General features: G+C 45.7%; 46 protein-coding genes, 3 tRNA genes and 2 rRNA genes (2 of these 51 cut by a window edge). 25 read left to right on the forward strand and 26 right to left on the reverse strand.

Annotated elements, in window-relative coordinates; genetic code table 11:
- The 3 genes from SCB77_RS12040 to SCB77_RS12050 form a co-directional block, all read left to right on the forward strand.
- On the forward strand, positions 1-507 hold the final stretch of the coding sequence (locus tag SCB77_RS12040) for an NADP-dependent glyceraldehyde-3-phosphate dehydrogenase (protein ID WP_320182255.1). Its footprint begins 1,113 nt before the window's first position; 507 of the gene's 1,620 nt are visible here — the last part of the coding sequence; the start codon falls outside the window, past its left edge; its stop codon occupies positions 505-507.
- Positions 508-851: 344 nt separating this feature from the next.
- The gene (locus tag SCB77_RS12045; protein ID WP_320182256.1) at positions 852-1,862 is read left to right on the forward strand and encodes a LacI family DNA-binding transcriptional regulator; all 1,011 of its coding nucleotides are present in this window, start codon (positions 852-854) and stop codon (positions 1,860-1,862) included.
- Between the two features lie 79 nt (positions 1,863-1,941).
- Positions 1,942-2,466, forward strand: coding sequence for a GNAT family N-acetyltransferase (locus SCB77_RS12050; RefSeq protein ID WP_320182257.1), 525 nt, complete (start codon positions 1,942-1,944; stop codon positions 2,464-2,466).
- On the opposite strand, the gene SCB77_RS12055 is transcribed toward SCB77_RS12050, so the two are convergent.
- The gene (locus SCB77_RS12055) at positions 2,463-3,650 is read right to left on the reverse strand and encodes an MFS transporter (protein ID WP_320182258.1); all 1,188 of its coding nucleotides are present in this window, start codon (positions 3,648-3,650) and stop codon (positions 2,463-2,465) included. The genes SCB77_RS12050 and SCB77_RS12055 overlap by 4 nt on opposite strands.
- Before the next feature lie 96 nt (positions 3,651-3,746).
- On the opposite strand from SCB77_RS12055, the gene SCB77_RS12060 reads away from it, so the two are divergent.
- The 4 genes from SCB77_RS12060 (at position 3,747) to SCB77_RS12075 (ending at position 7,831) form a co-directional block, all read left to right on the forward strand.
- The gene (locus SCB77_RS12060; protein WP_320182259.1) at positions 3,747-4,682 is read left to right on the forward strand and encodes a glycoside hydrolase family 43 protein; all 936 of its coding nucleotides are present in this window, start codon (positions 3,747-3,749) and stop codon (positions 4,680-4,682) included.
- Between the two features lie 136 nt (positions 4,683-4,818).
- A complete protein-coding gene (locus SCB77_RS12065; RefSeq protein ID WP_320182260.1) occupies positions 4,819-5,772 on the forward strand; it encodes an AraC family transcriptional regulator in 954 nt (317 codons plus the stop codon).
- A gap of 592 nt (positions 5,773-6,364) precedes the next feature.
- Positions 6,365-6,979, forward strand: coding sequence for a fibronectin type III domain-containing protein (locus SCB77_RS12070; protein WP_320182261.1), 615 nt, complete (start codon positions 6,365-6,367; stop codon positions 6,977-6,979).
- A 144-nt stretch (positions 6,980-7,123) separates the two neighbouring features.
- On the forward strand, positions 7,124-7,831 hold the full coding sequence (locus SCB77_RS12075; protein ID WP_320182262.1) for a hypothetical protein: 708 nt from the start codon (positions 7,124-7,126) through the stop codon (positions 7,829-7,831).
- Positions 7,832-7,849: 18 nt separating this feature from the next.
- Here SCB77_RS12075 and SCB77_RS12080 read toward each other — a convergent pair whose 3' ends face one another.
- Entirely contained in the window at positions 7,850-8,509 is a 660-nt protein-coding gene (locus tag SCB77_RS12080; RefSeq protein ID WP_320182263.1) for a DUF6624 domain-containing protein, read from the reverse strand.
- A gap of 162 nt (positions 8,510-8,671) precedes the next feature.
- Between SCB77_RS12080 and SCB77_RS12085 the strand changes: the two genes are divergently transcribed.
- From SCB77_RS12085 to SCB77_RS12105, 5 genes are all read left to right on the forward strand, one after another.
- Entirely contained in the window at positions 8,672-9,142 is a 471-nt protein-coding gene (locus SCB77_RS12085) for a hypothetical protein (protein WP_320182264.1), read from the forward strand.
- Between the two features lie 134 nt (positions 9,143-9,276).
- Positions 9,277-9,349: transfer RNA gene (locus tag SCB77_RS12090), tRNA-Lys, on the forward strand.
- A 267-nt stretch (positions 9,350-9,616) separates the two neighbouring features.
- Positions 9,617-9,856: a hypothetical protein gene (locus SCB77_RS12095; protein WP_320182265.1), complete on the forward strand. Its 240-nt coding sequence runs from the start codon at positions 9,617-9,619 to the stop codon at positions 9,854-9,856.
- A 283-nt stretch (positions 9,857-10,139) separates the two neighbouring features.
- On the forward strand, positions 10,140-10,970 hold the full coding sequence (locus tag SCB77_RS12100) for a carboxylesterase family protein (protein WP_320182266.1): 831 nt from the start codon (positions 10,140-10,142) through the stop codon (positions 10,968-10,970).
- Between the two features lie 418 nt (positions 10,971-11,388).
- The gene (locus tag SCB77_RS12105; RefSeq protein ID WP_320182267.1) at positions 11,389-12,345 is read left to right on the forward strand and encodes a hypothetical protein; all 957 of its coding nucleotides are present in this window, start codon (positions 11,389-11,391) and stop codon (positions 12,343-12,345) included.
- An 870-nt stretch (positions 12,346-13,215) separates the two neighbouring features.
- On the opposite strand, the gene SCB77_RS12110 is transcribed toward SCB77_RS12105, so the two are convergent.
- Entirely contained in the window at positions 13,216-14,832 is a 1,617-nt protein-coding gene (locus SCB77_RS12110) for a reverse transcriptase domain-containing protein (RefSeq protein ID WP_320182268.1), read from the reverse strand.
- 384 nt (positions 14,833-15,216) lie between these two features.
- On the opposite strand from SCB77_RS12110, the gene SCB77_RS12115 reads away from it, so the two are divergent.
- Positions 15,217-16,446, forward strand: coding sequence for a hypothetical protein (locus tag SCB77_RS12115; protein ID WP_320182269.1), 1,230 nt, complete (start codon positions 15,217-15,219; stop codon positions 16,444-16,446).
- Positions 16,447-16,606: 160 nt separating this feature from the next.
- On the opposite strand, the gene SCB77_RS12120 is transcribed toward SCB77_RS12115, so the two are convergent.
- The 6 genes from SCB77_RS12120 to SCB77_RS12145 all read right to left on the reverse strand — a co-directional run bounded on the left by SCB77_RS12120 (position 16,607) and on the right by SCB77_RS12145 (position 25,613).
- Positions 16,607-17,872 carry an alkaline phosphatase family protein gene (locus tag SCB77_RS12120; RefSeq protein ID WP_320182270.1) on the reverse strand — a complete coding sequence of 422 codons (1,266 nt, stop codon included), beginning with the start codon at positions 17,870-17,872 and terminating at the stop codon, positions 16,607-16,609.
- Positions 17,869-18,699 (reverse strand): metallophosphoesterase family protein, encoded by an 831-nt coding sequence (locus SCB77_RS12125; protein WP_320182271.1) that lies wholly within the window; start codon positions 18,697-18,699, stop codon positions 17,869-17,871. Before SCB77_RS12125 ends, SCB77_RS12120 begins: the two co-directional genes overlap by 4 nt.
- Positions 18,699-20,504: a RagB/SusD family nutrient uptake outer membrane protein gene (locus SCB77_RS12130; RefSeq protein WP_320182272.1), complete on the reverse strand. Its 1,806-nt coding sequence runs from the start codon at positions 20,502-20,504 to the stop codon at positions 18,699-18,701. The genes SCB77_RS12125 and SCB77_RS12130 overlap by 1 nt, the downstream gene beginning before the upstream one ends.
- Positions 20,505-20,515: 11 nt before the next feature.
- The gene (locus SCB77_RS12135; protein ID WP_320182273.1) at positions 20,516-23,812 is read right to left on the reverse strand and encodes a SusC/RagA family TonB-linked outer membrane protein; all 3,297 of its coding nucleotides are present in this window, start codon (positions 23,810-23,812) and stop codon (positions 20,516-20,518) included.
- A gap of 80 nt (positions 23,813-23,892) precedes the next feature.
- Complete coding sequence (locus tag SCB77_RS12140) at positions 23,893-24,918, reverse strand: FecR family protein (RefSeq protein WP_320182274.1); 1,026 nt, start codon at positions 24,916-24,918, stop codon at positions 23,893-23,895.
- Between the two features lie 86 nt (positions 24,919-25,004).
- Complete coding sequence (locus tag SCB77_RS12145; RefSeq protein ID WP_320182275.1) at positions 25,005-25,613, reverse strand: RNA polymerase sigma factor; 609 nt, start codon at positions 25,611-25,613, stop codon at positions 25,005-25,007.
- A gap of 282 nt (positions 25,614-25,895) precedes the next feature.
- Between SCB77_RS12145 and SCB77_RS12150 the strand changes: the two genes are divergently transcribed.
- Both SCB77_RS12150 and SCB77_RS12155 read left to right on the forward strand, forming a co-directional pair.
- A complete protein-coding gene (locus SCB77_RS12150) occupies positions 25,896-26,471 on the forward strand; it encodes a Crp/Fnr family transcriptional regulator (protein ID WP_320182276.1) in 576 nt (191 codons plus the stop codon).
- A 65-nt stretch (positions 26,472-26,536) separates the two neighbouring features.
- Positions 26,537-26,980: a carboxymuconolactone decarboxylase family protein gene (locus SCB77_RS12155; protein WP_320182277.1), complete on the forward strand. Its 444-nt coding sequence runs from the start codon at positions 26,537-26,539 to the stop codon at positions 26,978-26,980.
- A 92-nt stretch (positions 26,981-27,072) separates the two neighbouring features.
- On the opposite strand, the gene SCB77_RS12160 is transcribed toward SCB77_RS12155, so the two are convergent.
- The 6 genes from SCB77_RS12160 to SCB77_RS12185 all read right to left on the reverse strand — a co-directional run bounded on the left by SCB77_RS12160 (position 27,073) and on the right by SCB77_RS12185 (position 29,935).
- Positions 27,073-27,486, reverse strand: coding sequence for a helix-turn-helix transcriptional regulator (locus SCB77_RS12160; protein WP_320182278.1), 414 nt, complete (start codon positions 27,484-27,486; stop codon positions 27,073-27,075).
- An 84-nt stretch (positions 27,487-27,570) separates the two neighbouring features.
- The gene (locus tag SCB77_RS12165; RefSeq protein ID WP_320182279.1) at positions 27,571-27,810 is read right to left on the reverse strand and encodes a hypothetical protein; all 240 of its coding nucleotides are present in this window, start codon (positions 27,808-27,810) and stop codon (positions 27,571-27,573) included.
- 96 nt (positions 27,811-27,906) lie between these two features.
- Positions 27,907-28,422, reverse strand: coding sequence for a MepB family protein (locus SCB77_RS12170; protein ID WP_320182280.1), 516 nt, complete (start codon positions 28,420-28,422; stop codon positions 27,907-27,909).
- Between the two features lie 125 nt (positions 28,423-28,547).
- Positions 28,548-29,006 (reverse strand): MarR family winged helix-turn-helix transcriptional regulator, encoded by a 459-nt coding sequence (locus SCB77_RS12175; RefSeq protein ID WP_320182281.1) that lies wholly within the window; start codon positions 29,004-29,006, stop codon positions 28,548-28,550.
- A 74-nt stretch (positions 29,007-29,080) separates the two neighbouring features.
- Positions 29,081-29,440 (reverse strand): VOC family protein, encoded by a 360-nt coding sequence (locus SCB77_RS12180; protein WP_320182282.1) that lies wholly within the window; start codon positions 29,438-29,440, stop codon positions 29,081-29,083.
- A gap of 93 nt (positions 29,441-29,533) precedes the next feature.
- Entirely contained in the window at positions 29,534-29,935 is a 402-nt protein-coding gene (locus SCB77_RS12185; RefSeq protein WP_320182283.1) for a hypothetical protein, read from the reverse strand.
- A 14-nt stretch (positions 29,936-29,949) separates the two neighbouring features.
- Between SCB77_RS12185 and SCB77_RS12190 the strand changes: the two genes are divergently transcribed.
- Positions 29,950-30,165, forward strand: coding sequence for a hypothetical protein (locus SCB77_RS12190; protein ID WP_320182284.1), 216 nt, complete (start codon positions 29,950-29,952; stop codon positions 30,163-30,165).
- Between the two features lie 179 nt (positions 30,166-30,344).
- On the opposite strand, the gene SCB77_RS12195 is transcribed toward SCB77_RS12190, so the two are convergent.
- The 5 genes from SCB77_RS12195 to SCB77_RS12215 form a co-directional block, all read right to left on the reverse strand.
- Positions 30,345-33,593 (reverse strand): S41 family peptidase, encoded by a 3,249-nt coding sequence (locus tag SCB77_RS12195; RefSeq protein WP_320182285.1) that lies wholly within the window; start codon positions 33,591-33,593, stop codon positions 30,345-30,347.
- Positions 33,594-33,901: 308 nt separating this feature from the next.
- Positions 33,902-37,081: a TonB-dependent receptor gene (locus SCB77_RS12200; RefSeq protein WP_320182286.1), complete on the reverse strand. Its 3,180-nt coding sequence runs from the start codon at positions 37,079-37,081 to the stop codon at positions 33,902-33,904.
- Between the two features lie 177 nt (positions 37,082-37,258).
- On the reverse strand, positions 37,259-40,414 hold the full coding sequence (locus SCB77_RS12205; RefSeq protein WP_320182287.1) for a S41 family peptidase: 3,156 nt from the start codon (positions 40,412-40,414) through the stop codon (positions 37,259-37,261).
- Between the two features lie 141 nt (positions 40,415-40,555).
- The gene (locus SCB77_RS12210) at positions 40,556-40,966 is read right to left on the reverse strand and encodes a hypothetical protein (RefSeq protein WP_320182288.1); all 411 of its coding nucleotides are present in this window, start codon (positions 40,964-40,966) and stop codon (positions 40,556-40,558) included.
- Between the two features lie 59 nt (positions 40,967-41,025).
- Positions 41,026-41,583, reverse strand: a complete 558-nt coding sequence (locus SCB77_RS12215; RefSeq protein WP_320182289.1) for a hypothetical protein — start codon at positions 41,581-41,583, stop codon at positions 41,026-41,028.
- Positions 41,584-41,713: 130 nt separating this feature from the next.
- Here SCB77_RS12215 and SCB77_RS12220 point away from each other — a divergent pair, with 130 nt between their 5' ends.
- The 4 genes from SCB77_RS12220 to SCB77_RS12235 all read left to right on the forward strand — a co-directional run bounded on the left by SCB77_RS12220 (position 41,714) and on the right by SCB77_RS12235 (position 45,545).
- Entirely contained in the window at positions 41,714-42,175 is a 462-nt protein-coding gene (locus SCB77_RS12220) for a hypothetical protein (protein ID WP_320182290.1), read from the forward strand.
- A 405-nt stretch (positions 42,176-42,580) separates the two neighbouring features.
- Positions 42,581-42,865, forward strand: coding sequence for an HU family DNA-binding protein (locus SCB77_RS12225; protein WP_320182291.1), 285 nt, complete (start codon positions 42,581-42,583; stop codon positions 42,863-42,865).
- A 6-nt stretch (positions 42,866-42,871) separates the two neighbouring features.
- Positions 42,872-43,705: a TPR domain-containing protein gene (locus SCB77_RS12230; protein ID WP_320182292.1), complete on the forward strand. Its 834-nt coding sequence runs from the start codon at positions 42,872-42,874 to the stop codon at positions 43,703-43,705.
- Between the two features lie 286 nt (positions 43,706-43,991).
- Positions 43,992-45,545, forward strand: a complete 1,554-nt coding sequence (locus SCB77_RS12235) for an Rne/Rng family ribonuclease (RefSeq protein WP_320182293.1) — start codon at positions 43,992-43,994, stop codon at positions 45,543-45,545.
- Between the two features lie 54 nt (positions 45,546-45,599).
- On the opposite strand, the gene miaA is transcribed toward SCB77_RS12235, so the two are convergent.
- The 3 genes from miaA to SCB77_RS12250 are packed head-to-tail and all read right to left on the reverse strand — an operon-like array spanning position 45,600 to position 48,405.
- Positions 45,600-46,559, reverse strand: coding sequence for a tRNA (adenosine(37)-N6)-dimethylallyltransferase MiaA (miaA, locus tag SCB77_RS12240; protein ID WP_320182294.1), 960 nt, complete (start codon positions 46,557-46,559; stop codon positions 45,600-45,602).
- A complete protein-coding gene (locus SCB77_RS12245; protein ID WP_320182295.1) occupies positions 46,556-47,728 on the reverse strand; it encodes a Gfo/Idh/MocA family protein in 1,173 nt (390 codons plus the stop codon). Before SCB77_RS12245 ends, miaA begins: the two co-directional genes overlap by 4 nt.
- Before the next feature lie 59 nt (positions 47,729-47,787).
- The gene (locus SCB77_RS12250) at positions 47,788-48,405 is read right to left on the reverse strand and encodes a hypothetical protein (RefSeq protein WP_320182296.1); all 618 of its coding nucleotides are present in this window, start codon (positions 48,403-48,405) and stop codon (positions 47,788-47,790) included.
- 235 nt (positions 48,406-48,640) lie between these two features.
- Here SCB77_RS12250 and def point away from each other — a divergent pair, with 235 nt between their 5' ends.
- Positions 48,641-49,228 carry a peptide deformylase gene (def, locus tag SCB77_RS12255; RefSeq protein ID WP_320182297.1) on the forward strand — a complete coding sequence of 196 codons (588 nt, stop codon included), beginning with the start codon at positions 48,641-48,643 and terminating at the stop codon, positions 49,226-49,228.
- A gap of 30 nt (positions 49,229-49,258) precedes the next feature.
- Here the strand turns inward: def and SCB77_RS12260 are convergent, their stop codons facing one another.
- The 3 genes from SCB77_RS12260 to SCB77_RS12270 all read right to left on the reverse strand — a co-directional run bounded on the left by SCB77_RS12260 (position 49,259) and on the right by SCB77_RS12270 (position 52,162).
- Positions 49,259-49,861: a trimeric intracellular cation channel family protein gene (locus SCB77_RS12260; RefSeq protein WP_320182298.1), complete on the reverse strand. Its 603-nt coding sequence runs from the start codon at positions 49,859-49,861 to the stop codon at positions 49,259-49,261.
- A gap of 141 nt (positions 49,862-50,002) precedes the next feature.
- Complete coding sequence (locus tag SCB77_RS12265; RefSeq protein ID WP_320182299.1) at positions 50,003-51,796, reverse strand: M56 family metallopeptidase; 1,794 nt, start codon at positions 51,794-51,796, stop codon at positions 50,003-50,005.
- A 3-nt stretch (positions 51,797-51,799) separates the two neighbouring features.
- Positions 51,800-52,162 carry a BlaI/MecI/CopY family transcriptional regulator gene (locus SCB77_RS12270; protein ID WP_320182300.1) on the reverse strand — a complete coding sequence of 121 codons (363 nt, stop codon included), beginning with the start codon at positions 52,160-52,162 and terminating at the stop codon, positions 51,800-51,802.
- Positions 52,163-52,854: 692 nt separating this feature from the next.
- On the opposite strand from SCB77_RS12270, the gene SCB77_RS12275 reads away from it, so the two are divergent.
- The 4 genes from SCB77_RS12275 to SCB77_RS12290 all read left to right on the forward strand — a co-directional run.
- Positions 52,855-54,384: ribosomal RNA gene (locus SCB77_RS12275) — 16S ribosomal RNA — on the forward strand.
- Between the two features lie 183 nt (positions 54,385-54,567).
- Positions 54,568-54,641: transfer RNA gene (locus SCB77_RS12280), tRNA-Ile, on the forward strand.
- Positions 54,642-54,734: 93 nt separating this feature from the next.
- Positions 54,735-54,808, forward strand: a tRNA-Ala gene (locus tag SCB77_RS12285).
- 214 nt (positions 54,809-55,022) lie between these two features.
- A 23S ribosomal RNA gene (locus tag SCB77_RS12290) occupies positions 55,023-57,671 on the forward strand; it runs 235 nt beyond the window's last position.
- Together the 16S and 23S rRNA genes with 2 tRNA genes alongside form the textbook arrangement of a ribosomal RNA operon.

Raw genomic sequence — 57,671 nt, forward strand, 5'->3', positions numbered from 1 at the left:
TGCTTGGAAGACGCGAAGAGCCACGGCGCTAAAGTGGTGAACGAGCATGGTGGAGAGACCTTGGCTTCGTTCTTCTACCCGGCTATTGTTTATCCAGTTAATGCGCAGATGAAGCTGTACCGCGAAGAGCAGTTTGGTCCGGTGATTCCGGTGGTTCCTTTTGACGATTTGGAAGAGCCAATCGAATACCTCATTGAGTCCTCGCACGGACAGCAGGTGAGTATCTTTAGCAACAATGCGGCGGTAGTCTCGTCCTTAATCGATCCCTTGGTTAATCAAGTGAGCCGTGTCAATGTCAATAGCCAATGCCAGCGTGGTCCAGATACGTTCCCTTTTACAGGGCGTAAAGATAGTGCCGAAGGTACGCTGTCTGTTGTGGATGCCTTGCGCTCGTTCTCTATACGTTCGTTGGTAGCCACTAAGAATACGGATAAGAACAAGAAATTGCTGAACGAGATTGTGGGGGATAATAGCTCCAACTTCCTGAGCACAAAGTATATTTTCTAATTTTTTCTTTTGGATCGGGCTGTCCAAAAAGATAATTGATCAAATCAAAATGCGTCATTGCGAGGAAGTATGACGAAGCAATCTGCATTTTGATTTTCTAAGATTGCTTCGTCGTCGTTCCTCCTTCTCGCAATGACGAAAGGTAGTTATGTATCTTGATTATAACGGCATTTATCGCCGTAATAGCAAATTCATACAAACTTTTAAGTTTATAAAAAATAAAAAAGACGGCGTTAAATGCCGTCTTTTTTAAAGAAATCAAACAACATTGCCTTGTGGGTATTGGATATAAATTTTATCATATGTCCTTATGAAATCACGTATATTACGTAATTTTACTCATCATGGCGTTCGAAAACTATACGATAAAAGATATTGCCAAGGCTTTAAACCTTTCCCCTTCCACGGTATCTAGAGCACTGCGCGACAGTTACGAGATCAGTGCGGAAACCAAGAAGCTGGTGATGGCCTATGCCGAGAAAATCAACTACCGCGCAAACCCTATTGCGCGCAGCCTGAAGGAACGTAAGAGTTACAGCATAGGTATTATTGTGAGCGAGATTGCTAACAACTTCTTTTCGCAAGTTATCGACGGTATTGAATCGGTTGCCTATGGCAAGAACTACCAAGTCGTGATCTCGCAGACCCACGAGTCGGCCGAGCGGGAGCGCCTCAATGTGGAGCATCTCTACTCGCGGTCTACCGACGGTTTGCTGATGGCGCTCTCGGCAGAGACCAGCGATGTCAGCTACCTGCAGGATCTTATGGCGAAAGGTTTTCCCATTGTTTTCTTTGATCGTGTTCCCGCAACTATCCCCGCGCATCGGGTGATTGCCGACAACAAGCAGGGTGGCTACGATGCGGTGCACTACCTTGCCCAAAAAGGCTGTACACGTATTGCGCATCTTACGAGTGCACGGGGGCTCTCTATTAGTAAGGAGCGCTTGGAGGGCTACAAAATGGGGCTGTTGGCGCATGGCCTAGAGGTAGATGATGCCTTGGTGAAATATTGCCAATATGGCGGTTTGCACCAAGGAGAGCTGGAGCAGGTGGTTGAAGAGCTGGCGGAAACCGACTACGACGGTATTTTCATCTCGGGCGATAAATTGACTACGGGTTACCTACAGGTGATGAACGAACGGTATGACGAAAGGATTAAGCAGGTGGCCATTGCGGGGTTCACGAACTCCAAGGTGGTCAACATCTTCTCGCCTACCATTACCGCAATTCGCCAGCCTGCCTTTGACATGGGGCAGCGGGCAGCCGAGCTGCTGATCCAGCAGATCGAGGCCAAACATGCGGCGGTCGACTTTGAAACGGTGGTGCTGCCCACAACGCTCTTGGCCAAGAAATAGCAGCCTACACCGATCAATCATCGTCCATCGATCGCCAACGGCGAGGCGATCAAAAAATGCGAATAGCCAACAAAATAGCATGAGAAATTATACGATACGTCAAGTCAGCGCTTACGATGCGCAGCTGCTGAAAGGGCTAGCCGCCCTAACCGTGGATGTGGTGGCGGGCAATGCTTCCATCGGATTTATGGACGATCTTAACCTTGAAAAGGCCAGTCTCTTCTGGGCGGATGTATTCGAGCGGGTACTTGCGGAAAAGGTTGTTTTATTGATCGCGACAGACGATGCTACCGGTCAGGTTATCGGCACGGTGCAGCTGCATGTTGCCCAACCCGACAATCAGCCCCATCGCGCGGATGTGGCAAAGATGCAGGTGCATAGCCAAGCGCGGCGCTTGGGCATTGGCGAGCAGCTGTTGCTGGCCATCGAAGTAGCTGCCAAGAAACAGGGAAAACATATATTGGTGCTGGACACCGTAACGGGTAGCCCGGCCTCCTTTCTCTACCAAAAGCTGGGCTGGATAAAGGTGGGCGACATCCCCGAATATGCGCTATTCCCTGATGGTGACTATTGCAGCACCACCTATTTCTATAAGAAGCTCTAAGCCTTGGGTGTTTTGAAAACAGCCAAGCGGCTGGTTAGCGCAAACATCAAAAGGCCAAAACAGGCAAATACGCCAAAGGAGTAGCGGAGATCCAAAATCTCGGCGATGTAGCCGATCAATGGCGGTCCCATCAAGAAGCCGAGGTAGCTCACGCTGGATACCATGGCCAGCGCCACGCCGGAAGAGATGGTTTTGTGTGTGCCCGCCACCGAATACACGGAAGGCACATTACAGGCTACGCCTAGTCCCACCAGCATAAAAGCGAGCGTACAGAAAATCAGCTGTGGAAAGACCACGGCACTCATCATGCCCACAAACATCAAGATACCGCTGATCTGCAAGGTGCGCTGTCGGCCGATACGGCTGATCACGGCATCGCCAATAAAACGACCGGTGGCCATCATCACCATAAAGGCGGCATAGCCCAAGGTGGTTAGGCTGTCGGGAGCTTTCACAATGTCGTGGAAATATACGCCACTCCAGTCAAACATGGCGCCTTCGGTAGCCATGCTGCAAAAGCCGATGACACCCAAAGAGATCAACAAGCGATCGGGCTTGAACGAAAAGGATTTTTTTTCAGCCGTTCCAGTGAGGTCCTGCAGCAGGTAGCTCCTGTTTAGCAGGATGTTGAGCAACATCATGCCCGTAACGATATAGAAATGCACGGAGGTGTTTACCTGAAAATTGAGTGTAGCCAGTCCTATAAGGGCACCCGTAAATCCGGCTATGCTCCAGGCGCCGTGAAACGACGACATAATGGACTTTTGGTACATGCGCTCGGCAAGCACTCCTTGGGTATTGACCGATATATTGCATATGTTGCCGATGATGCCGAATAGCAGCAGCGCACCGCCGAGGTGCCAAGCATTTTGCGCAAAGGATATGCTGCACAGCACCAAGAGGTAAAGCAGGGCGCCAATGGGCATCAGCCGATGGCTGCCATACTTGCTAACCAGTTTACCGGATAGCGGCATGGTAATCAGTTGCCCGATGGGCAACATCAAGAGCACCGTTCCCAGTTGAGCCTCTGTAAGTTGCAGCTGAGCCTTGATAATCGGGATGCGGCTTGCCCAGCTCGCGAAGGCCAATCCCTGCCCGAAGTAAAAAAGGGATACGGCAAGGCGGATGCGTTGTTTGTTTTCGGGAAAGTGGGAGGCCGATGGGCTGCTTGAAGAAGATTCCATGATATGGGCTGTTTGCTGCAAAATTACGTCAAATTTCCAATAAAAAATGCGTAACTTGTAATACATCATAAACCCTTAACATTTACCTGCAATACGATGAAAAGCATTCTTTTGGGCCTATTCTCCCTTTTTATTTCCGTTGGCGCTTTTGCCCAGTCTACAGATAGCGTATGGCTGTTTTCCTACTTTGTGGGCAATGGCGAGGATGGGCTGCATTTGGCCCACAGTGCAGATGGGTTCACGTGGAACGCTATAGACAGCAAAGCTTCTTTTTTAAAGCCAGTGTTGAGCCCAGATAAGCTGATGCGGGACCCTTGTATCATCCGCGGCAAGGACAACCGCTTCCATATGGTGTGGACGGTAAGCTGGACACAACGGGGTATCGGCTATGCTAGCTCGCCCGATCTGCTCAACTGGTCCGAGCAGCAGTATATCCCCGTTATGGAGCATGAAGCCAAGGCGCGCAACACTTGGGCACCTGAGATTACCTACGACCCAGTGCAGGACGAGTATATGATTTATTGGGCTACCACAATTACGGGTACATTTCCCGAGACGCAGGTGCAGGAAGATAATGCCTATAACCACCGCATGTACTACGTGACTACCAAAGATTTCAAAACGTTCTCGGACACCAAACTGCTGTATGAGCCGGGCTTTAACTGCATCGATGCCAGTATTGTGCCCTACAACGCTGGCTGGCTGATGTTTATTAAAGATGAAACCCGTGTGCCCGCACAAAAGAACCTGAAGATCGCCTTTGCCGATAAGTTGACGGGCCCCTACTCGGCCGCAAGTGCGCCCATCACGGGTAAATACTGGGCGGAAGGTCCTACGGTCACCAAGATCAATGGTCTATGGACGGTCTACTTTGATAAATATACCGAACATAAATATGGTGCTATTCAATCGGCAAACCTGAAAACCTGGGTTGATGTGTCGGATAAGGTGCAGCTGCCGAAAGGCCTGCGGCACGGCACGGTGTTTCAGGTATCCAAGGCAGAGCTACAAAAGATATTGTCGGCCAAGTAGTTTTGTGTTTCTTCTAGCGCTTTAGTGTGATGGTTGTGAGCAATTAAGCGTCTTTTATTTACGAATTTATTCGGCGGTTAATCTTATTTTTCGTTATTTTTAAGGAAATATCTGTGTAATAAGCTTGCTAACCGCTATGTACCATGCTAAATACCTACAGTTTGCTCCCTTTTACTTAGAGGAGGAGGTTCGGAAGACTGGATATCTAGGCTTCCTGCCCTCGACATACCATCAGGGCGTTACCGCCGATTTATGCTACAGCTGCTGCGAGCTGGAGCATATCCTGCTGTTGGAAATCTATGGCGAGGTTCCTGCTGGGGGATTTCTGTTTAAGTTGTTGCCACAGGACTTCTTCTTTTGGCAATGCTACCAGCTTATGGGGCAAGCCAAGCTGTTGCTGCGCAAAAAAATTGTCTTGGCAGAAAATCGATGTTTGCCCTTTGCATCCAGCAGACGCCGTATTTCGATGGCTATGGATGAAGGCAAGGTTCGTTTAATCTGTGTTGGCTATAAAGAGCCTATACTGGAAGCGCTTTTCCAAGAATATCCAGCAACCGGAAATTTTCTAGGGTATAGGCCGGAAACTCCGCCTCAAGATGTCCTGCTGCCAGATGTCGGGATAAATTTTCGCTTTCGGGAGGTCTTCCGGCAGCTTTCCTGCCTGCAGTTTCGTGCCTTCCATACGCGTAGCGAACTCACCCTTTGCTTGGGGCGCCTTTTTCAGGAGCTGGATACGGCCCTGCAAAAGGAGTCGGACAGCGGTGGGCGCTCCAATCTGCAGATCTACCACCGCGCGATACAATATATAAGTGAACATTACAAGGAAGATATGAGTAAGGAAAGCATTGCCGATGCGCTCGCTGTCAGTAGGCGAACCCTATTCCGGGCTTTCGAGAGCAAGCATATCAAAATAGCGGATTTTATACAACAGCTGAAATTAAGAAAAGCGCAGGAGCTGCTCCAGCAAGGCGAAATGTCCGTGGAAGAGGTGGCCAATGAGCTGCAGTTTCCCAATCGCAAATACTTTAGCCGTGAGTTTAAAAAGTTCTTTTTTGAACCGCCTTCATCGATCAAAAGAAACACAAAATAATACCCGCATAATCTCTGTTTCACCCTGCAGATGCGTTGGATGCATCTGGATCTGTCCGATAAGCCTAGTGAAAAGGTTCGGATGCATACGCATCAGGCACGGATGCCTAGTGAAAAGGATCGAATGCATACGCATTAAGCGCGGATGCCTAGTGAAGAGGCTCGGATGCATACGCATCAGGCACGGATGCCTAGTGAAAAGGCTCGGATGCATACGCATCAGGCACGGATGTCTAGTGAAAAGGCTCGGATGCATACGCATTAGACTTGGATGCCTAGTGAAGAAGTCCAAATGCATACGCATTAAGTTCGGATGCGTAGTGAAGTGAGTCATTTCACTAGTGAAAAGCATTTTTCATTAATGAACGGTATTGTCTCTTTAGAAAAATGGCCTTTTTCACTATGTGGGGTCACTTTTTTAGCGCGCTAATCTGGTTTTTTTGGCCCGAAAAACTGTAAAAAGGGGGTCAAATAGTGCCAAAAATTTCGGGTCGACCCTAAAAAGTTGGCACTATTTGACCCCCTACTTCTAAAAAAGACCACTGATCTTTGTAATGTTAATGGTTTAATTAATTACTTAAAAACAACATGTTATGTTCAAACCAACATTACAATTCCGAAAACTGTCGGAGGTCCAAGTGGGACAGTACGCAGAGAGCATTTTGGTCAAGATGACTGAAAATGCCAATTTGTTTCCAGATCCAGATCCAGCATTGGAGTTTCTGGAAGAAACGCTAACCGCTTTCAGACGCGCGGTAGCCGATGCCGCTTTTCGCGACATGCGACAAGTGGTGATCAAAAATCAGCGCTTTACGGAGCTAAAGTCTGTGCTGTTTGATTTGTCGCTGTATGTGACGAAGGTAGCTCAGGGAAATCGTGCCTTGATCTTGGCGGCCGGCTTTATGCCGACCAAGGTGGCAACGCCTCTTGGGCTGGCGCCGAAGCCTACAGACCTACGTGCCACCGCGGTGGCCGCCAGACCGGGAGTGGTCGAGCTGCGCGTCAACGTTTGGAATGCGGCATTGATGTACTTCTTCGAGTACCGAAAAGTACAGTCTGAAGACGTGTGGGAGCGCGTGTCGAGCTCACGAGCCAATATCGCGATTAGCGGTTTGGAAAGCTTGGAGCGTTACGAGTTCCGTGTGGCCTACGCCACAACAAATCCCACGCTGACGTACAGCGATGTGATTCGTTCGGTCATTATGTAAAAAGGTGCCCTAGATGAATCGCAAAAGGCTACCTCTTTGCGCGATGGTCGCGCAGTGACCCCAGGGGTCGAGGTAGCCTTTCCTGCATCTTGCTTCGCTTCGCCAACTAAATCGTATATTTATACTATTCAAAATAGCTTCGCCATGATAAAGACTATTGTTAAAAGCCATCCCTTGCGAGACATTATCTTGGATTTCGATGATGCCATAACGCCACCCCAATTTGAGCAGGAGGCGCTGGCCCACTACTACAAGGCGCACGACCTTACTTATGCTGTTCGCCTCGAAGCGGCAGCGCGCATGCCTCGTCTGCGCGCGGTATATGCGGTGCTCAGCGACCTGTTGCTGCGCAGCCTGGCCATCGAGCAGGACCTCGACTTTCTGGAAGATGCCCTAGGCATCGCCAAGTCGCCAGACCTTGATTCCTTCGAGGGCGAGCTTACCATCAGGCTGGAAGATTTCTATAGCATGACCCTAAAGCATAGTGAAGACCTGCATGGCGTGTATGATGTGATTTGCGCGTTGACCGATCAGTATAATGCCGATATCCAAAAAATTGATGAGGACGAATACTTGATCGATCCGATGTATTTCGGGGTGCTGCACGAACTTTACGGACGATACGACGAGGTTTCCGTGCATACTGTGTCGCTAGATGATGATAATCAGAACTTCTTGGGCGCTTATGGCGATGTGGAGAAGGAATATTTTGCCTACACGGACTTTGCCAATCTGGTGTTCGAGAAATATGGGCAGTTGGTGCCGGCAAGCGATAAGCTGTACCGTCGCGTGGAGCTGGTCGAAGCCAAGCTGAAGGAAAAGCTGGATGAAAACCCTGGCGAGAGCTTGTAAGCTGCTCCTCCAAAGGGTTTAATACAGGTCGGGCTCGGTTATGCCCTTCTCATTATACGATGCTTTATTCATTTGAAAATGCAGCTGTGTCATACGGTTCAAATAGACTTTCAGGGGTTCCAAGTTATGCTCCTGCCGCAGCTGGTCTACGCGGGCAGAATCTAGCAAACCAATTTTCGGAATCGCCCGTCCCGTCGTGCGCACAAGGTAGGTCACTTGCGTGCCGAATTGCTGCTTCTTCCCCGCATTTACCTGCACCCGATCAAAAAGATAGGCGTAGTTTTCCGGATTGGCATTCTTTCTTCGCACCTGTTTTTTCATGGCCCGCAATACCTTGCGCTGAAAGGCCGGGTCGTGGTCGCAATGCTGCACCAGCAGCCAAAAATGATTGGAACTCTCCTTCCCTACTTCCCGATAGCCCAAGTAGCCGTAGCGTGAAAAGTAAGCGGCAATATTCTTTTGGTTTGTCCGAAATACGCTGTCTTTAAATGCATCCCAACGGGCATCGCTATAGTCTTGGTATGCGCCAGTTCTTACCTTTGCCGCCACCTGATCCGTGGTCACCATCTCCGCGAGATGCGCCTGTATCCGCGATTGCTCGCCAGCAGGTAGCGATTTGCTGCTGCTGCAACTCTGCAGGCCTAGGTAAACGACGAATAAAAGCAGACTGTTTTTCATGGTTTATAGCATTAATCGTAAGCTTAAAAATAGGGAATATCGCTCGCAAAAACGAATACGGGCTTATGTTTATTTGTTTGCGGGGCTTTGTCTTGCTACCTAGAAACGGATTGCGTTTGGCACTGAAAAGCTGTATATTAGGGCTTATCTAAACGTATGCTTATGACTCATCAATTGGATTTCTTTACCCAGTATGGGCAGTTTTATTTGGCCGATAAGGATGCTATCCACGGAGGGGATGGACCCGACTTTTGGTCGGATGCTGCGCATAGCGAACGCTTGGCCGTAGATGAAGGATTTCTAGGCGTGGTGATCGAAAACGATGAGTGTATGGCCAAGGCTTCGCTTTCGATCTTGGAATCGGCTCCCGAAATTGATGCCTCCGAAGATGCAGACCATATTGTGGAGGCTAGCATCGAGCTGAAATCCGGTTGCCTACAGGTATTGGATTGTCCCAACAGCTTCGTTATGTTGGAAATACCCTTGGAAAAAGCCTGCTACCGCGTGCGTATATATGGCTACAGCCTTGACCTTGCCTATCAGCCCCAGCCAGAGGATTATCTCCATATAGCGATATGGAAAGCGGACTTCGCGCCAAAGGTGGTGCTGAGGCAGTGGATTAGTGGGTATTAGGGGATGATCTCGGTTCTCAAGGGGGCTCTGTGAGACGAAGCGATCGGTTATTTCGTCAATCCTTCGTCACATCCAAAAAAAACGTTTAAAAGGGTTGCTATTTTATGGACTAGCACTTACATTTGTGAACAGTCGACTTCGTAGCTCAGTTGGTAGAGCAACAGACTCTTAATCTGTGGGTCCTGAGTTCGAGCCTCAGCGGGGTCACAAAAGCTTTCTTAGAAATAGGAAGGCTTTTTTGTTGGAGAGCTGTTTCTGCTGTTTTGCTATTTAGTCATGACTGTTCCTATCCTTGCCCGCTATTTATTGAAAAGTTTTTACCTGTATGCGCCAGCATCGCGCTATTTGGCTATGCTTGCCCCATTTTCTATGTATAACTTCTTGATATCGATAAATAATGGCATTTAAGTTATCAAGAACCGTTTCGTCATTTAATTCCCTATATTTGTTATAGTATTTTAACGAAAAAAAGTGATGACCGAATTAGTTTTAAAAGGTAAGATTGACCAAGAAAAACTTGCTTCCATTGTCAATTTTCTCAAGTCTTGGGGTATCGATGTAGAAGTGAAGGATACGGTATCGAAGAAAGAGGATCTAGTACCTCCTTTTGCAGAATCCTTTGGCATGTGGGCGAAACATGATATAGATATTAAAAATATCAGGAAAATGGCTCGTGAAAGGAGAACGAAGACATATGGCGAGGGTTCTTTGTGATACAAATCTTTTCGCTATCTACCATAGCATTCAGCTATTTACGCTCAATCTTAAAGATTTCACGTTCGTTCCCGATATAAAGCTATATCTGTATACTAATAGACGCCTCGTTCCTATTTTCGCAGTACATATTTAATCTCATAATTTCAATCCGCTCTGCTTATTGCGAATTGCGTGAAGGTTGTCGAAGATATATGCGATAACGTGCTTCAACAATATCGGAGAAAGACACAGGATTGTAGCCGATATTTTTCCAAACCTCAGTAAATTACCAAGTGGCATTATGCTTAAAAAAATAAAAGCACTATTCTTTATAAATTTTGCGCTGATAGCGTTCGGCGTAAACGCGCAAACTCGTTTTTCTGATAGCACAAAAGTGGATAGTTTGACGTTCGTTCGTACAAGGGATATCATTAATAAATTGTCTCATGATCTTTTCGAAAAACATACCTATACAAAAGATGAAAAGAGTTTGCCATATCGATTGTTAAAGCCAAAAAATTATGATAGCACCAAGAGTTATCCCGTTATTATTGCCTTTCATAATTCTAGTAGGATTGGGAATGATAATGAAAAGCAATTGGAGCATCTATCAAAAATATGGATCAGAGAAGATGTTTATGATAGGTATTCCGCTTATGTAATTGTCCCTCAATTTAAAGAGCGGTCATCTACGTATTTGAAAGCTGATGATGGATCGCTGAGATCGGTGCCTTTTAATGATATACATATGGTATTGAACTTATTGGATGATTTTCAAAGGAGATACAACGTGGATAAATCCCGAATTTATCTTATAGGCTATTCGATGGGCGGATCAACGGCTCAAAATATTTTAAACCTTGCGCCCGATAAATTTGCTGCCATTGTCTCGGTTGCCGCTGTTCCGGATTTCTCAAACATCCATTCGCTCAAGCGGAAAAGTGTTTTTTTGATTCATGGGAAGATGGATGCTGTAAATCCATACGAAGGGTCTGAAGAGCTTTTTCAAAAATTAAAAGGCAATAAAAACGTGGTTTTTAAAACTTTCACGGAATTGAATCATGATAATATTACGATCCCACTACTCCTAGATAATAAAATACCTCATTGGTTGTTTAAACAGAAGAAATAGAAAATTGAGACTTTATTGTTTTTCGATCGTGACTGGCAAGTTGAATGAAGATCGTTGAAAATAAATACGATATCGTGATTCTATTATATGTTCGAAGTGTAGGTAAATTTGCTCAGCATGAGACCGGGTCCCTAGCTATCAAAATAATGACAACATCGTAGCCTGAGCGATCCGCAGGCGAACCAAGCTCGAATAGCGGTTGGATTTTGAACGAACATTTTCGCTTGTTCGAAAGACCGAGGAAGTTTTTATGGAATGAGGAGTTGCCAAAGCTTTAAGTATGACAAACTAAAAACGAAATAAAGGAAATGGTATGTGAAATACTTTTTCATTTTTTATTTAGTTTGGCGTATCTTAATAGCGGTAATTCCAGAACGGAATGCCTTTTAACCCTTTTTGAATCAAATTATTAACGAGAATGGCTAAATTAACCTTGTTATCAACATACATTATTAGACTAAGACATAAAAATAAACAAGATGACTTGTTTCTAAGCGACGAACTCTTCGAAGGTCACTTTGATGATTTTTTGATTTATAGAGAGAATAATCACTATTTAAATGATAAGAATAAATCTTCAAAAAAGTCTTTAAAAACTAAGTTTGAGTTAGTGAAAGCGGTATATGGCGAACTAAACACGGTTTATTACGGAATTTTGTTTACCGGTTTATCAGGGGAGAGTGGAGAAGTAATAGATGATATTTCTGGTGAAGATCTATATACGATGGATGAATCTCATGCAAAGATGGCACCTATGTATTTTTATTTAAAAGTGCCAAAAAAGAGAAAATTTGGTTATTTGGTAGTAGAGAGGAGAGGGAACTATGGTATTAAGCAGCTTTTTAACGAGTCAATTAACGACTTTTTTTATAAAAATGCCATCGACCTTAAAATTAGCTTTAATAACTTCTTAGTTTCGACAGTATTTCAAAAGATAATCGAAAAAGGTGTTATCAAAGAAATAGAATTTATTAAGCACGAACTTCCTAGTGATATTGCGGATCTGTATGATAAAGGTCATGAAACGAAGCAGATAAGAGGTAAGTTTAAAAAAGTTTTTGTTGCGACAGCTGGATTTCCTGTAAAGGGAATCTTAAATAAGCTTTATTGGCAAAGTGGCCGAACAGAAATGGTTGAAATTCCCGAGTTAGACGATAAATTTAATGAGGTAAGTTTTGAGATCGAGTATAACGGGTCAAAAAAAACCATATACATGAAAAATATTGGTCAAAATACACCTGACTTTAATGTAACTGAGCAATTGGAATATGACCGTGGTCGCCCAACTATTGAATCATTGGTTAGACAAACAGAAGTTTTGATTCATGATATGGAAACTTATCACGAGTCTCTTACGAAAAATGGAAATGGATAAAATAAATATTTTAAGAATACTTAAAGATCATGTTAAAACCTTTTATCACGTAAAGAGTCCAGAATCTATTTCTTGGATTCAAGTATTTTTTTTTATCGTCGCTCCTCTTTGTCCTGCCTATCTATATGTTTTTAAGAGCAATTTTGTTATTAAAGAAGAATATGTAAATATTATCATCGCCGGCGCGTCTATATTAGCCGGATTTCTATTTAATTTATTGGCGTTATTTTATTCAATTAAACAGAATGTCCTAACGAAATTCTCTTCTGACTCTATCAAAATTAAGATAGTTAACGAATCAATATCAAATACAGCATTTAATATCGTAACATCCATTCTGTTGTTAATATTTGTAATATTCTGTAATAACATAAACAGTTTTCTGACAAAATGTTTCACGTTTCTATCTGTGTATTGTGGTGTTGTCTTTATCCTAACATTATTTGTAATCTTGAAGCGGATGTATATTATAATAAAATCCGATCAGTAGAGGCGTCGTATTAACCGTGTAAACCTGTGCGTTATCTCAAATCTTAGTAATAAATAGCCAATTTCAGAAACCGTCACAAGTGATGTCTTGTTTGAGAGATTTACAGGTAAATTTTAGATAGCAAATTTACTTTTCGATAAGATAGTATTCGTTATGAATTTCAGGCTTTTGAAAGACTCCTGTTTTGCACTTTTCTTTTAACGCTAGAGACAGGTTTTGAGTGAAAGATCGTTGAAAAGGAACACGATGTTATGTTTTCTTAATATGTTCACAGTACACAGAAACTGTAGATTGAAATTTGCTCAGAATGAGATTGAGCCTCCCTCTGGCCATCCAAAATAAAGGCTACGTTGTAGGCTGAGAGCTGTATAAAAACAAAATTACCAGCGTTTATTCACTAAATGCTTATTAATGGCTTGACCGATAATCTGTTTTTTCTTTTTCAGCTGTCTAGAGAACGAATTTGTTTCAAACTGTTTTTTACAGCGTTTGATGTACGTGAGATAGTTTGAAGGTTGTTTAGCTTCTACATCAGTGTGGTGAAAAATAAAATCTCCTCTATCATCAATCACCAGCGAGTAACGTCTGCGGAATAACTGTTTGTTTTCAATTTTATTGGCATGCTTCAAGGGGGAATTGTACAGTTTTTTTACTTGATTCAGGTATACCGCACGAGGAATCGTTGGATTACTTGCGGATAAGCGTACTGCACGACGTGAGCGTCGTTTTATAATCTCGATGACACGGCGGTAGTATTTTGCAATGTTAGTCGATTTTATAAGTGTATTATAGCCTCTGAACTCAAAGCCAAGATAATTCAATGGCGAGTCAATCAACGTTTTGTCATTTAGAAGTTTAATAGCAGTGGTTCTTTTGTCTCCCGCTTTATTGTAAACCATTTTTTTAAAGAGGAAGCGTTCGGTCTTCTCTTTACTGATTTTTACTTTAAAACTTAAAATCAGCTCATTGACAAAGTCATCGACGTATGACATTTCCTCAGGTTTGCAAAGTATAAGGATATCATCTGAGTATCTACGGTAATGTGCTCCGAGCTTTCTCGAGATTTCATTTACGATTGTCCGGTCAAATTCGATTAGATATAGATTAGCTAAGATCGCACTCAACGGTAAACCTTGGGGAATACCTATCATCTCGTTCCTACCACTTTCATTTCTATCTCCGCGAAATGGATTTTTGTATATTCGCAATTGTCCCTCCCTAATTGTCTTCCTAAATTCCTGGTTAGATTCAAAAAAACATTTAAAACCCTTGTTGCGCCTTATTTTTGCAAGTTTAGATTCATCAAAATTTCGGCTGCCTTTTTTCTTTAAGTCATTGTATAATATATAACTAAAGTTAGTGCATGACTTGTACACGTTATAGTGATCCGGAGGAAGTATCTTCTCATTAATAGCATATGCCCAGATATCGTATAAAATCTCGTGATGTAGAGTTGAGAAGAAGCTTTTAAGGTCAATAGCCAAAACTGCTACATCGCCTTGAGATTCTACTCGGTCGTTTATCTCGGCAAAAACCTCGTGGGCAAAATGAATATTACTTTTACCGCTGCGATCTGTTTCACTTATAGGGATCGATCGGTACGCAAGTACTGCCTTGTCCAATTCCCAGTCCTCTTTCAGTTTGCTTTCATATGCAGATCCTAGTAAATGAGCATAGTAAGAATATATTAGAGAATCAAAATGGCTAGAGTAGTGTAGTGGCCTGTTTTTGATAGATTTATCTGTTCCTGTACCATCCAATCGTTTATGACTGTGTCCACGTGATTTGGGGACTTTGACATGGTGTCTTTTTGGATCAGCTTTTTTATATTTTCTGTCGGAAAGAATGCGATGAATTAGTGGGAAAAAAGCATATGTAGCGACATACTTTGGAGAGGTTATTTTTCGATAGTAGTCTTTCCAATTCGTATTTACGCTTAAAGAGGGAGTGATATGCATGTAACCCTTACCCTGTAGCCAGTCTGGTTTTCTTTTCATAATTTAAAGAGCTTAGCAATGGGCTATCAATAATGCATATTGTTTACATACCACCGTTTGGTGCGGACCAGGACCCAATAACTGAGTCATTGTAATTTCGATAAACTAAAGTCTAATAGAATGATGATAAATAGTTTCAACAGAAAGAGTACCTTCATAGTGATGGCGTTCTTAATACTGGCTTCTTTAACTTCGGTGAGCGTGACAAGCTGTCTTATGACAATTGTGAGCTCGGCATTAAACCTTATTGACAAACGTCAAGCCTGTTAATAACAGTAAAACCGCAAAAGGTTCTATAATCCTGCCTAATTGTAAACTGCTGTTTATCCCATTGACTAAGCAATTCAAATTTATTAAATTGCGACAACAATTAGTAATTTATTTATGAAAAATAGTACAGAAGTAGCTAGAGGAAAGTACGTGTTTGGTATTACGCCAAAAGAACCAAGTAAGGCTTTAAAGCTTAATGATATTGTTTCACTAAAAAGTCATCCTTATCAAATTGAATATTCAGTGCCTAAGATTGGGGCGTATGCTAGATTTACACCACCTCTAATGATAGTGATTGAGGTTTTAAATAAATCTACCCACGACACCTTGACTGGACTTAGGGACTCTAATCAATACAAATGCCTTTTCTATTCTACAACAGAAGGGAAATTTGAGAAATTATGGTTTAAAGGTGAAGAATTAAAGTTTATTTCTGAGATTGCTAATGAGGATTTTGGCGTAACCTCTCCAAGCATAAATGAATGGAAAAAAGAGTTGATTGGAAAAGAGGTGGTTTTACAAACAGTTGATCTAGAGTTAGGTAAGCGAAAGACTTTTCAAGACACTGTAGATGGTCGTTCGAAAGTAAAAGACAGTAATTTATTAGATTATTTGCCACCTGTAGGATTAATAATAGATCTAAAGTACGAGGATGATCATACTAAGCACAGTGAAAAAACAGGCAAGATAACTACACAAAAGCAGGGGTTACAGGCAAAAATTAAGTGGTTGAATAATGAGTCGGGCAAAATTAGTGAGGAATTTGTTCCATTAGTGTGTTTGAAGTTTGTAACCTTCAATGATAGTGCAGTTTTGTATAGTACAAACAAAACTTATTTTTTACCGTTAAAAGAGCGTAATGCACTAGAATCAAATCCAAATTTACTTTATAAAGCTTATCCGGTTCATTTAAAATCGATCACATTTAAACATTATTACTATGTTTACAGTGTGTTTAATAGATTTTCTGAAAAGTCTAGTGTATTTTCAGAGAATTTTCCTGTGACATCTTTCCTGAATTTTGACGAGATGCTTAAAGATGGGTATGATTTAGGCGATCAAATCAAGATCCAAGCATTTTTTGGAAAAGAAAATATCGAAAGCGTGAAAGGGAAATGGTATTTCATTAGTTATATCGATAAACAAGAAAACCACACTGAAAGGATCATTTATATTCAGGATTTTGCTGATTTAGGAGAAGGAAAGGCAGAACCATCCAAAGGCGCTCTTAGATGTAATTGTTTACTTCGCGGTGGGGCAATTAGAAATTTTAGAATAGAAGGAATTAAAAAATGTGTTCAGATGCCCGATGAGTTTGAAAAGATATTTTTTGAAAGAATCTAATTTTTTTAATCTAATAAAAATATTGTAGTTTATTTGGAAGATCACATATTGAGATGAGACTTTCCTTTACGGGCACAGTTCCCAAATAGATTATGAAAACAAAAAAAACCGCCTACACTCCTGCAGGCGGCCGAAAAATCATACCCAAGAAACATTCCCGTTAGGGAATTATCCAGCGGTTTACTGCATTATGCTCTGCGGAGAGCACAAGCTTATAAAACTTTTTGCCGGCAAGTGCTACGGGTAGCGCTATAGAAGCCTTTCCTTTGGCGAGGTCAACTTTACCAAGGGACGTATAGCTATCCGCTTGTGCTACCCCTTTTTCCTTAAAGGTATTGCTTTCGGCTAGGAAAAGCTCCACTTGACCCTCTTTGGCAAAGGGCGTCCATTCGGCTTCTATTTTGCCGTCGACCAGCTTAGCTTTTGGATCGGCGATGGATACCTTACCGACGAAAGGCACGCCATCCAGTTCCCAAGCCTGCTGCTGCGGAATATTCACCTCGAGGTGGCGCGCTACAGAAGGCAGTATATCGACGATAGCCGGTTGGTGCGCATGGAAATGCTGATTTAGCCCCTGCTTGTTGGTGGCGATCCAGATGGTGCGCTCGCGATCCGTTTGGCCACCGTGGGAAAGGCCTGTGGCTACATCGCGACCATGATCGGTGATGATCACCACCATCCAATCTTCATTGAAATACTGCTCGCGGTATTTGACGGCGTTGTAGATATCGCCCACCTGTCTATCCGCTTTGTGCACGGCATCATACATCCCTTCGGCATCGCCGAAGATATGGCCGGCATTATCCGTATACTGCAGGTACACCCAGCTGAGGTCTGGCGCTTCCGTGCGGATGCTTTGCCAAGCTTGTGCCGTAACCTCCTCATCGATCTTGCTGATGTAGGTGGTCATCTTATCGTGCGGAAAACGAAGGGTATCCAGCTCGTAGCCGTCGTAATGGTAATCGATTTTCAATTTGTTGGTCTCCGGCTTTCCTTCGCCCAAAATTTTCGTGCGGTTGTCTAGCCAAGTGGAGTAGATGCCTAGTTTGCGATTGGGTTGCTGGGCTTTGAGGTGACGGAAGATGGTCCAGTAGTTGTAATTGGGGGCGCTAACATCATTGCCCCATACATTGTGCTTATTGCCCCAAGTGCCGGTGATCATGCTGGTGTAGCATACCGCGGATATGGTAGGCGTTTGCGAGTAGCCGCCACGCTCGCCACCCATGTAGGCGCGCGTGTATCCACCATCTTTGGAGATTTCATCAATATTGGGCGTATCCTCCCGCTCGATCACATCGGCAGGGATGCCGTCTACAATCACCAAGAGGGCTTTTTTGACTTTCGCTGTTGGCGCTTGCGCGAAGCTGCCGGTGCTGTGCAATAGCGCTAGGCAAAGGCCCAGCAGGCCGTAGTTTAGTTTCTTCATTGGATATACTCCCATTTTACATTGTCTTTGGATAGTTCTACCTCGAGGTGTCCCGGCGCAGTGCCATGGAACACACCATGCCACCAGTTGCCCGATACGGCGCCGGCAGTAATAAACTGTACACCTTTGACCTTGATTTCCTCATAGAGGTGCATATGCCCTTGTAGAACCAGCTTAAGGTTGTGATTTTCAAAAAGATCGAACACCTGCTTTTGGTTTTGGAAGGTATCTGCGCCTGTATAGCGGCCTTCCAATACGGGGTAGTACACAGATAGGAAGGGAACATGCGACACCACGACAATAGGCTGCTCTTGTGGCGTTTTGCTTAACAGATCTTTCAGCCAATTCAGCTGCTCGGATTTGACGCTGTATTGGTTATTCTCTACCTCCACGCTGTTCAAAACGATAAAGGTGCAGCCTTTATGCGTAAAGCTATAATAGGTGTTGCCAAAGGTTTTCTCGAAGGCTTGGAAATCGTTCTTGCCATGGCGGAGGGAGCTCGGCAGGCGATCGTGATTGCCAATAGCCATATGGTAGGGCTTGTTGGTTTTATCCAGCAGATCCTTTAACTGAGCGAGTCGCTTTTCGCCTTGGGGAACATCCGCCGGTTTAAGGTTATCGATATCGACATTGTCGCCACCGCTAAGCACAAAGTCTATCGACTTGGGCAGTTTTTGCAGGCGTTGGGCAACTTGATGCAGCGTGCTATCGCTGTGGATATGTAAATCCGTAAGAAACGCAAATTTGAATTGCTGTGCCTTGACGGCAGGACTGCTGCCCAACAAGATGCTGAGCAACAGGATGATGATGTGGGGTGTCTTTTTCATTACCAGCCAAATATTTGTGTTAAGTTAGGATTTAATCGGATTTCATTTTGCGGAATAGGGCGATAATAATATTTTGGTGCTTCGAAGGTACCGGTGCGTTCGATGGTTTCTACCGTGCCGTTAGTGCCTTGCGAAAGGAATACGCCCACATCCTGCCCGAAGGTGCCCGCGCGGTAATATTGTAGTTCGCGGCCCAGGCTGTTTTTCTCTTTTACGGCCGGAATTGTGGCCGAAGCGGGTAGTAGTTCCAGATCTGGAATGCCGTCGCCGGTCATATCATGCTTGCCTAGGCCGGAGAAATAGATTCCCTCGCGTTTGTTCTCCAATAGCTTGCCTAGGTTCCAGCGCATCAGGTCATCAAAGCGGAAGCCTTCGAAGGCCAGCTCTACACGACGCTCGCGGCGCACTTCCAAGACGAGGTTGCGCTGTGCGCTCGCTATGTTGCTGTGCTTGGCAGACATCACGGGATCGATGGCTTGCGCCAAGAGCAGATCGGGCATGCCCGCACGCTTGCGCAGCAGGTTGATGCTGCGGTCAAGATCCGCTTGCGTTAAGATGCCCAGTTCGGCTTTGGCTTCGGCAAAGTTGAGCAGCACCTCTGCATAGCGGTAAAGTGGAATATCCAAGTTGCGGCGTGTCTCCACGCTGAGGGTGTTTTGGAACCCCTTGATTTGGTGGTAGCCGGAGAAGTTCTTGGCCAGCTGCTGCACGTATAGACCCGGCCCTTGGGCATAGGTATGCGAGTAGATAAGCTCCCAGCCCGGGAAGGCGTAGGACTGTGCCAAGCGGGGATCCCGGTTTTCAAATTCTTGAACAAAGGAGAAGCGCTCATAGCCGGTCTGGCTGGAGTAGAAAGAGCCATCGCGCATCAAGTAAGCCTGTAGCAGGTCGCGTAGCGGATAATACTCGTAGTTGCCAAACATGCCCGGCCATTCATCGGCATTCAGCACATTGTTGGCGTAGAAGCGACCCAAGACCACCTCGGGGTTGTTATCGAGGTTTTCGCTGAAGAACAAGCTGGCGTAGTCGGTTTCCGGATTGCCGGTATTGTGGATGGAAAAGCCGCCTTCATTCATCACTTGGTTGCTCAAGGTATGCGCTTTTTCCAAAAAGCTGCTTGCTGTGCTCTTGAGGTTTAGCTCGTCGTGGTATTTGCGATAGGTGCCCTCGTACAGCGCAAAGCGGCTGTATTCTTGCAGCACCACCCATTTGTTTACCGCGCCCAGTGCAGCGCTTGGGTTGACATGCTGCGCGGCATATTCGAAATCTTCCATGATCTTGTCGACCACAAAGGCACGCGGATCGCGACCGGCAAAGAGGTAGTCTTCATCGTTTGCTTCCAAGGCTTTATCTACCCAAGGCACATCCGAGAAGCGTTTTACCTTATCCACATAGAAGCGGGCGCGGAAGTAACGGCCCAGGCCTTCATAATGTGCTTTTTCGCTCTCGCTGATCTGCGCTTTGCGCATATTTTCGAGGTAGAAGTTGGCCTTGCGCAGCTGGGCCCAATCCTCATGCGACCAGCCGGTAGTGATGGTGGTAGCGGAGGCATTTCCCGTCATCAGGTTCTTGATCTCTGTGTTGCCGGTGGTGCTGGCATTGTCCGTGGTGGCATCGGCTTGGTAAATGCCCAGTCCGGAAAAGTTGTACATACCCACGATAAAAAGATCGAGGTCATTGGCGGTATTGAAAAAGCTCTCCTTGTTAATTTCCGTCTCGGAGCTCAGGTCCATAAAGTCGTCGTTGCAACTGCTGCTGGAGAAGAGGACGGCGCCGAAAAGTGCTAGTTTAATATATCTGTTCATGCTTGTTGTCGTTAAAAGGTAAATTGAACGCCACCCGAGAAACTGCGTTGAAACGGATAGGTAAGTCCGTTACCCACACGGCCGGGGCTCTGTTCGGGGTTGGTGTACGTATTTTCGTTTAAGGTCTCCGGATCGAAGTAGCGCTTCACGGCCGACCATTCCATAATGTTTTCGCCGCTGAGGTATACGCGGATATGGCCAATCTTCGCGCGCGATGTCCAAGCGCTAGGCAACGTGTAGCCAATAGTCAGGTTTTTAAGGCGTAGATAGGCGGCGTTTAGCATGTAGTTGGTTTGCGGAATGGCTAAACCTTGCGACTCGTCGATGCGTGTACCCAAGTTGCGGTCGGCCAACCAAGACTGCAGCACCGGATAGGCGGCATCGAGGTTTTGATCGGCGAGGCCGAGGTTGAGGTAGCTTTGGGAGTGACGTGCACGCTCGGCTTCGGAATCGCCTTCGGCGCGGTAGAAGTCCAACAAGTGACCGTAGAAATTACCGTAAGGCTGTTGATAGGTTCCCCAGTAAAGGTAGTCGATAGGGTAATAGTCGCGCTTGCCAATACCTTGGAAGAAAGCACGTACATCAAAACCTTTCCAATCGGCCGATAGATCCAAGCCAAATTGGTAGCGCGGCGTGGTATTGCCGATGCGTTTTAAGTCTTTGGTATCACCAAGGGTGTAGCCCTTTTCGATAACGCCATTGCCATCCTGATCTACATATTTCGGCCAGCCCGGAACAATAGATAAGGCTCCCCAAGGGATAATGCTCGATTGATCCAGCGCGGCAATCTCATCGGTGTTGGCAAAGAAGCCATCGCTTTCCAAGCCCCATATTTCGCCTAGGCGCATCCCTTCGTAGTAGGTGGTGATGCTGTTGTTGGGGTTGTCAAAACGGATAATTTTCGAATAGGAGTCCGACAAAAGGAACTTGGCGTTGAAACGTAATGGGGCGTCGGCAAGATTAAACTGATCTTGGTAGGATACCGTGAGCTCCCAGCCATTTGTCCGAAGGTCGGCGGCATTTTCGTTGGGTTCCGCCGCGCCTAAGACATTGGGTAGCTCGCGTCCAAGGGTCAGCATGCCCAAGGTTTCGCGCGAATAGTAGTCGAAGCTGGCGGCCAATTTGTTTTGCCAAAGCGCCATATCTAAACCGAAGTTGATGGTGTTGACTTTTTCCCAAGTATAGTTGGGCGATACCAAATAGGGCACGTCGATGTAGATTGCTTGATTGCCGCCAATAAGGTAATTGGATGTTTGCTTGGCCATGGAAGCCTGGTAGCCATAGTTGCCTACGGCTTGGTTGCCCAGAGCACCGTAAGATGCGCGCAGCTTCAGTAGGCTAAGCTCGCTCAGGTCGGCAAGGAAGTTTTCGCGGTCTAAGCGCCAAGCCACGGAGCCTGAAGGGAAGAAGCCAAAGCGTTTATCTTTTGGGAAGCGCGACGAACCATCGTAGCGGCCGTTGAATTCCACGATATACTTATCGTCATACATGTAGTTCAAGCGGTAGAAAGCACCACGCAGCGCATAGGTGTCTATGCCCTCGCCCACGTTCATGGTGCCGGTAGCAAATTGCACGGTAGGGTATGTTTCGGAGATCAAGCCCTGACGACTTAAGTTGAAGCCTTCGTAGCGGTAGCTCTCTTGGTTAAAACCCAACACGGCCGATACCTGATGTTTATTGAACGACTGTGCGTAGGTACCGAAAATATTATAGACGTTGTAATAGGAGAAGCCTGCTTGACGCGATGCTTCGCTGGTACCTTCCTTGCGTACATCATCTGGCCCAAAGCCAATGTCGTACTGCGTGCGGTAGGCGTTGTAGTTCATGGCATTGCGCTGGAAGGTGTAATCGGCGTTCAGCTTAAACTTGTTGTTGAAAAAGCGAAGCTCGGTGTTGAAGGTAGACTGCACATCCATACGTTTGATGTCGGTTTTACCGCCATCCACCATCTCGGCAGCCAAGCGGCCTACGGTGGTATTGGCCCAGGTGCCGTCGGGGTTTTTATCGTAGCTGGTCGGGAAAACATTGTAGATGCCCGGTAGGTCCATACGCGAGGGCGTTAAGCGGCGGTTGCTGCCCAATACCGTGTTGTTGCCTATGGAGATGAAATCCGCCAGCTTATAGTTCACTTTTGCGCGGAGATTGTAGCGGTCAAAGTAGTCGTCGGTCAAGATGACGGGCGAGTTTTGACGGTTGTAGCTGCCGCTGAGGTAGTATTGTGCCTTATCGCTTGCTCCGGAAATGGAGACGTCATGTGTCTGCGCAGAGTTCCAATCGGATAGGAAATAGCGGGTCCAGTCCCGATCGCCCATGTATTCCCACTCTGCGGGATTGCTAGGGTTAATGCGTACGCCGGGCGTAGATGGATCATCTGAGCGTTGTCTAGCGTAATCGTAAAACTGATCGGAGTAGTTGACGTTGTTCCAAGGCGTATTGTCGGTCGAGGTCTGCAACAGGCGCGAAAACACATATGGATCAGTAATCTTATCGGGCATCACGGTGGGGGTATTCCACGTGAAATTATTGCTGTAGCTCACTTTTGCATCGCCCTTGCCGGTTTTGGTGGTAATGATGATAACCCCAAAGGAGGCGCGAGCACCGTAGATGGCTGCTGCGGATGCATCTTTGATGATGGAGAAGGACTCGATATCCTGCGGCGCAATACGGATCAGTTCGGCCGTAGTAACCGGCACGTTGTCCACCAAAATCAAAGGATCGCCTCCGTTGATGGAAGTGATACCGCGGATGTTGATGTTAGGCGTAGCACCGGGAGCACCCGAATTGAACTGAATGTTCAGGTTGGGCGCGATACCTTGTAAACCCTGCGCCACGTTGGCAATGGGGCGGCTTTCCAATACGTCGCCACTCACGTAATCGACGGCGCCGGACAGGTTCACTTTCTTTTGTGTACCATAGCCCACCACAACCACTTCATCCATATCGTTTAGCACGGGGTCACGCAGCTGCACCACCACGCTGGAGCGTTTGCCAGCGGAGACAATGTATTGGCACTCCTGCTTGGGCTGTAGGCCAGTGAAGGTTACCTGAATGCAGTAGTTGCTATCGGCCGCCAAATTGGCGAAAACGGCTTTCCCCTGATCGTCGGAGAGACCGATGCGCTTGAAGGCCTGTAGCTTGTCGTTGGATAGGGTGATCGTTGCATTGGCCAATCCCTTGGATTCGGCATCTTGCACGATGACCACCACCTCACCGCTTTGTTGGGCGATGGCCCAGCTGCCCATGAACACGGTCAGGAGCAGTAACATGATACCTTTTCGGGGTATACTGTTTGTCAAAAATAATCGCATATCTGTGTTAAAAATTGTGCATAGTTTGTCCTGTCCACCCATTTTTGGCTGGATATATTCAGTTGTTTTATTGTTGTTTTTTAGTTTATGCTACGAATAGTGTATGTGTTTTTCTGTTCGTTCCAGTCCATTTGCAAATCGTTGGCGATGCAGATGGTCGTCAAAATCTGCGCTATGCTATCTTGCTGGTCATAGGAGCCGTAAAAAGACATCCCTTCCAGTTCGCTTGCCGAAAATGTGATCTTGGTCTTGTAAAAAGAAGCCAAGGCCGGCAACACTTCGGTCAAGGGTTTATGGTGAAAAAACAGCATGCTAACCACGGGTTCATCCTCGGTCGCTGTTTCTGTGCTAATTGGCGGTATCATAGGTGTTTTGGAGGTCGTAGCTTCTTGCCATTCCTGCCCCGGTGTAAGGTAGGCTAGCAGCTGTTGCTCCCCACTATGCAGCAGCTCGGCGATGGATACCTTTCCGGTGATTAGGCGCACGCGTGGCTTGGCACCGGCTTGAGCTTGCTCTATCCAAAAGGAGGTGCCCAGCGCGGTGGTGATGATATCGCCCGACAATACAGAGAAAGGGCGTCGGCGATCATGGGCCACCTCGAAGAAGGCTTTTCCTTCCAGTTCTACCGCGCGGCTAAAGGCTTCGAAGGGTACTTTCCAGGTTAAGCTGGAATTGGCCGCCAAGCGCACTTGGGTGCCATCAAGCAGGCTGATGATGGTATCCTGCGTGGAATTGTTGTGGATGCTTTGCTCGGTAGGGCTATCGGCGGTTAAGGTTTTTATCCGCGATAGCTGGGCGTCGGCCGGAATGCTGGGCTGCTGTTTAAGAAGCTGCGATCCGGCAAATACGAACAGCAGTAGGGAAGCCGCGATGGCGATGGACTGCCGCGGGAATCTTTTGACGCTTGGCTCCACTGCTGCAGGGCGCAGCCGCGCATCGATGCCTTGCTTCAACAGGTCTTTGTCTGCCTGGCTTGTCTTGGGCTGCTCGTCCGTGATATCCAGCTCGTGCATCCACTGCTCCATGCGGCGTTTTTCTTCCGCATCGAGCTGCCCCTTGAGATACCTGTCGATCAGCTTTTCTAATTCCTGTTTTCTGTCCTGCATATATCATGTAGTTGCGGAAAACGACAAGCGTACCATCCTTTTTGGATTAAGAAAATATGAACTTTAGGTAAATAAAAAAACAGGGCTTAATGGAAGATCAAACAGAGGCCGATAAGCGTCAGTAGCGAGGTGTCTAGCCGCTCGGCTTCCATATGTTTGCGTATTTGCTGCAAGCCTTTGCTCAGTTGGTTCTTGACGGTTTGTGTAGATAGGCCAAGGTTTTCGGCAATCTCTTGGTTGTTGAGCGAGCGGTAGTATTTGAGCTGGAAGACTTCTTTCATGCGCTCGGGCATATCATGCACCGATTGCTCAATGGCGTAGAGCAGGGTTTCGTAGTGTTCTTCATAGCCTGCCGACGCGAGATGTTCGCCGCTTTCGGCGGTATCCACGAGCAGATGATATTGATCGATATGCTTTTGTTGCACCCCTTCCCGACGAAAGTGGGTAAATACTTTAAAGTAAAGTGCAGAAACGAGGTAGGATTGAAGCGAGGTTTGGATCTGTATGCTGTGTCTTTTTTGCCAGATGTCCACAAAAAGATCTTGCACGATGTCCATCGCCAGCGCGCGATCGCCCACTTTTTTTAGGGCAATAGCGAGCAGGGTATCCCAATAACGATCGTAAATGCCATTGAAGGCCTGATAATCGCCCTGCGTTACCCTTTGCCAGAAGATCATATCCAAGGATGTTGCCATGAGTCGTACAATGCACTGTTTAAGGTCGCCACAAAGCTGAGGCTTTAATACTAGCTGAACATTAAGGCTATATGAAAGAATTGTTAAAGCGTGAGTAATGGGCTTATTTACAAGTTTGCTATTGGTGGCTGATGGATTTTGCATATGGCCTTTAGGCGCTTCACTAGCAGAAAACCTTTGGTTCATACAGGGAACTCGCTGTAGCAAATGCCTAGGGGAATGCCTACCTTTAGGAAAAAAGAAGCGTTTTATTTATATTTCAGGGAGGCTAGTTTAAAAAGAATGTTGGAGCAGTTTAAGCATCATATCAATAAGTTTGTGCGGGTAGACGAGGAGGAATTTGCGCAGATATTGACGTACTTCAAGAGACAGCAAGTGCAAAAGAAGCATAGCCTGCTGACGGAAGGACAGGTGTGCAAGACCAATTATTTTGTGTTGCAAGGCATCTTGCGGAAATTTTTCATCCATCAAAAAGGCGCTGAACAGACCACGGAATTTGCCATTGAAAACTGGTGGATGACGGAAACCTTCTCTTACCTGCATAAAACGCCCAGCGAGTTTTCCATACAGGCCGTAGAGGCTACGGAACTGCTTGCTATTCATCAGGATGCTTATGATGAGCTGCTGGATAAGCATCCGGTGATGGAACGCTACTTTCGCTGTGTGTACCAAAAGGCGCATGCCGCGGCGCAAATGCGCATGAAATTTATCTATGGACACTCTCGGGAGGAATTGTACCATAACTTTCGAAAAAGCCAACCGGAATTTCTGCAACGTGTTCCGCAGTATTTAATCGCTTCTTTCCTCGGCGTGACGCCGGAATACCTTAGTGAAATTCGGAAGAAAAACCTTTCTTAAACCAGTTTAAGTTTTTGCTGCTTTTGATTGGGCAATTTTGAAGAAGCAAATTAAAAACAAAGACAATGGAAAAACGAATTGACATCAGCAACGTAGAACCGCAGGCCTACAAGGCTATGCTTGGAATGGAAAGCTATTTGGCGAAAGCCGACCTATCGGTGACCCTCAAAGAGTTGATTAAGATACGTGCCTCGCAGATCAACAATTGTGCGTATTGCTTGGATATGCACTGCAAAGATGCGCTTAAATATGGGGAAGAACCTCAACGTATCTTTATCTTGAGTGCTTGGCGCGAGGCGACGAAATTCTTTACCGAGGAAGAGCAGATCGTGCTGCAAATGACCGAAGAAATCACCCTGATCCATCAGCAGGGATTAAGCGCGGAAACCTACGGGAAGGCCGTGGCGGTCTTCACTGAAAACCAAGTGGCGCAGATCATCATGCTTATCGTGACAATCAATGCTTGGAATAGAATTGCGGTAAGTACCCATAAAGATATAGAGGTTTAGCTGCTATGGAGATCACCGCAGGTAGAGCTGATCAACTTATACGCATCTAGAATTTGAAACAATGTTATCTCTAAAAGAGAACATTGTTATCACTACTTCTTTTCCAACAAATTCTCTAGGTAGATGATTTTGGATTTCTCCGCTTCAAGTAGCCGTTCGTAGAGTTTTTGATTTTCTTCGTATACGGCGACAAGTTTATCGATAGGATGAAAAGAACATTCGTTAGCATAGATAGCGCCATTATTGGCGCTATTATCGTGGAAATTATTGAAGAAATTAAACACCGCCTCTTCACTGAAATTTTTGATGGACTCCGATGTTACACCTAGTATGCGCGCCACCTGCTCCAAAAGTTTGTCTTCGATTGTAGCACTTTTTTCGATATTGGACACTGTTTGTTGGCTAACGCCTAGTTCTATCGCTAGGGCTTCTTGCTTCATGCCTCGCATTTCGCGGATCCTACCAATTTTACGGCCAATATGTGTTGTATTATCGAGTGTATTCATGATCGAAGAATTAATAACAAATAATCGTTGAATATACGAAAATTTAATGTGGATGAGAAACTGATTCCTCTTTGCGAAACCTATTTAGGAACTGGTAGGTTCGTCATCTCCTACATTGTATAAAGCCTGCGCCCTATAAAAGTCATTCGCATGCAGGATGGGTTTTTTAAAGAAATCAGAGAAATGCTGGAGCTGCTTGGCAATAAGCCACAGATCTACTTGGTTGGGGTATTCTTGGTGGAGGCTGTGGTACCAGGCAAAGAAGTCTTTTCTTGCTTTACCGACCAATACCATTTGACGCAGTGGGTTATTCTCTTGGCTCATATTCAAATTAATTTGATTTTTATAAAGATAGGTATTTCGGTTGATTGCCAAGGGAGTAATCGCCGTTATTTTCTGTAATTGATAAAAGGAACGGAATTAATTTTTTTTCAAAAGTCGGGTTATAAGCGGAATATTGACTTTGTCGGTTGTCAAGTCAACGAAATAAGCAGATTGCCAAAGCTGTGTTTTTTGTGCTTGAGCGTTGTCAACAGTATCCCAAGGAGGATAAACCCTAAAGCCTCTTTTTCCGTTTTTTTTATCGTCCGAAAAGATAGTGTGTTTCAATAGAGCCTCTTTTGGAAAAATAAAGATTCCGGAAAGCAGTGGTGTCTGCGTAAGGATAATTACGTAATCGATACGGTCGCTGATGTGGTAAGGACAAGTTACGCCTGTGGCATCACGCTTCCATAATGTCACAAATTGACCAATCTTCCGCGGTGTGATCTTCGCTTTTCTAAATGCGATATTGTCGTTGCCGAGCTTTAACCGATGTGCAAGATATTCCTGACTCTCCGATTCCGCTGTCACCGAATGCAACGTGAGGGAAGAGGGTTTAAAAATCTTTTGGTCTAAAAGATTGATTTCTAAGGGTACAGTGTCTAGTGTGTGCATGGATAGGAGGCAATGTGTTTAAGTGGGATCTTTTCAAAGATATTAGCTATTTACAGAAGCGCAAAAAGTAAATTTAGTGATCTACTCGCATTCAAAATGATCCTTATCTAAGGATTTACCCAATGCTATGTATTATTATCGTCGATCAATTGCCGTAGGTTGCTATTAAAATCGGGCAGCTTATCGCGCAGGTGCCCAAAGAAGGCGAGATCGACATTTTCAATGTCTACAAGCGCCTTTTGAAGGATGGCCGAGCCACTGTCTGTCAGTCGGATAGATTTTGCGCGGGTGTCCGTTTTGTGTTGATGTCTGTTGATGAAACCTTTGTCTTCCAATGTGCGTAGTACTTTCGATACCATCATCCTGTCGGCATTGCTTTGGTTGGCAATGTCTACTTGGGTGACAGATTCGCTTTTTTTCGAAAGCCAGGCCAACGCGGCCAACAATACAAACTGAGTTTGCGTTAGGTTCAGCGGATCTAGAATGGCTTTTTGTTTGCGTTGCCACAATAGGGTCAATTGTCCCAACAGATAGCCCGGGCTATCGTTGGGGCTTTTAAAATGAAATTGTATGTCGTCCGTCATGATATGTAGTAAAGGATAGTATGGGCTGCTTTTAGCAACTATATGTTTCCTGCTCTTCGATGCCCACAGATACGTTATTTTGTTTCCAAGAAAGTCAATTTGTAACCATCAAGATCCTTGACATGGAATGCTCTTCCGAAAGGAGTTTCAATAATCGGCCCCACGGTTGTAACACCTTTGGCCATCAATTGCTGCGCTAGCTCGTCTACATTTTCTTCCACGGCAAACCAAAGTGCAACACCAACGCCTAATTCTCGGTCGTCAAGAGGCTCCAGTGGCGTGCGGATAGCAAAGCTCGCTTGTCCTTTGTCGTATTTGAATACACAAGCCTGTGGATTTGTGTCGCCAATTTCAAAACCCAGCTGGTTTACATAGAAGTCTTTTGATGCCTCTAAATCTTTAACCTGTAGGGATGCAAATGTCAATTGTTTCATGATGTTGTTTTTTTGTTGTTGCAAATATAATAGTCGCGACAACAAAAAGCAAATGTCCTGTGTTTTTTAACAATTCGCTGAAGGTTTGTATTACTAACGTTTTCTGTAGAGAAGAACAGTATCCGTCTGTTGGTCAGTGCGTAAAACATTGCTCTCAAGATCTAGCGGACTATTGCAGATATATAAAAGCGTTTCTTCTTTTCGTTGGATTTCGCAATAGGGACAGCGAGGACTGTTGCTAGCGGGCATAACAAGTTTGTCGTTCTTGCGAAACGCAGGGTAAATATCTTCGCTGCCCAGTAGCTTTCCTTTTTTATCGCGTGTGCTATCGTAAATGGTATATCGTGTGCTATCTGTTTCTTCGACGACGATGCGGATATCTCGGTTGCTTTGGGCATGATGCCAAAGCCCAGTAAAAGGCTCGGTGCCGGCCGTTTGCTGTTCTTGTGGAACAAGCTGGAAGAAAAGAAAGATAAAGTATGCGTAGATTTTCATAACAGGAACGATGAATGCTGCGTGAAGAAATCTTCCTTCGCGATGCGATAGGTATCGGTTGGCGCGTCAAAGCAAAGCGAGCAGTAGAGGCTGTCGGTTGTACGCTGGAGCAATGCATCGACGTTACCTTGCTCGATGAGCTGTATAAGTTCAGCAAGCTGTTTTTCGGCGCTTTGCTGCTGCTTGCTTTCCTGCGCAGATACAGCGGTACAAAAAAGGAAGATGGATAAAATCGATAAAACGATATTTCTCATGGGATGTCGATAAATTGTTTTGTCAGCTACTCTCCTATCGAATGGAACAAAATTCGCTCCAAAATAAACCATCGCACATTAGCCGTCATCCAGCAGAAATAAGACGCCCCATCAGGCATCGCTTGATGGGGCATCGTGTAAGGGGCTAGACGGTGTTATTTTACCTCTTTCAGTAATTCTGCTATCGCTTTTTCCAGCTGTTGATCTTTGCCTTGTGCAATAACTTCCGGCTGGTTTTTGACTTCAAAAGTTGGTTTTGTTTCATTATTTTCCAACCATTCGCCAGCCTTGTTCTTGGCACTGATGGGCACAGCTCCCCAAACCACGCCATTTGGAAGGCCTTCCCAGCCTGCAAAGCTACAGGTGCCGGGAACCGGCATGCCTACCGTTTTGCCGATACCGAGATCCGTGTACCCACAGGAGAAACAGTGTCCATCGCTGTAGTTGGCCTCATTGAACATAGCCAAAGTTGGCTTGGTCCAACGGAAGGTGGGCTCGTAACCGACGGAACGGTCTGCCGTGGCATAGTCTAGGAATTTTTCTCCAGTAAAGAACATCGCTAGATCAGAAACAAGATCGCCCCCTCCGTTGAAACGGGTGTCGACAATAACAGCGTCGCAATCGGCAAATTTACCCATCATCTCATCGTACACGTTGCGGTACTGGTTGTCGTTCATGCCGGAGATATGTACATAGCCCAGCTTTCCTTTGCTGCTGCGCTCTACTTCTTCTTGATTTTTCTTCACCCAGCGGCGGTAGAGTAAAGCAGCTTCTTCGCCTAAAGAGATCGGCTTGATGGTCAGTTGCTGGCGCTTGCCTGTTTTTGGATCTAGGATTTCGACCAGCGTAAACTTATCTGCTTTTCGGTTGAGGTATCGGGCAACATCGCGATCTGCGGCAATCAGCTCACCGTCGATTTTCTCGATAATGGATCCTGGAGCAATTTGGAAGGAAGCCTTGTCTAATGGGCCACCTAAGATCACCTCTTCGATGCGGATGCCCTCTCCCTGATGATTGTAGTCCATGAAAATCCCCAAAGATGCAGTGGCATCGCCGTCGGCAGATCCTCCTGCATAGCGGGCACCTGCGTGGGAGACATTCAGTTCGCCCAGCATCTCGGAAAGCATCTCCGCAAACTCGTAGTTGTTGCTGATATGAGGCAGGTATTTCGCATATTCCACGCGAAGGCCGTCCCAGTCGGCACCGTGCATATCGGGCGTGTAAAACATCTTCTTGGTACGTTGCCACACATGATCGAAGGCATCTTTGAACTCGGCATCCTTGTCGAGCGACATTTCACTTTCGATCTGTATAGCGTCCCGTTTGTTGTTGTCGGGGTTGATCTTTGTTATGCGGCCAGCACTCAATAGGAAGAACGATTTTTGCTCTTTATCCCACTCCATGCTTCCCCCGGAGGCATCGAGCGCGATTTCCATTTTTGTTTCCTTGGTACGCAGGTTCGTGCTCCAAAGGTTTGCACCTTTCTCAAAGCGGGCTAGGTAAAGCAGCTTTTCGCCATCTTTGGACAGCAAGGCATCAGAAAGTGCCGATGAATGTATGGTTAACCGTGCTTTTCGTTCGTCGATACCCTCCCAGTCGATCTTCAACGGCTCCACGGCTAGTTTACTTTTTGTGCTGTCCTTGGTCTCTTTCTTCTTGTCGGTGGAATCTTTCTTGTTGACTTTCTCCAATTCTTTCAAGAGGTTGAAGTCATCCTTGCTCATGTTGTACCGATCCCATGCATCTTTGGTGAGGAACAGGGTGTAAACATCCAGTTGTGATCCTCCGCTGAAGGCGTGGCTCTTCATGCCGTGGCGGTTGCTGAACCAAAGGATCTGCTTGCCTCCGTTTGCCCACTGTGGCTTCATGTCGCTGTATCCACTTTTCGTTAGGTTGACCATTTTCTTTTTCCCTTCTGCGTCAAGCAGTACCACCTCGCTGTTGGCCATGGTGGGGCGATAGCTCGCTAAAAGCAATTTGCTGTCGGGACTCCAAGTAAAGTACTGGTCGCCATCGCTCATGTGAAAAAGCTGCTCGGGCGTGAGTAGGGTCACCACATTTTTTGAGGCGATATCGAGCACGCGCAGTGTCCGCCGGTCTTCGATGAAAGCGAGTTTCTTGCTATCAGGAGACAGTTGGGGTAGATAGTTGTCCTTTTGGTTGCTCACCAAAGGTTTTTCCTCGATCAGCGTAGAGGCGAAGAAGAAAGGCTCCTCCTTGCGTACCTTGCTGGCTTGGAAAATCTGCCAACGGCCATCGCGCTCGCTGGCGTAGACGATGGACTTGCCATCTGGCGCAAACTGTACGAAACGTTCTTGCGCAGGGGTAGTCGTAATCCTCTTGGTTATTTTCCCATCTACGGAAGTAACGAACACCTCCCCACGGGAGATAAAAGCCACTTCTTTTCCATCGGGAGAAATCGACATTTCGCGCACTCCACCATTGATGTCGATATGGCTATCTTGGTTTGCGGAAGCCTGCGATTTGATGCTGACAGGTACTTTTGTAGCTGCAGCGCCCTCTTTGTAGGTGTATAGCTCGCCATCGTAGGAAAAGCAGAGCAGTCCATCTGTGGAACTACTTAGCGAGCGTACAGGATGCTTTTTAAACTGTGTAAGTTGAGCCTGTTGCTGCGGTTGTGCTAACGACAGTTTATGGACGTTGAAATTTCCGCTTTGCTCACTCAGGTAGTAGATGGATTTTTCATCTTTGGAGAAAAGAGGATGTCTGTTCTCTCCGTAGAAGGAGCTGATCTTTTGGTGTTTCCCACTTTTCCTATCCCACAGCCAAATATCGCGGGCTATGGATGACTGTTGGTGCTTGCGCCACTCGTTCTCACCGCCTTTCTTGTCGTGGTAGATCATCTTTTGACCGTCCTTGCTAAATTGCACATATTCTGCGGGCGAGGTCAACAGCTGCTGTATGCGGCCGCCATTTGTCGACACGGTGTATAGCTCGGGCTGCGATCCGGTAGGGTATTGGCGGTGGCTGGCTATATCTTGACGGCCTGCACCAAAGACGATGCTCTTACCATCGGGTGTAAAGCTATAAGGATATTCCGCCGAGGAATGAAAGGTCAGTCGTTGTGCATCTCCACCGTCGGCATCCATCAGATAAACATCAAAATTACCGTAGCGATCGGAAGCGAATGCAATTTTTGCACCATCGGGGCTCCAAACGGGCATAAAATCATGTGCTTGGTGGAAGGTAAGTCTTGTTGCGGCACCTCCTTGTGTAGGCACCTTGTAAAGGTCGCCCTTGTAGGTGAAAGCGATCTGTTGTCCGTCCGGCGAGATCGCCGGATAGCGCATCCATTGCGGCTTCTCGCTTATCTGCGCCTGTGCCAAAGGAAGGCTTGCTGCAAGGAGCAGGGACGAAATGACCCGAGTAAAGTTTATTTTCATGTATATGTGTTTGTTATTTTTCTTTGCGTTTACCACAATGAATTCCAACAAGTTTGATTGTCAGTAGGCCCTTCTAGGGCTGGCCATCCGTACGGTTAATGTTTCGTTGATGCGTTACGCGGGCATCATCATCAGGCTTGTCAGTTTTCGGATGCAATATACGAGATGTTGCACTCGAAAAAAAGTAACGGTTTCGCTTTAAAGGAAGAGACTGTTTCCGGTTTTTGAGCTTTCGATATAGTGCATAAAAAAAGGCCGCTCCAGAAACGGAACGACCTATTTGTATAGAGGAAGGGAATTTTTAGCTTTTAGAAGGCGTAGCGTGCGCCGATCTGTAATTGCCAAGGGTTACCGTTGTATCCAGCAACACCGGCGGTATTCACTTCGTATTTGAACTGTTGTGCCGCTTGATCGAATCCGGTTACGCGGTACAGCGCTGTGTTGCCATAACTTCTGTATACGCCCCACTCTTTGTTGAGCATATTGGCGAAGTTGAACACATCTACCGAAAGCTCTACACCATGTGTTTTATAGAACTTGATTTCTTTAGCAAGACGTAAGTCGATGGTTCCGTAGAACTCATTGATACCGGCGTTACGTTCGGCAATTGTTCCTGCTGCCGATGTGATAAAATCTTTGATGCTTTGGCTGGCGTCGGGGTTGTCCAAAATAGCCTGCAAGCCTGTTCTTAGGTTTTCAGGAGTGCTTGTGCTGTTAGGGTCGAACACAAAAGCAAGGTCATTGGACGAGGTGACGAAATCGCCATTGGTGTTACCGCCCGAAAGAAGGCTATAGCGCGTACCACCTGTACCCGTGAAACGAAGACCGAACTTCACACCCCAAAAAGTAGGCGCTGTACCATAGGCAACGACTTTATGTCTGAAATGGTTCGATGAGTAGGTCACCGCGCTAAGGTTACGAGGATCATCGACCACAGGCTGAGAAAGTGTAGCCGAGTTGGCCACATTACCATTGAAAGAGGTGTTGTCCTTGGTGTCGTTCCACGTGTAGCTTGCCGTGATTTCACCATCTCCATAGTAACGGTAAGTTCCGTCAAGGACAATAGCAAACTGATTCACCTTACCAAGACTTGTCAATTCCATCACGCGACCCAATTTGTCTGAGCGACGTCCTTGTTGCCAGTCTGGCTGTCCGTTGTTTGCTGGGATAGTATTCGCCGGAACAAACACACCTCTATTTGCTTCGTTACTCAAGCGGAAGAAAGGATCTACAACCATGTTACGGTCAACATAGGTATAGTTGTTGCGCGCGAGGGTCATGTATCCCGAAAGGCCTAGTTTGAAACGGTCAGTAAGGAATTTGTTGTAGGAGATATTTGCTTTATACACCGTTGGTACCTTGGCATCTTCTCCTGTGTAGTTAATCATGGGTAACTGGTATTGCTCTAATGAAGGGATGCTACCCTGATTTTGTCTGTAAGCAAGGAAGTCAGGTGTTGGTACAAGTGGTGTACGCACATCTACTGTGGCAAAGTTTGAACCATCGAAAGTAAGGTTGTTGATGATCATGTAGTTGTTGATATCCGAAGCGAATATACCGGCACCTGCACGAAGGTAGTCTGTTTGGTTTTCGTTGATATCCCAGTTGAACTGTATACGTGGTTGCAAGATGAACGAGGCAAGTTTATTGTCTGTGCGGATGTCAAGCTCGTCGTACACCAATTGATTGAAGGTGGCTTTAGGGTAGGCTGCATAGTCCATACGTAAGCCAGCTGTCATTTCTAAACCAGCGGCGATGTTTTTACGCATTTGTCCGTACAGGCCAATATTCATGATCGTTCCGTTTACTGAAACATCATCCTTTAGAGGAACCTCGCGGTAATAGCGGTATGGCTGCATATTGTTGAAGTTCTCTAGGGATGTGACGTCTCCAGAGTTGGTGAAATGGAAGCGTCCGTTTACCTCAGATCCGTAAATAGACTTTGATTGTGTGGCCATCACATCTACACCGAGTGTGTATTTCGCAAAGTCCGTATCGAAAAATAAGTTATTCGTTAATTGCAGTACATTGTTCTTAAAGCTCTCTTGCGCGAAACGGTGACCACCTAGTTGAATGGACGTGGATAGGTTGCTACCCCCAACATTGGACACCACGTTCTCAACGATCGCTCTTGGAATATAACCATTACCAATTTGATCATTTTGTGTACTGTTCTGATAAACATATAAGTGTTGTACTTTTAGCTCATTCGTTACCCTTGGGGAGATCGAAGTACGTAAAGTTGCTAAAAAGCTATTGTCGAAATTCTTGTCGTTACCGTATGATTCCAATAGGTTGATGTTGGAGTTGTCGCCTAAGCCCAAAGGATTGTAATCGTAAGTTAGATTGTTTCGGATGGTCAATAGGTTTTTCTCATTGATCTGCCAATCTAAACGAAGAAATCCTGCATCAGATGTTCTTTTCTTGTCGATAGACCCAGTTTGCTGCTGTGCGGATACGCCGTATTTATCGCGGGCGATGCCTAGATAGCGATCCAAGGTTGTCTGGTTGATGCGGTATAGTACTTCGTCAGCTGGAGACTGCACATCGGCGATCAGAAGTGAACGGTTGTCCTGCTGTCTGTCCCACACTAAGAAAAAGTGGAGCTTGTCCTTGATGATTGGCCCACCGAGGGAGAATCCATACTGATTGGTCGTGTAATTTCCTATACGGTCGTTTCCGCGAATATCGTAGTTGCTGGTCAAATAGTCCGCGCGGCTGAAGAAGAAGGCCGATCCTGTCAATTGGTTGGTTCCGGCTTTTGTCGCAGCACTGATCGTACCGCCGCCGCTTCGGCCGAAAGTAACATCATACTGGTTCGTAACCACTTTAAATTCTCGAACAGCTTCCATAGAAACGGAATAAGGGGCACCACTACGAGATGTTGTAGAACCCGATGAGGTCGGGTTTTTGGCATTCATCCCATCAATGGTAAAATTTGTTGATGACCCAAGCTGCCCGGCGATGCTACCTCCGCTGGTTAATGGAGATAGATCTGTAAGGACGGTAAAGTTACGTCCGTTTACAGGAAGCGTATTTATATCTTTCGACGAGAAAGCCGTTGCAGCACCGAGGTAGTCTTTGGTGTTTTTCAAGCCAAAGGCGCTGATTTCTACAGCGTCAAGTGAGCGTGCAGTGGATAGCAATTGGATACTCACCTGCGCCACGTCGCCTTGGTTGAGGTTCACACCGGTAACTATACCCTCTCCGTCTTGTATATGTGTTGCCGTAACGGTGTATGGCCCGCCAAGGGGAAGCTGCTTGATGTCGTAGCTACCGCGTTCGTTGGATACGGAGGTTGTGGTAAAACCGGTGGATTCGTTTTTGACGCGAATGGTCGCGCCGCTGACCGGAGCATTTTGCTCGTTGCTGATTGTTCCTCGAATAGAGGCCTGTGTACCTTGGGCAAGCGCGCCAACGTGCAACATAAGGCCAACCAAGGAAAGTAAAAAACAACTAAGAATGTGTTTTTTTTGAGTTGAAACCATGGTGGAGTGTTTTGTGTTGTTGATGCACAAAGCTATTCGTACAATATTAACTGCATGATAGATGTGTTTTAAGTATTTGTTAAGAGGGTATGGTATTTTGCAAAAAAGAGCGGGTTTATGTTTCAAAGAGCGTATTGCTTGTCGAAACATAAACCCGCTAGCCGGTATTTTATCCTTTTATTTTAGCTCCTTCAGAATTTCTTCTACCGCTTTTTCCAATTGAGGATCTTTATCATTCACGCGATCTTGAACAGAGTTTTTGACCAGTATATCTGGTGCTACACCCGTAAGTTCTAGGTCGTCCCCATCGAGGGTATAGCAACCCCAAGCCGGCACCCGGTACATAGAGCCATCAACCAATCCTTTGGCCGAGGTAAAGATAATCCATCGATAGGTTTCTGTACCGATGATTTTCCCTAATTTCAGGGCTTTGAAGCCCGCTGCGGTCATCTCGGCATCGCTCAATGACTGCTCGTTGATGAGTAGCACGATGGGTTTTCCGGCAGGTGTAAAGTTCCCCTGCGGAGCTTTCTTTCCGCCACGATACTGCCACTGTAGATAAGGACGTTGTTGTAGAAAACGCAGCACTTCGTCGTGTACATTCCCGCCGGTGTTGTAGCGAAGATCCAAGATGATGGCTTCTTTGTTGTTTTCTTGTTCGGCCATATCAAGCAAGAATGTCTGTAGTTCTCCCCCGCCCATATTTTTCATGTGGGAATAGGCAATTCTATTATTGCTTAATGCGTTCACTTTTTTACGATTTCCTTTTATCCATTCATCATAAAGTAATTCTTTGAAATCGCCGCCAGACTGTGGACGGATATTCACCTGCTGTTCTTTGCCAGCACGCGAAACGGTGAGTTGGATTTCCGGAGCAAGAGAGGGCCAAGTAAAGTAAGCGTCACGATCTTTTTTCGGATCTATTTTTTCGCCGTTCACGGCAACCAAGATATCTCCCGCCTGCAGGTCTACACCTTTGCGGGATGCAGGCCCATTGGGCAATATACGATCGATCTTCAGGGGTTGTGCTTGGTCGTAGACAATACCCAGCTCGTTGGTTACAAAGTTGAAATTCTTGCGCTCTTCGGCTCCGGCAGAGCTAAATCCTAAATGGGATGAGTTGAGCTCGCCCAACATATCATTCAGCAATATGCGAAGGTCTGCACGTGTATTGATGCCATCTAGGTAGCTTGCATATTTCGTTTTTGTCGCGTTCCAATCAATGCCGTGGAATTTGCTGTCGTAGAAATTCTCTTCTATGCCTGCCCAAGTTTCATAGAACATCTGCTGGAATTCCTGTGCTAAATCTTTTGTAAATTTATAGCTCATGTTTACTTTGTCGAGCTTATTGCCTTCCAAGCTATATTTTTGGATAGATCCAGCGCTTAAAGCATAATATTTACCGCCTACCTCAATCAGGTCGCCAATAAAACCATCAGCCACTTTTTCGGTTTTGTTTTCTTCAAAAGGTTCGGTTACCAAACGGTACACGGCACTTTTTCCTTCGTGGTTGGACGAGAAGAATACGTAAGTCTTATCCGCTTTCTGGAAAACAAGCGGATTGTATTGTGTTCCCAATGCAGGGCTCACTTGGCTAATGCGGTCCGACAAACGGTCTAGGTCAATGCTGACCACTGGTCTTTTGTTCGTGGCAGCGGGGCTGCTGCTGGTTTTGGCCTTGTCGTCTTTTTTTGCAACACTGTCTTTTTTCTCCGTCTTCGTTTCGCTAAATAGCTCATCGAACTTGCTGCTGCGATACGGAGCATCGATGTTTTCTAACGCCATTTTGTAAATGCTCGAAAACTGCATGCCTGTTGGGTAGGAAGGTTTCGTGCGGTTGCTCGCAAAGTAGATGTATTTACCATCGGGTGACCAATAAGGATTGGCTTCGGTAACGCCGGTGTTTGTCAGGTTTGTCGTGCTGCCGTTGGCAATGTGGTGCACGAAGATATCTTGTTCAAAATTGCGAATAGCAGTGAATAGTACATAGGCGCCATCCGGAGAGAACGAGGGTGCTGAGTTTTGAAAGGCCCAAATTTCATCTTTTACGATAACCGTGCTCTTCAACGTTGCGAGATCTAATAAGCGCACCTCGTCCCTGCCGCTCAGGTAAACGGCTTTCGTGACCTCGGCATTAAAGGTTAGGTTTCTGTTGTTCCGTAGATCACTTGTCAGCTGTTTGGTATCGCCCGATCCATCGGCAGGGCGGGTGAACCAATTTTGGTAGCCTTGATGCGTTTGGCTGAATAGTAAGGTCTTATTGTCTTTCAGCCATTTCACCTCCATGGCACGTTCGCCGCGATTGGGCATCTTGCGGATAAATTTTCCTTCGATGTCGCTCACGAACACTTCTCCGCGCGATATAAAGGCGATTTTTTTGCCGTCTGGCGCAACATCGAAAGCGCTGATGTTGTTGCTGACGTCAAATTCCTTTTCTTTCCCGAGCACCTTGTTGCGGCTCAGTTGTATCGTCGGTTGTATCGTTTTCTTTGTGTTCGTATCATACAGATAGATCTGATAATCTTTTTCAAAAACGATTTTTCCTCCCTCTGCAGCGACAGACGGCCGTTTTATGGATTCCTTGAAATTGGTCAGAGCGACTTTCTTTCCTGCTTCGAAGGTGTACAGGTTGTATTCATCATTTCCTTCGTCTGAAGCAAAGTATATATGACCATTGCGATCAACACTGGGCCAAAAGTCCTTGCCAATATAGTCTGTGTACTGTTTAAAAGTTTTAGTTTTCGGGTCATAAGAGCGGATGTCCGGATTGAATGCGCCTTTATATCGTTTTCTATTGGCAGATGAATAACTCTCCCAAGAATCGTTGAAAAGAAGCTCTCCCGAAGGTGTCTGAACCACGCCATGGATGAAATTAAAGAAGTGTGGCAAGATGCGCTCGGCAGTTCCCCCATTTCGATCGACTTTGTAGCTGGAAAACCTGTTGTAGCGCGAGGACGTGAAATAGATCGTTTTGCTATCCCATCCCCAGCTGTCGACCTCATCGGAGCCCTCATGATACGTGAGCTGCTGTATGTCTCCACCTTCTAAGGGCATGGTAAATACATCCATGTTTCCATTTTGGTTGGATGAAAATGCCAACCATTTTCCATCTGGTGATATTTTTGGTGCAATTTCGTTGCCTTCCATGGCGGTTAGGCGAAGGGCCACGCCGCCTTGGCTGCCTACTTTCCACAGGTCTCCCTCGAAGCTGAAAACTAGCGTACTGCCATCTGGGCTTAATGTAGGGTAGGAAAGAAAGGCCGGTTGTTGTTGTGCCATGGTCCAAGCACAACTGCCGAAAGACAGACCTAAAAAAAGAATTGTTTTGATCATAAGGAAAGGTAATAAATCATCTGTTGTTTACGTCATCTACTATCGGTTTGAAAATACCGTTAAACCGGTTGAAATGAGCGATGTCGTTTACCTACAAATATATCATTGTAAAGACTAACTCGTATGTTGGTATTGTATTTTTTACAAGCCTCGATTGCGACCTCGTTGTTTTATTTTGCGGCTGCGGTTGAAGAGCATGCGGCGGAGCTGTAGGACGCCAACGGTGAGCTTTCTTTTGGAACTGAGGTGCGGAATGGCCATACAGACAAGCACGGCTATGCAAGCGGCTGTGCCCAATGCTCCGCCGTAGCCATCGAAATAGCGACTGGTGTGAAGGTATATCAATCCAAAGAGCAGGCCCGCGATAACGATGCCCAGCATGTTGGCCAAGCGGTCGCTGCTTACCATGCCTATAAATGAAGCCCCTATGACAACGAGGGGAATATGCTTGGAAAGGTCGGGAGATAGCCAGATTGGAAAGCAGTGGGAGATCAATCCGACGGCTAGTGCCAAGAGCGCTGAAGCGCGGACCGGCCCCTGTTTGAATCGCATATGAAGCAGATGCGTGAGGACGGCACTTGACGCGGAAAGAATGAGAATGATAGCATTGATCATGCGCCGTTGAAAAAATAAATTAGAAAATAGGTGATGGTGACGCCCAAAAAGGCAAGTGTACCAAGCTTGCCCCCAACGCCTTGCATAATGCTTTTGGAAACGATGAGAAAAATAGCGGTAAACATACTTGCCGCAAAGATAAAACCCGGTCCCGTGGCTATCTTGGGGCTTGACATGCCAACAAATGCACCACAGTAGATAGCTACAGGGAGCTTTTGTAGATATACCGAACGAGGGCGTAAGTTGGGAAGAAAGGAAGCTGCGGTGCCTACAATGGCTGCCGCCAGCACCGGTCCCAATTGCAAGATCTGGTTGATATAATAGCTGCAGATAGCGCCGATGGGCACCCATAAGGCGACTTTGAGGGATTCGTATTCCTGATGTTCCTCGTGAAGCTGCACTTTCATGTAGGTATAGAGGAGCAAAATCGTCAAGGAAAGTAGCGTAATTGGAACTAGGTAGCTGCGGCTATTTTCCCGAAAGATACTATACAGAAACAGTGCCTGTATAAAAAAAAGCAGGAGGATGATGCTATAGCGAATTCCTTTTTTCATGTTTTAGTTGCGCAAAGTTAAGTCTTTCGCTGGAATCGCTCCGTCAAAAGACAGTATTATGCTCCTGTTCTGACACTTTGGCTTGATGCTTGTGAAAATAATGGTAATTTAGAAGGGAAAAGTCTGTTATATGAAAAAAGTGCTGTTGTTGCTTTGCAGTTGTTTTGTTATAGGGATGGTTACCGCACAAGAGCGGGCGGCAGATAAATGGATATGGGGCCCGTCGATAGGTTGGCAATATCAAAGTGGGAATTTTTTAAAGGCTTCGGGCTGGGGATTATTTGCCCCTAACGACCGGCAATATATCAAGATCGATGCTGGAGCCAATTTTACCTGGATGCGCGATCAAACAACGGTCATACCGGAATTGGGCCTGACCTACTATTTGAGCAATAAATTGATCTTTCCATTTATAAAGGCGGAAGCTACACCCTACACGATTACACCAAAAGTGGGTATTGGATTGTTGTCCATTATCGATCTTGGATTGGGGTATGGTTTTTCCATGGGCACGAAAGACGATTTTAAGCCTATCAAAGGATTGACAGGTTCGGTTAGCTTAAATATTCCACTAAATTTCCATTTGCGATAATTGTCTGTCGTCTTGTCTGTTGTCTATGGTGTAGTTTCGCGATTGATGGTCTGTGAAGTGCAAGAGGAAAGACGATCTTTTAGTACATGAAATAGTGATTTGGCAAGCCAATTTTTTTTCACGATCACGACCAGCTGGAGCTTGGAATTTGCCGATTGCATACCTCAGAGCTGTTCGTTTAAAATGTTGAAAATTAATGTCCTAAGCTCGTTCGGAATTTTTGCCCCTCTCCAATAAAAAATCTAAATACGCTTAAATATCTGATACATAAAAGTTTCCCAACCGTCATGTTTGTCAAAAAAACAGAAATAAATTTTTAAACATCACAAAAAAAAGATACTTTTGCATCCCCAAACTGCTATTGCGTTAAGGGTTGAGAAATAAATAATTACAGTAAAAACAGATATGACTAAAGCAGAAATTATTGCGGAGATCTCTAACAAAACGGGCTTAGAGAAAGTAGACGTTCAAGAAACAGTTGAAGCGTTTTTCAAAGTTGTGAAAAGTGCCATGGTTAGTGGAGAGAATGTGTATGTTAGAGGGTTTGGAAGTTTCGTGGTAAAGAAAAGAGCAGAAAAAACAGCACGTAACATTTCGAAGAACACGGCGATCATTATTCCGGCACACTTCGTACCAAGCTTCAAACCTGCAAAAGTTTTTGTAGAAAAAGTTAAACAAGGAAACAAGTAAAACCTGATGAAGACCAAACAGATAATAGTAATCGTAATTGTTGTTGCCCTAATGGGTGCATTGCTTGCGCGCCCTATTAAAGGTTTGGTGGAAGAAAATAAAGGAGCGAATGCTTCCGCCAGCGCGGAAGCTTCTTCAGCTTTTAATCTCCAAACAGTCTCCGACATGACCAAGCAATCGATAAATGGTAGCTTGGCGCAGGAGATAACGGCGTTGGAAGCAAAAGTAGCAGAAGCGGATGGTGAAGAAAAGCTTACTTTGTTGCAGGAACTTGCAAAAAAATGGGATGATTTAGCCAAATATGCACCTCAAGGATTTATTTATGAGGAAATGGCGAAAATTTCTCCTAAATTTGAGTATTGGTTGAAGGCCGGTGATGCCTTCCGTTCTGCGTACACGAATTTGCAAGACACTGCTATGGCAACCGCATTGAATCAAATGGCTATACAGTCGTATGAGCATGCTGCCGAGCTGGACGCAAACAACTTGGACGCAAAAACGGGTTTAGGCGCAGCCATGGTAACGGGTACGAATAACCCGATGGCTGGTATTGCTTTGTTGAGGGAAGTTGTCGCAAAGGATCCAAAAAATATTCAAGCAAACAAAACGTTGGGGTTGTTTTCATTGCAATCCCGTCAATTTGACAAGGCTATTGAACGTTTCAAAACCGTTGTTGAATTGAAACCCGACGCTGAATCGTATTTCTATTTGGCGACGGGCTATGAAAATATTGGGTTGAAAAATGAGGCTATCGCCGCTTTTCAGAAAAGCAAAGAATTGGCCGCAGATCCAACCCTTTCTCAGTTCATCGAACGTCGTATCGAAGAACTAAGTAAGTAATTAACATATTTATTTATAATCATTTAAAAAAATTAAAGCTATGCCAAGCGGAAAAAAAAGAAAAAGACACAAAATGGCTACTCACAAGCGTAAAAAACGTTTAAGAAAAAACAGACACAAGAAAAAATAAGCTTGTTGGTCTTTTTGGCTGAAGCCGCATAAGACGTCGTACAATCTATGGTTTCGCTCCGGTAAAACTGTAGATTGTATTTTTTCATTAACGAGTTTTTTTATGTTTCATCAGACAGGATGCAAATCGTAGCATCAGGTCTTAAAAAAGTAGCTGTTGGTAAAGGAACTAATTATCGATTCTACTCCCGATAAAGGAGTGACTATTGCTTTACTACAGGACAAACAGCTTGTTGAGCTGAACAAAGAAAAGGCTGATAATAGTTTCGCCGTGGGCGACATTTACCTTGGGCGGATCAAAAAGATTATGCCCGGTTTAAATGCCGCATTCGTAGATGTAGGCTACGAAAAAGATGCGTTCTTACATTATTTGGATTTAGGGCCACAGGTTCAGTCTTTACTCAAGCTGACGCGTATTGTAAAGAATGGCAGCTATCAAGAGAAGCTGCTCAATAGTCTGAAACTTGAAAAGGACATCGATAAAGCCGGGAAGATTTCGGATATTTTAAGCCGAAACGTGCTTTTACCAGTACAGATTGCCAAAGAACCTATCTCGACGAAGGGACCCAGATTGAGTTCTGACCTCTCCATCGCAGGTAGATTCGTTGTATTGGTGCCATTTTCAAGTACAGTTTCCATCTCCAAGAGGATTAAAGGGAATGCCGAACGTACGCGACTGAAGAAAATTGTAGAAAGTATTAAACCTGCAAACTTCGGCGTGATCATACGGACGGTTTCTGAAAACAAAGGTGTCGAAGAACTACAGAAAGACCTTTTGGACTTAATCTCTAAATGGGAGCTTTTTAGCAAACGCCTTAAAACTGCTGAACCAACGCACAAGGTGCTCGGAGAAATGGATCGTGCATCCACTATTCTGCGGGACATCTTGACGGATGAGTTTGCGCATATTCATGTGAATGATTCGGCCTTGTACGATGAAGTAAAATCATATGTACAGGAGATTTCACCTGATTTGGAAAAGATAGTTAAGCAGTATAAGCATAAGGAACCTATCTTTGACCATTTTGGTGTGGAGCGCCAAATTAAGGCTTCTTTTGGCAAAACGGTAAATCTACAGGGCGGTGCTTATCTAGTGATCGAGCACACCGAAGCACTTCACGTGGTGGATGTGAACAGTGGAAACCGGATAGCTAGTAAAGAAAATCAAGAAGAAAATGCTCTGCTGGTCAATAAAGAGGCCGCAAAGGAAATCGCAAGGCAATTGCGGTTGCGTGATATGGGCGGTATCGTTGTGATCGATTTTATCGACATGCATAAGCCGACCAATCGTAAAGAGCTGTACAGTTATCTGAAGGAATGCATGGTTAATGACCGTGCAAAACACACCATCCTTCCGCCAAGTAAATTTGGCTTGGTGCAGATAACGAGACAGCGCGTCAGACCTGAAATGAGCGTGGTGACAAGTGAGAAATGTCCCGCATGTGGAGGTACTGGCGAAATCCGCTCGAGCATGATATTGCTTGATGACATCGAGAATAATTTGAGTTTTATCTTGCAAGAACAAAACGAAAAAGGAGTGACACTTTCCGTGCATCCTTATATAGGCGCCTACATTACGTCGGGTTTGTTCTCAAGGCGAATCAAATGGTTTTTCAAATACGGCAAGTGGATTAAAATTAAGACCGTATCATCTTATTATCTGACGCAATTTCGATTCTTTAATAGTAAGGAAGAAGAAATTAAGTTATAAAAAGAAATTGAAAAAGGGTAACACGAGCTGTTGCCCTTTTTTTATGTCGTTACTTTAGAGAGATTCCTCTTTAATAATTTCCAACATTGCCTTCAGCTTTGCTTCTGTGGAATCCTCATTTAGCCAGTGTATCTTGACGCCATCCTTTTCCATTTTCCGAAAAAAGGTCATCTGCCTTTTGGCATACCGGTGTATCTCTGTTTCGAGCTTCGTAAAGTAGCGCTCTCTATCCATGTCTCCCAAAAGGTACATGGAACTGTATTTGTATTCGAGTCCATAGAATTGTAGCTCGGCGTGTGTTACACCTTCTGCCAACAGCTGTTCGACTTCTTGTATCATTCCTCCGTTCAGCCTTGCTTTTAGTCGCTCGCTGATGCGTTGCCGGCGAAGGTCAAGCGCAGGATCTAGGCCGAAAACCAGCGGATTATAGATTACGGCTTCTTTCGCTGGCAGGAATCCGCTCTTCAGCGCCTCCAAGATCTCCAAGGCGCGAACTATTCTTTTGTGGGAGCTGTAATCTATTTTAAAATCGGTTGGGATGTCGTACGTTGCTAACTTCGCCTGCAAGGTAGGTTTGTCCAAAGAGACCAACTGATCTCGAAAGGATTGGTCAACCGGTACCTGTATATAAGGCTGTTTCACGATGAGCGAATGCATGTACATGCCCGTTCCACCGACGGCGATCGGAGCTTTACCTCTTGCAATGATGTCTTGATAGGCCGTGTGGAAATCACTTTGAAACTGTGCGATATCGTAGCGCTCTTTCGGATCTCGGATGTCAATGAGATGGTACGGGATGTTCCCATAGGCGTCAAGATCTTTTCCGGTACCAATATCCATACCCCGATATACTTGCCTAGAATCGATGCTGATGATCTCGCCGGCAATCTCCTTGGCAAAAGCTATGGCCAGTGCTGTTTTGCCAGAGGCTGTCGGTCCCAAAAGGGTATATAAAAAATGAGGAGGGGTTGTTTCCCCCTCCTGCATGTTATCGTTGATTGTCTGTTTTATCACAGTACAAATTTAGTCCATTTTTCATTGCTCTCGTTGCTGGCAACTACATTTTGTACAAAGGCCATTCCACGAACGCCATCCTGTACGGAGGGAAAATCCAGTTCTTCTGGTGTAGGTGTTCTGCCTTCCCTTTTTGCGCTCGCAGTAGCTGCGAAGTTTCTGTAGATGTTTGCAAAGGATTCCAGCAGGCCTTCCGGATGTCCGGCAGGGATGCGCGTGTTGTGCGTCGCGAAAGAACTTAACGTGTAGGGAGCAGCATAAGCATTTCCCGTGCGGTAGATCTGACGTGGCTGATCCAGCATTTTGATGATCAGGTTGTTTGGGTCTTCATTGGCCCATTCTAAACCACCTTTTTCTCCGTAAATACGGAGCCTTACTGCATTTTCTTCGCCGGCAGATATCTGCGAAGCCATTAACACACCTTTCGCTCCATCTTCAAAGCGTAATAATACCGATCCGTCATCATCCAGCAAACGGCCTTCCACGAATGTTGTTAAATCAGCACAAAGCTCCGTGATGCGAAGGCCGGTGACGTACTCAGCAAGGTGCGCAGCATGTGTTCCTATATCGCCCATCACCAAGGATAAGCCTGATTTCTTTGGATCGGCTCGCCAAGCAGCACCCGCATTTCCTTCTCTCTCGGATAATCGGCTCAACCATCCTTGCGGATATTCCACCACAATTTTACGGATCTTGCCAAAGTGTCCGTCTTTTACCATCGCTTTGGCTTGTTTCACCATTGGGTAGCCGGAATAGGTATGCGTCAAGCATAGCGTACGTCCTGTGCTCTCTACAATTGCTTGCAATTCTTTTGCTTCATCCAAGGTAACGGTCATTGGTTTTTCAACAACGACGTCAAATCCATTTTCCAAAGCCAGCTTTGCTGGGCCGAAATGCAAAAAGTTTGGCGTAACGATGGTGAGGAAATCCATGCGCTCTCCCTCAGGAAGTGCGGCTTCCTTGCTTATCATCTCCTCGTAATTGGCGTAAACTCTATCAGGAGCAATAAAAAGGTCTTCACCCGATTGTCTGGAAACTTCGGGGTCTACGCTGAAAGCTCCGCAGACCAGTTCTATTTTTCCATCCATAAAGGCTGCAATACGGTGAACCGCGCCAATAAAGGCGTCCTTGCCCCCGCCAACCATACCCATACGTAATTTACGTTTCATAAGATTGTCTTCGTTTTTAATGTTTTTCTAGGCTAAATATACATATCGAAAGTGGGTTTTCATAATCGGAGAACCAACTTTGTGCTTCCGCTATTGCAAACGGAATAGCTCTCGTCGGCATGCTTTAGAGGCGCGTCGGCGGGACTCGTAGTCGACGAAATTTGACGTAATCCATTGACGATAAGGTAGCATTGCGGAGCGATCTCGCCAACCTCTTTGAAGCCTAGTGTTGCAAGATTGGAATCTTGCGACCAGTCTCGATCCACATAGGTCATGATATCGTTGGGCTGAAAATCTTTTATGAAGGATTTAAGCAGTTTGGATAGCCCTCCGACAACCCGAAAGTTTGATTTGTGGCAAAAACGGATCAGCTCAAAGGAGCGGTAGCCTTCGTGCTGGTCGCGCATCCGTCTTCCGCCGCTGAAGATAGCGACCGACAGCAGTTCGCCGTCCTGAAATAGACCATAGCGATATTTTCCCGGGATCGCCATTTGGAGGTGGTGTTCATCTAAAAAGTTGATGCTTACGCGTTTGTCGATACGGGCAACAACCGTTTTCCTAGCGTATACGACCTGTCCATTGCCATACAGTGAAGCAAGTCTCGCGCAGAGTTTGTCGACATCTGAGACAACCTGATCGTAGTCGATGTGAATGGTTCTATTCAGAGCATTAGGCAAACGCTTTTCTACACCTGGTAGATAAATGATTACAGATAAATCCAATTCTGGAGCATGCAAGGTTATAGTACTCTTCTCGAATTTCTTCGTAAAAGTCGTTCCTAATAGTTTTTCTACAGTTGTTATAAAACAATTTATTCTGTCCTTGTCTGGGGCGTTCATTCTTCCTACAAAGTTAGCAGAATCTAAATGGGTATAAATTATTATTGATACCTTTGCACAGAAATTGAAAAGTATGAAATTACCTATAGTAGCATATGGCGATCCCGTGTTGAGGAAAAAGGCGGAGGAGATAGATGAAGACTACCCCAATCTTAAAGAAACCATTGCTGATATGTTTGAGACGATGTATGCGGCGCGAGGTGTTGGTTTGGCAGCTCCGCAGGTCGGTTTACCTATTCGCTTGTTTGTTATAGACGCTTCTCCCTTTGCGGAGGATGACGAGGATGGCGAAGGCGATCCTTCTTTGAAAGATTTTAAAAAAGTATTGATCAATCCCATAATCTTGGAAGAAACCGGTGAAAAGTGGGGCTTTAATGAGGGCTGTCTCAGCATTCCCGATATCAACGAAGAAGTGATGAGACCGTCCAATGTATTGATCAACTACCTAGATGAAAATTTTGAAGAGCACGAGGTACAATTGAGTGGATTGGCAGCGCGTATCGTTCAACATGAGTATGACCATATTGAAGGGAAGTTGTTCGTTGATAAGCTAGGCCCACTGAAAAAAGCCATGCTGAAAGGAAAATTAGACGCGATCTCCAAAGGGATGATTCGTGTGGGATATAAGATGAGATTCCCGCAAATAAAGAAGAAAAGATAGCCGCTCGGCTATCTTTTCTTCTTTACAGGGCTAACCGCCGATAACCGGAAGGGATAGTTTGAACTTTACGGCGATGAGCCGAATGACGAATATGATGGCTGCCGATGAGAATGCATTTATCGTGCTGTTCACACCGACTAGACCGAGAACGATATACAGAATAGCTCCCAACAAGCAGGCTGTAGCATAGATTTCTTTTCGAAAGATGAGCGGTGTTTCGTTCATTAAGGTATCTCGAATGACGCCCCCCATAACTGCTGAAAACATTCCCAACATGATGGCAGCGATGGCTGAAGCGTCGAAAGACAAGGATTTCTGTACACCAACGATGCAGAAGAAACCGATGCCGATCGCATCAAAAAAAGAAAGTGTTCGTGCTAGTTTGTCCAGTTGTTTATTGGCCAAAATGGATATGCTTACGCCTATGAGTATGGCTATAAGATAATTGTCATCGTCTACCCACACGGGACGTAGGTTTAAGAAAACATCTCGTAATGAGCCACCTCCTATCGCCGTAACGAAGCCGGTGAATGCCGCTCCGAAGATGTCGATATGTTTGCGATTTGCTGCCATGGCTCCCGATATCGCAAAAACCATGGTGCCTAATAAATCAATGGAATAGATGATGTTCATTGGCGTATAGTGCTACTGAAACAATAATACGCAAAAAAATATTGGGTTGAGGGAAAGTCTTCATGCTTTAGAAACCAACAAGAGAAGGACTGTGCCTTCTCTTGTTGGTATACTTCAGAAAATTCGATTGTACCTTCTGGTTTACTTTTCGTTTTTATTGTCGTTTTGTGGAGCCGTTAGCTGTTTCGATTTTTCTTTCCAAGCGGGCGAATTATAATACTCTGTAAGTTGCTTGGCATTTTCTTCTATTTTACTGATTTTTTCCTTCCACTCTGGCGAATTGTAGTATTCCTCTACTTTGCGTGCGTTCTCCTCTATTTTGGCAATCTTGTCTTTCCATTCCGGAGAGTTATAGTATTCCTCGATGCGTTTTGAGTTGTTTTCAATCTTAGCAATATGCTCTTTCCATTCTGGCGAGTTGTAGTACTCTTCTACTCGTTTGGCATTTTCCTCCACCTTGGCAATATGCTCTTTCCATTTGGGCGAGTTATAGAATTCCTCCACACGTTTGGCATTGGTTTCGATTTTGGCAATTTGCTCTTTCCATGCCGGCGAGTTGTAGTATTCCTCTATCCTTTTGCTGTTGGCGGCTATCTTAGCAATATGCTCCTTCCATGCTGGGGAATTGTAATACGCTTCGATACGTTTGGCATTGGCCTCTACCTGCGCGATATGCTCTTTCCACTCGGGCGTTTGCATACGTTGCTGCAGTACATCAGCCTCTTTTTGTAGTGCTATCGGTGCAATGGGATCGATGGGCGCTAATGTTGGTAACGGTTGGATGGTGTCGAGCGGAGCAAGTGTAATGCTGTTTATTTCTGTCGTATCACAAATCTGCGCCGTTAGCTCTTCGCTTACAGCTTCCCCCATAGGCAGGAGCTCGAGTTCTTCCATTTGTTCGAGGCTTATTATAGCAGGGTTTTCCGCTGGCTGTTGTTCTTTGTTTTGTGGTGCAATCCAAGCTACGGTAACTAAGGCCACGGAGCTAAGCAGCAAAGCAATGAGATGTTGCTTAACATTGATATAGTTCTTTTCCATTTTGGTTATTCTTTTTATTCGGTGTAGTAAATGATGGTTTTTTCCAGTGGCGGCCATGGCATAGGCCGGTGCAATGTGATGACTGTTTAGCTCGACCGACATCAATGCTTGTGCATAGGCTATTGGGGATGGTACCCATTTAACAACCATATCGTCACAGGCATGCTCGCGTTCGGCTTCAATATGTTTTGACAAGAGCCAGATAAATGGATTGAAAAACAGTACGGTTTCCATGATAACCTTGAAAAGGTTAAATAGGTAATCATTACGCTTGATATGTGCTAGCTCGTGAATCAAAATTGATTCGACTTGTTTCAAGTCAAGATGGGTGACCAGTGCTATTGGAAAAAGTATAATGGGTTTTACGTGACCTAGCGTTAAGGGCACGGATACTTTTTCGGAAAGAAAAAACCTAACTTTCTTGCTTGGTGTCAGCGTTGCGCTAATCCGCTGAAATGATTCCTGCCACAGGCTGGGTGCGTCCTGTAGTCCCCTTGTTTTTAGATAATGGAGCTTGGAGAAACTGTTTGTGAACAGGATCATTTGTATAAGTAGTCCGATGACATAGAGCGAGGCAAACCAAGGGAACATAGGTTCTAAAGCATGTAGGATATGCGTTGATGCCTGTATGTCCAAGAGCTGCTCCGTTGTGAAATCTATTGGAGATGATGACAAGGCGCTTCTCGAAAAATCCAAATAGTGTACAAATGTGGCAACGAAGCAAAAGAAAATACTAGCTTGTGCGCAGAGGGCCATAATGTATTTGTTTTTGGCACTTGATTTTGGAAGCGCAACATAAACTAGGCATAGTAGGCAGTAGATAAGTACGCCTTGCCATAAAGAGTGTACGATGCTCCACCCTAGCGCATGTGTGATGTTTTGAAAGATAGCGTTCATAGCTTATGAGTTTTCAAGGGTATTTAAGTATTCTTTTATAAGATCAATCTCCTCTTTGCTTGCTCGCTGATTGCCTAAGGCTTGCATCACCAAGCGTGCCGTAGATCCATTGTACACAGCATCGATCATTTTATCCAAGAATTGATGTTGCGTTTGTTCTTTGCTTAAAAGCGCTTTATACAAATGTGTTTTTGAGGAGCTGTCTCTACTTACCATGCCCTTGTCAAACATAATTTGCATAAGCTTAAGTGTTGTCGTGTAACCGATATCTTTTTTGTCAAGTTGTTCGTGCACGTTGCGTACGCTGCTCTCTCCTTTTTCCCAAAGGATTTGCAATATTTCCATTTCACTATCTGTCGGCTTCATTTGATCTACGAATTTGTTCGTAGATCAAATGTACGAAGTCTTTCGTATATTCCAAATGTTTTCTAATTTTTATTTTAAGATTGTTTGTGCGACCAGGCTTGTTCGCTGCTGCGACGGCCATATACGTTTGTTCGTTGCTTGTGTAAAATGGCCTTTAAGGCTTTTTCAAATAGCAAAGGAATATTCTTCTCAAAAATATCGCGCAGTATTCCAGCATCTTGTGTGCTGTCTGAAAGAAATAAGCTGGAATAATTTGCAAGATATATGCCAAAGTTTCTATCTTTGCACCACTCCGCAAGGGAGGGACGATTGAAAAGCGAAAAACAGAAGATGGAAAAAGCCTTTAACGAAGGGTGTTTTCACGGTTAAAAAGCCCGAAAGGGCCTCAAAAAAAAAGTTCAACTTTATTTTGTGAAACCGAAAAAGTCTTCTACCTTTGCAGTCCCAACGAGAAGGAGGGAAACAAACAAGATAGTTCGGGCAGCGATGCCACGATATATAAAAAGCCAAAGCGCGACGCGGCGGCGAAGAAAGTTCTTTAAGAAAGATGATCATGTAGCGTAACGAGTAGTCGGAAGATGAAAGTTATACAATAACAAAAAATCAACCTGTCAATTACGGATCGTAAGATACAACAAAAACGATTCCGGTTATTTATTAGTAAATAGCTTGGTATCGAACAATTCATTATTACAATGGAGAGTTTGATCCTGGCTCAGGATGAACGCTAGCGGCAGGCCTAATACATGCAAGTCGGACGGGATCTATCGGAGAGCTTGCTCGAAGATAGTGAGAGTGGCGCACGGGTGCGTAACGCGTGAGCAACCTACCCATATCAGGGGGATAGCCCGGAGAAATCCGGATTAAGACCGCATAACACTGTGATTTGGCATCATGTTACAGTTAAATATTTATAGGATATGGATGGGCTCGCGTGACATTAGCTAGTTGGTGGGGTAACGGCTCACCAAGGCGACGATGTCTAGGGGCTCTGAGAGGAGAATCCCCCACACTGGTACTGAGACACGGACCAGACTCCTACGGGAGGCAGCAGTAAGGAATATTGGTCAATGGGCGGAAGCCTGAACCAGCCATGCCGCGTGCAGGACGACTGCCCTATGGGTTGTAAACTGCTTTTGTCGAGGAATAAACCTATCCACGTGTGGATAGCTGAACGTACTCGAAGAATAAGGATCGGCTAACTCCGTGCCAGCAGCCGCGGTAATACGGAGGATCCGAGCGTTATCCGGATTTATTGGGTTTAAAGGGTGCGTAGGCGGTTTTTTAAGTCAGGAGTGAAAGACGGCAGCTCAACTGTCGCAGTGCTCTTGATACTGAAGAACTTGAATGCCGTTGAAGATGGCGGAATGAGACAAGTAGCGGTGAAATGCATAGATATGTCTCAGAACTCCGATTGCGAAGGCAGCTATCTAAGCGGTGATTGACGCTGATGCACGAAAGCGTGGGGATCGAACAGGATTAGATACCCTGGTAGTCCACGCCCTAAACGATGATGACTCGATGTTAGCGATATACAGTTAGCGTCCAAGCGAAAGCGTTAAGTCATCCACCTGGGGAGTACGCCCGCAAGGGTGAAACTCAAAGGAATTGACGGGGGCCCGCACAAGCGGAGGAGCATGTGGTTTAATTCGATGATACGCGAGGAACCTTACCCGGGCTTGAAAGTTACTGAATGATCTAGAGATAGATCAGTCCTTCGGGACAGGAAACTAGGTGCTGCATGGCTGTCGTCAGCTCGTGCCGTGAGGTGTTGGGTTAAGTCCCGCAACGAGCGCAACCCCTATGTTTAGTTGCCAGCATGTAATGGTGGGGACTCTAAACAGACTGCCCGTGCAAACGGTGAGGAAGGCGGGGACGACGTCAAGTCATCATGGCCCTTACGTCCGGGGCTACACACGTGCTACAATGGATGGTACAACGGGCAGCTACACAGCAATGTGATGCCAATCTCTAAAAGCCATTCACAGTTCGGATCGGGGTCTGCAACTCGACCCCGTGAAGTTGGATTCGCTAGTAATCGCGTATCAGCAATGACGCGGTGAATACGTTCCCGGGCCTTGTACACACCGCCCGTCAAGCCATGAAAGTTGGGGGTGCCTAAAGCATGTAACCGCAAGGAGCGTGTTAGGGCAAAACCGATAATTGGGGCTAAGTCGTAACAAGGTAGCCGTACCGGAAGGTGCGGCTGGAATACCTCCTTTCTAGAGTGTCCTAATTGACACTCGTTGCGCCACATCATGATCGTTAAGAAAAGTATTTAGTAGATAGTATGTAGTATATAGACCCTGTCTAAGTACTAGGTACTAACGACTAACATCTAAGAAAGAAGAAAGTGCCCACCCCGAGAGGACGTGGATACCGAGAGAAGATGAGAAAGATAAGCTAGTCCCGTAGCTCAGTTGGTTAGAGCACTACACTGATAATGTAGGGGTCAGCAGTTCAAATCTGCTCGGGACTACGGAAAGTAATGCGTATAGCGTATTGCGTACCGCGAATTTTTATGGCGACATTGAAATCGCACTACGCACTACCCATTACCCACTACAAAAAAGGGGAATTAGCTCAGCTGGCTAGAGCACCTGCCTTGCACGCAGGGGGTCAACGGTTCGAATCCGTTATTCTCCACATTTCAAAGTAAAAAGTCAAAATTTAAAAGTCAAAAGCTGTACAGTTTTTTTAATTTTTACTTTTTAATTTTTACTTCGAATCCGTTCTTTGACATATTGAAAGAAAGAAAACACAAGAGAAGACAACAATGGTCAGAACGTGTTCGAGCATTAGTGCACGAATACAAGTAGGACAAAGGCAGCCATATACCTAGCAAAAGGGGTATATGAGCGAAGAAAGTAACAAAGGGCACACGGGGGATGTCTAGGCTCTCAGAGGCGATGAAGGACGTGATAAGCTGCGATAAGCCACGGGGATCAGCAAATGTGACTTGATCCGTGGATTTCCGAATGGGGCAACCTAACATACTGAAGGTATGTTGTATAATACGCGAACGCGCCGAACTGAAACATCTAAGTAAGCGTAGGAGGAGAAAATAATAATGATTTCCCAAGTAGTGGCGAGCGAACGGGAAAGAGCCCAAACCGCTATTGTTACGGCAATAGCGGGGTTGTAGGACCACGAGATGTGATTCGTCGAGCGAAGTGGAACCGGATGGGAAGCCGGGCAATATGGGTGATAGCCCCGTACACGTAAGCGGAACGACGCTAGTGGTATCCTGAGTACCGCGGGACCGGAGAAATCCTGTGGGAATCTGCCAGCACCATCTGGCAAGGCTAAATACTCCTGAGAGACCGATAGTGGACCAGTACCGTGAGGGAAAGATGAAAAGAACCCCGAACAGGGGAGTGAAAAGAACCTGAAACCGTGTGCTTACAAGCGGTCGGAGCGGATTTATTCTGTGACGGCGTGCCTTTTGCATAATGAGCCTACGAGTTACTCTTATCTGGCAAGGTTAAGTCCTTCAGGGACGCAGCCGAAGCGAAAGCGAGTCTGAATAGGGCGCATAGTCAGGTGAGGTAGACGCGAAACCTTGTGATCTACCCTTGGGCAGGTTGAAGTTGCGGTAACACGTAATGGAGGACCGAACCGATAAACGTTGAAAAGTTTCCGGATGACCTGAGGGTAGGGGTGAAAGGCCAATCAAACTGGGAAATAGCTCGTACTCCCCGAAATGTTTTTAGGAACAGCGTCGGCATAGAGTCTAGTAGAGGTAGAGCTACCGATTGGGTGCGGGGGAGTCAAATCCTACCAAATCCAGACGAACTCCGAATGCTACATAGATATGGCCGGCAGTGAGGCTTTGGGTGCTAAGGTCCAAGGCCGAGAGGGAAAGAACCCAGACCATCAGCTAAGGTCCCCAAATATACGCTAAGTTGAACTAACGAGGTCCGGTTGCCCAGACAGCTAGGATGTTGGCTTGGAAGCAGCCATTCATTTAAAGAGTGCGTAACAGCTCACTAGTCGAGCGGCCGGGCGTGGATAATAAACGGGCATCAAGTGTATTACCGAAGCTATGGATTTGTAGCACAAGCTACATCTGGTAGGGGAGCATTCTATGAGGGGTGAATCCGTCAGGTGACTGATGGTGGACTTTATAGAAAAGCAAATGTAGGCATAAGTAACGATAAGGCGGGTGAGAAACCCGCCCACCGAAAGACTAAGGTTTCCTGATCAACGCTAATCGGATCAGGGTTAGTCGGGGCCTAAGGCGCATCCGAAGGGAGCAAGCCGATGGACAACGGGTTAATATTCCCGTACTTTTTATAACTGCGATGTGGTGACGGAGTAGTGACACTGCCGCGAACTGACGGAATAGTTCGTTAAAGTGCGTAGGTATACAGACTGTAGGCAAATCCGCAGACTGTGCTGAAACATGATAGTACCGCAAACCTTCGGGAGCGTGGATAGTGCAGGTAATCAGACTTCCAAGAAAACCCGCTAAGCTTCAGGTTATAAAAACCCGTACCGTAAACCGACACAGGTGGTCGAGGAGAGAATCCTAAGGTGCTCGAGTGAATCATGGCTAAGGAACTCGGCAAAATGGCCCTGTAACTTCGGGAGAAGGGGCGCTGTCTCGCAAGAGCAGCCGCAGTGAAAAGGCCCAGGCGACTGTTTAGCAAAAACATATGGCTTTGCGAAATCGAAAGATGAAGTATAAGGCCTGACACCTGCCCGGTGCTGGAAGGTTAAGAGGGGATGTCATCGCAAGAGAAGCATTGAATCGAAGCCCCAGTAAACGGCGGCCGTAACTATAACGGTCCTAAGGTAGCGAAATTCCTTGTCGGGTAAGTTCCGACCTGCACGAATGGTGTAACGATCTGGGCGCTGTCTCAGCCATGAGCTCGGTGAAATTGTGGTATCGGTGAAGACGCCGGTTACCCGCAACGGGACGGAAAGACCCCATGCACCTTCACTATAGCTTAACATTGAAATTGGGTACAGGATGTGTAGGATAGGCGGGAGATGTTGAAGCGGGTTCGCTAGGATCCGTGGAATCAACCTTGAAATACCGCCCTTTCTGTATTCGGTTTCTAACTCGATCATGTCGAGGACATTGTTTGGTGGGTAGTTTGACTGGGGTGGTCGCCTCCAAAAAGGTAACGGAGGCTTTCAAAGGTAAGCTCAGTACGCTTGGTAACCGTACGTGGAGTGCAATGGCATAAGCTTGCTTGACTGTGAGACCAACAAGTCGACCAGGGTCGAAAGACGGACATAGTGATCCGGTGGTTCTGTATGGAAGGGCCATCGCTCAAAGGATAAAAGGTACGCTGGGGATAACAGGCTGATCTCCCCCAAGAGCTCATATCGACGGGGAGGTTTGGCACCTCGATGTCGGCTCGTCACATCCTGGGGCTGGAGAAGGTCCCAAGGGTTGGGCTGTTCGCCCATTAAAGTGGCACGCGAGCTGGGTTCAGAACGTCGCGAGACAGTTCGGTCCCTATCTGTTGTGGGCGCTGGAAGTTTGAGTGGATCTGAC

This window comes from Sphingobacterium bambusae (genome assembly GCF_033955345.1).
In the GTDB taxonomy this organism is placed as follows: Bacteria; Bacteroidota; Bacteroidia; order Sphingobacteriales; family Sphingobacteriaceae; genus Sphingobacterium; species Sphingobacterium bambusae.

What these genes read in the sequence shown, in the direction of transcription:
- SCB77_RS12100 (WP_320182266.1), top strand. Translation starts at nt 10,140, where the DNA reads ATGCTTAAAAAAATAAAAGCACTATTCTTTATAAATTTTGCGCTGATA.
- SCB77_RS12145 (WP_320182275.1), bottom strand. Translation starts at nt 25,613, where the DNA reads ATGGCAACATCCTTGGATATGATCTTCTGGCAAAGGGTAACGCAGGGC.
- SCB77_RS12225 (WP_320182291.1), top strand. Translation starts at nt 42,581, where the DNA reads ATGACTAAAGCAGAAATTATTGCGGAGATCTCTAACAAAACGGGCTTA.
- SCB77_RS12055 (WP_320182258.1), bottom strand. Translation starts at nt 3,650, where the DNA reads ATGGAATCTTCTTCAAGCAGCCCATCGGCCTCCCACTTTCCCGAAAAC.
- SCB77_RS12265 (WP_320182299.1), bottom strand. Translation starts at nt 51,796, where the DNA reads ATGAACGCTATCTTTCAAAACATCACACATGCGCTAGGGTGGAGCATC.
- SCB77_RS12120 (WP_320182270.1), bottom strand. Translation starts at nt 17,872, where the DNA reads ATGAAGAAACTAAACTACGGCCTGCTGGGCCTTTGCCTAGCGCTATTG.
- SCB77_RS12060 (WP_320182259.1), top strand. Translation starts at nt 3,747, where the DNA reads ATGAAAAGCATTCTTTTGGGCCTATTCTCCCTTTTTATTTCCGTTGGC.
- SCB77_RS12220 (WP_320182290.1), top strand. Translation starts at nt 41,714, where the DNA reads ATGAAAAAAGTGCTGTTGTTGCTTTGCAGTTGTTTTGTTATAGGGATG.
- SCB77_RS12210 (WP_320182288.1), bottom strand. Translation starts at nt 40,966, where the DNA reads ATGCGATTCAAACAGGGGCCGGTCCGCGCTTCAGCGCTCTTGGCACTA.
- SCB77_RS12130 (WP_320182272.1), bottom strand. Translation starts at nt 20,504, where the DNA reads ATGAACAGATATATTAAACTAGCACTTTTCGGCGCCGTCCTCTTCTCC.
- SCB77_RS12180 (WP_320182282.1), bottom strand. Translation starts at nt 29,440, where the DNA reads ATGAAACAATTGACATTTGCATCCCTACAGGTTAAAGATTTAGAGGCA.
- SCB77_RS12245 (WP_320182295.1), bottom strand. Translation starts at nt 47,728, where the DNA reads ATGAAACGTAAATTACGTATGGGTATGGTTGGCGGGGGCAAGGACGCC.
- SCB77_RS12170 (WP_320182280.1), bottom strand. Translation starts at nt 28,422, where the DNA reads ATGCACACACTAGACACTGTACCCTTAGAAATCAATCTTTTAGACCAA.
- SCB77_RS12230 (WP_320182292.1), top strand. Translation starts at nt 42,872, where the DNA reads ATGAAGACCAAACAGATAATAGTAATCGTAATTGTTGTTGCCCTAATG.
- SCB77_RS12110 (WP_320182268.1), bottom strand. Translation starts at nt 14,832, where the DNA reads ATGAAAAGAAAACCAGACTGGCTACAGGGTAAGGGTTACATGCATATC.
- SCB77_RS12125 (WP_320182271.1), bottom strand. Translation starts at nt 18,699, where the DNA reads ATGAAAAAGACACCCCACATCATCATCCTGTTGCTCAGCATCTTGTTG.
- SCB77_RS12080 (WP_320182263.1), bottom strand. Translation starts at nt 8,509, where the DNA reads ATGAAAAACAGTCTGCTTTTATTCGTCGTTTACCTAGGCCTGCAGAGT.
- SCB77_RS12200 (WP_320182286.1), bottom strand. Translation starts at nt 37,081, where the DNA reads ATGGTTTCAACTCAAAAAAAACACATTCTTAGTTGTTTTTTACTTTCC.
- SCB77_RS12260 (WP_320182298.1), bottom strand. Translation starts at nt 49,861, where the DNA reads ATGAACATCATCTATTCCATTGATTTATTAGGCACCATGGTTTTTGCG.
- SCB77_RS12105 (WP_320182267.1), top strand. Translation starts at nt 11,389, where the DNA reads ATGGCTAAATTAACCTTGTTATCAACATACATTATTAGACTAAGACAT.
- SCB77_RS12115 (WP_320182269.1), top strand. Translation starts at nt 15,217, where the DNA reads ATGAAAAATAGTACAGAAGTAGCTAGAGGAAAGTACGTGTTTGGTATT.
- SCB77_RS12160 (WP_320182278.1), bottom strand. Translation starts at nt 27,486, where the DNA reads ATGAATACACTCGATAATACAACACATATTGGCCGTAAAATTGGTAGG.
- SCB77_RS12185 (WP_320182283.1), bottom strand. Translation starts at nt 29,935, where the DNA reads ATGAAAATCTACGCATACTTTATCTTTCTTTTCTTCCAGCTTGTTCCA.
- SCB77_RS12195 (WP_320182285.1), bottom strand. Translation starts at nt 33,593, where the DNA reads ATGAAAATAAACTTTACTCGGGTCATTTCGTCCCTGCTCCTTGCAGCA.
- SCB77_RS12065 (WP_320182260.1), top strand. Translation starts at nt 4,819, where the DNA reads ATGTACCATGCTAAATACCTACAGTTTGCTCCCTTTTACTTAGAGGAG.
- SCB77_RS12045 (WP_320182256.1), top strand. Translation starts at nt 852, where the DNA reads ATGGCGTTCGAAAACTATACGATAAAAGATATTGCCAAGGCTTTAAAC.
- SCB77_RS12175 (WP_320182281.1), bottom strand. Translation starts at nt 29,006, where the DNA reads ATGACGGACGACATACAATTTCATTTTAAAAGCCCCAACGATAGCCCG.
- SCB77_RS12155 (WP_320182277.1), top strand. Translation starts at nt 26,537, where the DNA reads ATGGAAAAACGAATTGACATCAGCAACGTAGAACCGCAGGCCTACAAG.
- SCB77_RS12140 (WP_320182274.1), bottom strand. Translation starts at nt 24,918, where the DNA reads ATGCAGGACAGAAAACAGGAATTAGAAAAGCTGATCGACAGGTATCTC.
- SCB77_RS12150 (WP_320182276.1), top strand. Translation starts at nt 25,896, where the DNA reads ATGTTGGAGCAGTTTAAGCATCATATCAATAAGTTTGTGCGGGTAGAC.
- SCB77_RS12205 (WP_320182287.1), bottom strand. Translation starts at nt 40,414, where the DNA reads ATGATCAAAACAATTCTTTTTTTAGGTCTGTCTTTCGGCAGTTGTGCT.
- SCB77_RS12190 (WP_320182284.1), top strand. Translation starts at nt 29,950, where the DNA reads ATGCTGCGTGAAGAAATCTTCCTTCGCGATGCGATAGGTATCGGTTGG.
- SCB77_RS12215 (WP_320182289.1), bottom strand. Translation starts at nt 41,583, where the DNA reads ATGAAAAAAGGAATTCGCTATAGCATCATCCTCCTGCTTTTTTTTATA.
- SCB77_RS12270 (WP_320182300.1), bottom strand. Translation starts at nt 52,162, where the DNA reads ATGAAGCCGACAGATAGTGAAATGGAAATATTGCAAATCCTTTGGGAA.
- SCB77_RS12165 (WP_320182279.1), bottom strand. Translation starts at nt 27,810, where the DNA reads ATGAGCCAAGAGAATAACCCACTGCGTCAAATGGTATTGGTCGGTAAA.
- SCB77_RS12050 (WP_320182257.1), top strand. Translation starts at nt 1,942, where the DNA reads ATGAGAAATTATACGATACGTCAAGTCAGCGCTTACGATGCGCAGCTG.
- def (WP_320182297.1), top strand. Translation starts at nt 48,641, where the DNA reads ATGAAATTACCTATAGTAGCATATGGCGATCCCGTGTTGAGGAAAAAG.
- SCB77_RS12095 (WP_320182265.1), top strand. Translation starts at nt 9,617, where the DNA reads ATGACCGAATTAGTTTTAAAAGGTAAGATTGACCAAGAAAAACTTGCT.
- SCB77_RS12070 (WP_320182261.1), top strand. Translation starts at nt 6,365, where the DNA reads ATGTTCAAACCAACATTACAATTCCGAAAACTGTCGGAGGTCCAAGTG.
- SCB77_RS12085 (WP_320182264.1), top strand. Translation starts at nt 8,672, where the DNA reads ATGACTCATCAATTGGATTTCTTTACCCAGTATGGGCAGTTTTATTTG.
- SCB77_RS12075 (WP_320182262.1), top strand. Translation starts at nt 7,124, where the DNA reads ATGATAAAGACTATTGTTAAAAGCCATCCCTTGCGAGACATTATCTTG.
- SCB77_RS12135 (WP_320182273.1), bottom strand. Translation starts at nt 23,812, where the DNA reads ATGCGATTATTTTTGACAAACAGTATACCCCGAAAAGGTATCATGTTA.